Source organism: Paenibacillus sp. FSL k6-2145, assembly GCF_037976585.1.
Lineage (GTDB): Bacteria > Bacillota > Bacilli > Paenibacillales > Paenibacillaceae > Paenibacillus.
In genome coordinates this window covers 922,743-980,187 of sequence record NZ_CP150267.1, presented here as the reverse complement: position 1 = coordinate 980,187, position 57,445 = coordinate 922,743, and the positions used below count along the sequence as shown (strand labels likewise).

At 45.4% G+C, this 57,445-nt stretch carries 54 protein-coding genes, 17 tRNA genes and 3 rRNA genes (1 of these 74 running past the window's edge); 64 read left to right on the top strand and 10 right to left on the bottom strand.

Annotation, left to right across the window (positions count from 1 at the left end; genetic code table 11):
- The 15 genes from NZ043_RS04470 to NZ043_RS04400 all read left to right on the top strand — a co-directional run.
- Positions 1-396, top strand: the 3' portion of a protein-coding gene (locus NZ043_RS04470) for an MBL fold metallo-hydrolase (RefSeq protein WP_036607016.1). Its footprint begins 237 nt before the window's first position; 396 of the gene's 633 nt are visible here — the last part of the coding sequence; the start codon falls outside the window, past its left edge; the stop codon is at positions 394-396.
- Between the two features lie 606 nt (positions 397-1,002).
- Entirely contained in the window at positions 1,003-1,248 is a 246-nt protein-coding gene (locus NZ043_RS04465) for a hypothetical protein (protein WP_091038578.1), read from the top strand.
- Positions 1,249-1,351: 103 nt separating this feature from the next.
- Positions 1,352-1,882, top strand: a complete 531-nt coding sequence (gene sigY / locus NZ043_RS04460; RefSeq protein ID WP_091038580.1) for an RNA polymerase sigma factor SigY — start codon at positions 1,352-1,354, stop codon at positions 1,880-1,882.
- A 2-nt stretch (positions 1,883-1,884) separates the two neighbouring features.
- Entirely contained in the window at positions 1,885-2,220 is a 336-nt protein-coding gene (locus NZ043_RS04455) for a YxlC family protein (protein WP_339310794.1), read from the top strand.
- Positions 2,213-2,443, top strand: a complete 231-nt coding sequence (locus tag NZ043_RS04450; protein ID WP_339310792.1) for a sigmaY antisigma factor component — start codon at positions 2,213-2,215, stop codon at positions 2,441-2,443. Before NZ043_RS04455 ends, NZ043_RS04450 begins: the two co-directional genes overlap by 8 nt.
- 132 nt (positions 2,444-2,575) lie before the next feature.
- Positions 2,576-2,959 carry a hypothetical protein gene (locus NZ043_RS04445; protein ID WP_024631336.1) on the top strand — a complete coding sequence of 128 codons (384 nt, stop codon included), beginning with the start codon at positions 2,576-2,578 and terminating at the stop codon, positions 2,957-2,959.
- A 205-nt stretch (positions 2,960-3,164) separates the two neighbouring features.
- Positions 3,165-3,452, top strand: a complete 288-nt coding sequence (gene gatC, locus NZ043_RS04440) for an Asp-tRNA(Asn)/Glu-tRNA(Gln) amidotransferase subunit GatC (RefSeq protein WP_036607033.1) — start codon at positions 3,165-3,167, stop codon at positions 3,450-3,452.
- A gap of 27 nt (positions 3,453-3,479) precedes the next feature.
- A complete protein-coding gene (gatA, locus tag NZ043_RS04435; protein WP_339310790.1) occupies positions 3,480-4,937 on the top strand; it encodes an Asp-tRNA(Asn)/Glu-tRNA(Gln) amidotransferase subunit GatA in 1,458 nt (485 codons plus the stop codon).
- Positions 4,938-4,963: 26 nt separating this feature from the next.
- Positions 4,964-6,403: an Asp-tRNA(Asn)/Glu-tRNA(Gln) amidotransferase subunit GatB gene (gatB, locus tag NZ043_RS04430; RefSeq protein WP_062836483.1), complete on the top strand. Its 1,440-nt coding sequence runs from the start codon at positions 4,964-4,966 to the stop codon at positions 6,401-6,403.
- A 96-nt stretch (positions 6,404-6,499) separates the two neighbouring features.
- A complete protein-coding gene (locus tag NZ043_RS04425; RefSeq protein ID WP_210110131.1) occupies positions 6,500-6,964 on the top strand; it encodes a GNAT family N-acetyltransferase in 465 nt (154 codons plus the stop codon).
- A gap of 32 nt (positions 6,965-6,996) precedes the next feature.
- Positions 6,997-7,707, top strand: coding sequence for an MgtC/SapB family protein (locus NZ043_RS04420; protein ID WP_017692302.1), 711 nt, complete (start codon positions 6,997-6,999; stop codon positions 7,705-7,707).
- Positions 7,708-7,854: 147 nt separating this feature from the next.
- The gene (locus NZ043_RS04415; RefSeq protein WP_339310788.1) at positions 7,855-8,448 is read left to right on the top strand and encodes a hypothetical protein; all 594 of its coding nucleotides are present in this window, start codon (positions 7,855-7,857) and stop codon (positions 8,446-8,448) included.
- Between the two features lie 26 nt (positions 8,449-8,474).
- Complete coding sequence (locus NZ043_RS04410; RefSeq protein ID WP_339310786.1) at positions 8,475-9,884, top strand: DUF4097 family beta strand repeat-containing protein; 1,410 nt, start codon at positions 8,475-8,477, stop codon at positions 9,882-9,884.
- 167 nt (positions 9,885-10,051) lie between these two features.
- Positions 10,052-10,474 (top strand): peroxide-responsive transcriptional repressor PerR, encoded by a 423-nt coding sequence (gene perR / locus NZ043_RS04405; RefSeq protein WP_026081471.1) that lies wholly within the window; start codon positions 10,052-10,054, stop codon positions 10,472-10,474.
- Positions 10,475-10,614: 140 nt separating this feature from the next.
- Positions 10,615-12,345, top strand: coding sequence for a glycosyl hydrolase family 18 protein (locus NZ043_RS04400; RefSeq protein ID WP_083677479.1), 1,731 nt, complete (start codon positions 10,615-10,617; stop codon positions 12,343-12,345).
- Between the two features lie 264 nt (positions 12,346-12,609).
- Here the strand turns inward: NZ043_RS04400 and NZ043_RS04395 are convergent, their stop codons facing one another.
- Positions 12,610-12,990: a DUF2614 family zinc ribbon-containing protein gene (locus tag NZ043_RS04395; protein ID WP_017692307.1), complete on the bottom strand. Its 381-nt coding sequence runs from the start codon at positions 12,988-12,990 to the stop codon at positions 12,610-12,612.
- A 122-nt stretch (positions 12,991-13,112) separates the two neighbouring features.
- On the opposite strand from NZ043_RS04395, the gene NZ043_RS04390 reads away from it, so the two are divergent.
- The 22 genes from NZ043_RS04390 to NZ043_RS04285 all read left to right on the top strand — a co-directional run bounded on the left by NZ043_RS04390 (position 13,113) and on the right by NZ043_RS04285 (position 22,231).
- Entirely contained in the window at positions 13,113-13,991 is an 879-nt protein-coding gene (locus tag NZ043_RS04390; RefSeq protein ID WP_289390363.1) for a nucleotidyltransferase-like protein, read from the top strand.
- Between the two features lie 458 nt (positions 13,992-14,449).
- Positions 14,450-16,002 (top strand): 16S ribosomal RNA (locus NZ043_RS04385).
- A 313-nt stretch (positions 16,003-16,315) separates the two neighbouring features.
- Positions 16,316-19,243: ribosomal RNA gene (locus NZ043_RS04380) — 23S ribosomal RNA — on the top strand.
- A gap of 75 nt (positions 19,244-19,318) precedes the next feature.
- Positions 19,319-19,435, top strand: a 5S ribosomal RNA gene (gene rrf, locus NZ043_RS04375).
- The 16S, 23S and 5S rRNA genes sit together here with 17 tRNA genes alongside, the layout of an rRNA operon.
- A 38-nt stretch (positions 19,436-19,473) precedes the next feature.
- A tRNA-Ile gene (locus tag NZ043_RS04370) sits at positions 19,474-19,547 on the top strand.
- Positions 19,548-19,582: 35 nt separating this feature from the next.
- Positions 19,583-19,658: transfer RNA gene (locus tag NZ043_RS04365), tRNA-Ala, on the top strand.
- A 1-nt stretch (position 19,659) separates the two neighbouring features.
- Positions 19,660-19,735: transfer RNA gene (locus NZ043_RS04360), tRNA-Asn, on the top strand.
- 3 nt (positions 19,736-19,738) lie between these two features.
- Positions 19,739-19,830 (top strand) — tRNA-Ser (locus tag NZ043_RS04355).
- A gap of 9 nt (positions 19,831-19,839) precedes the next feature.
- Positions 19,840-19,911 (top strand) — tRNA-Glu (locus tag NZ043_RS04350).
- Between the two features lie 67 nt (positions 19,912-19,978).
- Positions 19,979-20,054 (top strand) — tRNA-Val (locus tag NZ043_RS04345).
- A 17-nt stretch (positions 20,055-20,071) separates the two neighbouring features.
- Positions 20,072-20,145: transfer RNA gene (locus NZ043_RS04340), tRNA-Met, on the top strand.
- 27 nt (positions 20,146-20,172) lie between these two features.
- Positions 20,173-20,250 (top strand) — tRNA-Asp (locus NZ043_RS04335).
- A gap of 95 nt (positions 20,251-20,345) precedes the next feature.
- Positions 20,346-20,421 (top strand) — tRNA-Phe (locus NZ043_RS04330).
- Between the two features lie 20 nt (positions 20,422-20,441).
- Positions 20,442-20,517 (top strand) — tRNA-Thr (locus tag NZ043_RS04325).
- Between the two features lie 9 nt (positions 20,518-20,526).
- A tRNA-Tyr gene (locus tag NZ043_RS04320) sits at positions 20,527-20,612 on the top strand.
- Between the two features lie 6 nt (positions 20,613-20,618).
- Positions 20,619-20,692 (top strand) — tRNA-Trp (locus NZ043_RS04315).
- Between the two features lie 29 nt (positions 20,693-20,721).
- A tRNA-His gene (locus NZ043_RS04310) sits at positions 20,722-20,794 on the top strand.
- 22 nt (positions 20,795-20,816) lie between these two features.
- A tRNA-Gln gene (locus tag NZ043_RS04305) sits at positions 20,817-20,891 on the top strand.
- A gap of 4 nt (positions 20,892-20,895) precedes the next feature.
- Positions 20,896-20,970, top strand: a tRNA-Gly gene (locus NZ043_RS04300).
- A gap of 6 nt (positions 20,971-20,976) precedes the next feature.
- Positions 20,977-21,050, top strand: a tRNA-Cys gene (locus NZ043_RS04295).
- A 6-nt stretch (positions 21,051-21,056) separates the two neighbouring features.
- Positions 21,057-21,135: transfer RNA gene (locus NZ043_RS04290), tRNA-Leu, on the top strand.
- 169 nt (positions 21,136-21,304) lie between these two features.
- Positions 21,305-22,231, top strand: coding sequence for a methyltransferase domain-containing protein (locus NZ043_RS04285; protein WP_339310782.1), 927 nt, complete (start codon positions 21,305-21,307; stop codon positions 22,229-22,231).
- Between the two features lie 438 nt (positions 22,232-22,669).
- On the opposite strand, the gene NZ043_RS04280 is transcribed toward NZ043_RS04285, so the two are convergent.
- Entirely contained in the window at positions 22,670-25,060 is a 2,391-nt protein-coding gene (locus tag NZ043_RS04280) for a helix-turn-helix domain-containing protein (RefSeq protein ID WP_091037979.1), read from the bottom strand.
- 557 nt (positions 25,061-25,617) lie between these two features.
- Here NZ043_RS04280 and NZ043_RS04275 point away from each other — a divergent pair.
- The 12 genes from NZ043_RS04275 to NZ043_RS04220 all read left to right on the top strand — a co-directional run bounded on the left by NZ043_RS04275 (position 25,618) and on the right by NZ043_RS04220 (position 36,319).
- Positions 25,618-25,926 carry a hypothetical protein gene (locus NZ043_RS04275; RefSeq protein ID WP_017692311.1) on the top strand — a complete coding sequence of 103 codons (309 nt, stop codon included), beginning with the start codon at positions 25,618-25,620 and terminating at the stop codon, positions 25,924-25,926.
- 35 nt (positions 25,927-25,961) lie between these two features.
- Entirely contained in the window at positions 25,962-26,633 is a 672-nt protein-coding gene (locus NZ043_RS04270) for a PspA/IM30 family protein (protein ID WP_017692312.1), read from the top strand.
- A 4-nt stretch (positions 26,634-26,637) separates the two neighbouring features.
- Positions 26,638-26,871, top strand: coding sequence for a PspC domain-containing protein (locus NZ043_RS04265; protein WP_017692313.1), 234 nt, complete (start codon positions 26,638-26,640; stop codon positions 26,869-26,871).
- A 17-nt stretch (positions 26,872-26,888) separates the two neighbouring features.
- Positions 26,889-27,398: a PspC domain-containing protein gene (locus tag NZ043_RS04260; protein ID WP_264935287.1), complete on the top strand. Its 510-nt coding sequence runs from the start codon at positions 26,889-26,891 to the stop codon at positions 27,396-27,398.
- 1 nt (position 27,399) lies between these two features.
- Positions 27,400-28,107, top strand: a complete 708-nt coding sequence (locus tag NZ043_RS04255; protein ID WP_339310778.1) for a PspA/IM30 family protein — start codon at positions 27,400-27,402, stop codon at positions 28,105-28,107.
- Between the two features lie 150 nt (positions 28,108-28,257).
- Positions 28,258-28,905 carry a cell wall-active antibiotics response protein LiaF gene (gene liaF, locus NZ043_RS04250; RefSeq protein ID WP_036605686.1) on the top strand — a complete coding sequence of 216 codons (648 nt, stop codon included), beginning with the start codon at positions 28,258-28,260 and terminating at the stop codon, positions 28,903-28,905.
- 31 nt (positions 28,906-28,936) lie between these two features.
- Positions 28,937-30,052 (top strand): sensor histidine kinase, encoded by a 1,116-nt coding sequence (locus tag NZ043_RS04245; RefSeq protein WP_091037970.1) that lies wholly within the window; start codon positions 28,937-28,939, stop codon positions 30,050-30,052.
- A complete protein-coding gene (locus tag NZ043_RS04240; protein ID WP_091020933.1) occupies positions 29,994-30,662 on the top strand; it encodes a response regulator transcription factor in 669 nt (222 codons plus the stop codon). Before NZ043_RS04245 ends, NZ043_RS04240 begins: the two co-directional genes overlap by 59 nt.
- A gap of 450 nt (positions 30,663-31,112) precedes the next feature.
- A complete protein-coding gene (locus tag NZ043_RS04235) occupies positions 31,113-31,862 on the top strand; it encodes a YwmB family TATA-box binding protein (protein ID WP_339310776.1) in 750 nt (249 codons plus the stop codon).
- Positions 31,863-32,077: 215 nt separating this feature from the next.
- Entirely contained in the window at positions 32,078-33,628 is a 1,551-nt protein-coding gene (gene zwf, locus NZ043_RS04230; RefSeq protein WP_339310774.1) for a glucose-6-phosphate dehydrogenase, read from the top strand.
- 356 nt (positions 33,629-33,984) lie between these two features.
- Positions 33,985-34,383, top strand: a complete 399-nt coding sequence (locus NZ043_RS04225) for a DoxX family protein (protein WP_053783291.1) — start codon at positions 33,985-33,987, stop codon at positions 34,381-34,383.
- Positions 34,384-34,735: 352 nt separating this feature from the next.
- Entirely contained in the window at positions 34,736-36,319 is a 1,584-nt protein-coding gene (locus NZ043_RS04220) for a peptide chain release factor 3 (protein WP_091037965.1), read from the top strand.
- A 230-nt stretch (positions 36,320-36,549) separates the two neighbouring features.
- Here the strand turns inward: NZ043_RS04220 and sspI are convergent, their stop codons facing one another.
- Entirely contained in the window at positions 36,550-36,783 is a 234-nt protein-coding gene (sspI, locus tag NZ043_RS04215) for a small acid-soluble spore protein SspI (protein WP_036673259.1), read from the bottom strand.
- Positions 36,784-36,911: 128 nt separating this feature from the next.
- On the opposite strand from sspI, the gene NZ043_RS04210 reads away from it, so the two are divergent.
- From NZ043_RS04210 to NZ043_RS04175, 8 genes are all read left to right on the top strand, one after another.
- On the top strand, positions 36,912-37,613 hold the full coding sequence (locus NZ043_RS04210) for a TrkA family potassium uptake protein (protein ID WP_076211287.1): 702 nt from the start codon (positions 36,912-36,914) through the stop codon (positions 37,611-37,613).
- A gap of 26 nt (positions 37,614-37,639) precedes the next feature.
- Positions 37,640-38,431 carry an RNA methyltransferase gene (locus tag NZ043_RS04205; RefSeq protein ID WP_091038005.1) on the top strand — a complete coding sequence of 264 codons (792 nt, stop codon included), beginning with the start codon at positions 37,640-37,642 and terminating at the stop codon, positions 38,429-38,431.
- A gap of 220 nt (positions 38,432-38,651) precedes the next feature.
- Complete coding sequence (locus NZ043_RS04200) at positions 38,652-39,155, top strand: SMI1/KNR4 family protein (protein ID WP_289390356.1); 504 nt, start codon at positions 38,652-38,654, stop codon at positions 39,153-39,155.
- A gap of 308 nt (positions 39,156-39,463) precedes the next feature.
- Positions 39,464-40,222, top strand: a complete 759-nt coding sequence (locus NZ043_RS04195; RefSeq protein WP_289392890.1) for an SDR family NAD(P)-dependent oxidoreductase — start codon at positions 39,464-39,466, stop codon at positions 40,220-40,222.
- A gap of 60 nt (positions 40,223-40,282) precedes the next feature.
- Entirely contained in the window at positions 40,283-41,368 is a 1,086-nt protein-coding gene (locus tag NZ043_RS04190; RefSeq protein ID WP_249912799.1) for an alkene reductase, read from the top strand.
- A 177-nt stretch (positions 41,369-41,545) separates the two neighbouring features.
- Positions 41,546-42,544: an NADP-dependent oxidoreductase gene (locus NZ043_RS04185; protein WP_289392889.1), complete on the top strand. Its 999-nt coding sequence runs from the start codon at positions 41,546-41,548 to the stop codon at positions 42,542-42,544.
- A gap of 61 nt (positions 42,545-42,605) precedes the next feature.
- A complete protein-coding gene (locus NZ043_RS04180) occupies positions 42,606-43,184 on the top strand; it encodes a TetR/AcrR family transcriptional regulator (protein WP_133387416.1) in 579 nt (192 codons plus the stop codon).
- Positions 43,185-43,273: 89 nt separating this feature from the next.
- Complete coding sequence (locus tag NZ043_RS04175; RefSeq protein WP_133387417.1) at positions 43,274-44,056, top strand: SDR family oxidoreductase; 783 nt, start codon at positions 43,274-43,276, stop codon at positions 44,054-44,056.
- Positions 44,057-44,074: 18 nt separating this feature from the next.
- Here the strand turns inward: NZ043_RS04175 and NZ043_RS04170 are convergent, their stop codons facing one another.
- The 5 genes from NZ043_RS04170 to NZ043_RS04150 all read right to left on the bottom strand — a co-directional run bounded on the left by NZ043_RS04170 (position 44,075) and on the right by NZ043_RS04150 (position 47,687).
- The gene (locus NZ043_RS04170) at positions 44,075-44,674 is read right to left on the bottom strand and encodes a methyltransferase domain-containing protein (RefSeq protein WP_133387418.1); all 600 of its coding nucleotides are present in this window, start codon (positions 44,672-44,674) and stop codon (positions 44,075-44,077) included.
- Positions 44,675-44,708: 34 nt separating this feature from the next.
- A complete protein-coding gene (locus NZ043_RS04165) occupies positions 44,709-45,752 on the bottom strand; it encodes a HAMP domain-containing sensor histidine kinase (RefSeq protein ID WP_133387458.1) in 1,044 nt (347 codons plus the stop codon).
- Between the two features lie 49 nt (positions 45,753-45,801).
- Complete coding sequence (locus tag NZ043_RS04160; protein WP_338588513.1) at positions 45,802-46,482, bottom strand: response regulator transcription factor; 681 nt, start codon at positions 46,480-46,482, stop codon at positions 45,802-45,804.
- Positions 46,483-46,571: 89 nt separating this feature from the next.
- Positions 46,572-47,138 carry a methyltransferase domain-containing protein gene (locus NZ043_RS04155; protein WP_133387420.1) on the bottom strand — a complete coding sequence of 189 codons (567 nt, stop codon included), beginning with the start codon at positions 47,136-47,138 and terminating at the stop codon, positions 46,572-46,574.
- Between the two features lie 45 nt (positions 47,139-47,183).
- Positions 47,184-47,687 carry a DedA family protein gene (locus NZ043_RS04150; RefSeq protein WP_133387421.1) on the bottom strand — a complete coding sequence of 168 codons (504 nt, stop codon included), beginning with the start codon at positions 47,685-47,687 and terminating at the stop codon, positions 47,184-47,186.
- Positions 47,688-48,552: 865 nt separating this feature from the next.
- Between NZ043_RS04150 and NZ043_RS04145 the strand changes: the two genes are divergently transcribed.
- On the top strand, positions 48,553-49,140 hold the full coding sequence (locus NZ043_RS04145) for a sigma-70 family RNA polymerase sigma factor (RefSeq protein WP_133387422.1): 588 nt from the start codon (positions 48,553-48,555) through the stop codon (positions 49,138-49,140).
- Positions 49,127-49,876 carry a DUF3600 domain-containing protein gene (locus NZ043_RS04140; protein ID WP_339310769.1) on the top strand — a complete coding sequence of 250 codons (750 nt, stop codon included), beginning with the start codon at positions 49,127-49,129 and terminating at the stop codon, positions 49,874-49,876. The genes NZ043_RS04145 and NZ043_RS04140 overlap by 14 nt, the downstream gene beginning before the upstream one ends.
- 73 nt (positions 49,877-49,949) lie before the next feature.
- On the opposite strand, the gene NZ043_RS04135 is transcribed toward NZ043_RS04140, so the two are convergent.
- On the bottom strand, positions 49,950-50,825 hold the full coding sequence (locus tag NZ043_RS04135; RefSeq protein WP_339310767.1) for an AraC family transcriptional regulator: 876 nt from the start codon (positions 50,823-50,825) through the stop codon (positions 49,950-49,952).
- A gap of 108 nt (positions 50,826-50,933) precedes the next feature.
- Between NZ043_RS04135 and NZ043_RS04130 the strand changes: the two genes are divergently transcribed.
- Both NZ043_RS04130 and NZ043_RS04125 read left to right on the top strand, forming a co-directional pair.
- Positions 50,934-52,091 (top strand): Gfo/Idh/MocA family oxidoreductase, encoded by a 1,158-nt coding sequence (locus NZ043_RS04130; protein WP_339310765.1) that lies wholly within the window; start codon positions 50,934-50,936, stop codon positions 52,089-52,091.
- Between the two features lie 384 nt (positions 52,092-52,475).
- Positions 52,476-52,691 (top strand): AraC family transcriptional regulator, encoded by a 216-nt coding sequence (locus NZ043_RS04125; RefSeq protein ID WP_240768332.1) that lies wholly within the window; start codon positions 52,476-52,478, stop codon positions 52,689-52,691.
- Positions 52,692-52,822: 131 nt separating this feature from the next.
- Here the strand turns inward: NZ043_RS04125 and NZ043_RS04120 are convergent, their stop codons facing one another.
- The gene (locus tag NZ043_RS04120; RefSeq protein WP_036605715.1) at positions 52,823-53,143 is read right to left on the bottom strand and encodes a helix-turn-helix domain-containing protein; all 321 of its coding nucleotides are present in this window, start codon (positions 53,141-53,143) and stop codon (positions 52,823-52,825) included.
- A gap of 415 nt (positions 53,144-53,558) precedes the next feature.
- On the opposite strand from NZ043_RS04120, the gene zwf (NZ043_RS04115) reads away from it, so the two are divergent.
- The 3 genes from zwf (NZ043_RS04115) to fsa all read left to right on the top strand — a co-directional run bounded on the left by zwf (NZ043_RS04115) (position 53,559) and on the right by fsa (position 57,182).
- Positions 53,559-55,013, top strand: a complete 1,455-nt coding sequence (zwf, locus tag NZ043_RS04115; protein WP_339310763.1) for a glucose-6-phosphate dehydrogenase — start codon at positions 53,559-53,561, stop codon at positions 55,011-55,013.
- A gap of 544 nt (positions 55,014-55,557) precedes the next feature.
- Positions 55,558-56,451: a phosphogluconate dehydrogenase (NAD(+)-dependent, decarboxylating) gene (gene gnd, locus NZ043_RS04110; RefSeq protein WP_062838007.1), complete on the top strand. Its 894-nt coding sequence runs from the start codon at positions 55,558-55,560 to the stop codon at positions 56,449-56,451.
- 86 nt (positions 56,452-56,537) lie between these two features.
- Positions 56,538-57,182 (top strand): fructose-6-phosphate aldolase, encoded by a 645-nt coding sequence (fsa, locus tag NZ043_RS04105; protein WP_249912808.1) that lies wholly within the window; start codon positions 56,538-56,540, stop codon positions 57,180-57,182.
- The last annotated feature ends 263 nt before the right edge of the window (positions 57,183-57,445 follow it).

Genomic DNA, 57,445 nt, shown 5'->3' with positions numbered 1-57,445 from the left:
TTGGAGAGCGACTGGCTTACCACCCCGAAATTAAATGGATCTTTGAATTGGCCGCAGGCGACACCACCGCTTTCGACAGATCCTGCTGAATATGCCATGGACGAAGGGCAGAAGCTGAATCTGATTGGTCATACGTTTAAAGTGTTCCATACACCTGGACATTCACCAGGCAGTGTAAGTTTGCTTTGTGATAACGACCTGTTTGCCGGTGATGTGCTGTTCCGCATGGGTGTGGGCAGAACGGACCTGACAGGAGGGCGTGAACGGGATCTGATTGATTCAATCCAGAACAAGCTTTACACCTTTGCAGATGAAGTGAAAGTATATCCAGGTCATGGTCCAAAAACGACCATTGGTTATGAGAAACAGAACAATCCTTACGTGTCCGCAAGATAATCCGACATGATATGTGAAGAAAGTCTGGACAAGTGACAACTTTTTCATTAGAATAGCAATTAGTTGTTACAAGCGTTAAGGCATCATCTAACTGAAGCATTACCAAGAAACACCCAACCTCGCGAAGCACGCAGACTGTGGTCTATACCCGGTTTGCGTTCTTTTTTTGTTTTCAGCCCCTTTTTATCACAGAATTAGCCTTTTTTACGCTACATAGAGATGTAAGATGCGCTTCATCACAAGCAGTTTGAGACCAATAACAAGTTAGCAACAAGAACAGATTGTTTAGAAATGATGAGTTTAAGAAAATAGTATATAAGTTGAACTAATCATTTATACGATAACGGAGAGGACAGAAAGAACCTGAAAAAGCGAAGCTAAAAGCTTTCTGCAAGAAAGCTACTTCGAAAGCATAAACTTCGCCTAAAAGCTTTCTGAAAGAAAGCTGCATCGGAAGCATAAGCTATCCCCGGATTTTCCCCTTCGGAAAAGGGAATCAAAAAATCTGGGGATAACAGCGATTGGAAGGTTATTCTGTCATCGTAGTGTCAGTGTAAATAATCTTTAGTTCAACTTATATAGATCATGAGAGCGGGGAATATCAAAGTGGAGAAACCAAGAGTTATTCCGTTGAATCAGCGTGTCGAGCATCCGATCATTGAAGAAAACCGTCGTATATTGGAAAGTGGGAAAAGAGAACCGGGTACTGAGCGAGCTTTAATACATAACCCTAGCGTGGCCAATGAAATGATGAAGTCTCAGCAGAATATATGGACAAGCCGTGTTTTAAGAAACGGAGCCCGCAACCAACCATGGTTCGACAAGCTGCAAGATTACCGGAAACAAGTCTGATTGCCCGGGAAATTGTCGGGTTTTAATTTTTTTTGATTCCATTGAACGTTTCTGCAGAGCCTGTCGTATTAACTCCAGATTGAACGGGAAGCAGGTGATAATCATGATAAAGGCAGCTGAGCTTGAAGAGGTACGCAGAGCAGTATCGGGAGACGATAGCGCACTCGCAGCGTTGTTGCAACGTCACTACACGTTTGTGTATAAGTATCTTGTCAAAGTTACGATGGACGCTAACCTCGCAGAAGAGACGGTGCAGGATACGATGATTCGTTGTATGGAAAATATCCATCGATATGATGGCACGTCTGCCTTTTCATCATGGATGATCACCATTGCGACCCGCATCTATATCGATAAGACAAGACGTAAGAAGAGAGAACAGAACTGGCTTGCTCTCATCCGGGATCAGGCTGTACGTCGATTCCGCTGGCAGCTTGAGACTCGGAATGAAGAATGGACAGATGTCATGGATGCGATGACAAGACTGACACCCGAACATCGTGTTGCAGTGCTACTGAAGCATTATTATGGATACGGGTATGACGAGATCGGGGAAATGCTGGGTATTCCTGCGGGAACGGCGAAGTCACGCACAGCTTATGGTCTCCGTCAGTTAAGAAAGGAGCTGGAATAAGGATGAGCAGATCAGATGATACACAAGAACAAGAAGTTGTAGAACGATTGCAGCAACACATGAAAGTGCTGGATGATGCATTTGAGCCGACAAGTATTCCTTCTTTGGGTGCACTTGAAGCCGAAGTCAGGGAACGGAGACAGATTAGACGTCGAGCCAATTGGATTGAGATGATATGTTTCTGGTTGGTTGGATTGCTTGCCATTGTGTTCGGTACATTATTGTTCGTATCTGCTCCAGCTCTATATTTGAGTATCCAGGCTCTTGGTACAGCTGTTGCCGTGATTTTAGTTGTGATCTGGGCAGGACGGCGTCGGAAGGAGGTTCATCATGAATAAAATGCATTATTCATTGGATGAAATTTCTCCACTATGGCTTATACTGCTTGGCATTTTCCTCCTGGTTCAAGGCACATGGATCTTTCAGGACGCACGCAGACGTGGACGTTTCCCTTGGTTATGGGGATTATGGGGAATCACCGGATTTCCCACGCCGCTTATTATATACTGGTTTGTCGTGATTCGATCACAGCGCATGCCAGGTGGACGAAATCCGAAATAACATCATTTTAAAAATGGAAAAAAAGATTTTGCACAAATATGTTGTTTAATTCTAGTATTCCTAGACATCGTTATTCTTTTCTAGTAGACTATACAAATAAATATTAATGATAGACTACCAGGAGGTTAGACGATGCTGCGATTAGGAGAGAAGGTTGTCATCGTCGCGGATGCGTTTGAGCAGAATCTTCCTGTGGGGGAATATGGTTTCATCATCGCTTATGACCGGAATCCGGACAATGCGTTCGATTACGTGCTTCGAGTGCCGCAGGTGAACCGGAACTTTTTTGTTCCATCCGGCGACGTCGATCTGGAAGAGGTTCTGCTGAAGCAGGAAGCTGAGCGGGTCGAGCGAGAAGCGTTGATAGATTACGCCCTTGCGACACACAATGAGAAGCTGTTTCATCATTTGATGAACGGAGATTTTCAAGCTGTGGAAGAGGAAGAGGAAACCGCGAACGATGTTATGTCACAGGCGGATTTTATAAAGCAGGTTAATCTGCGTGCATGGATTTAGAATTTTAAGAGTCGGCTGATGCCGGCTCTTTTTTATTTTATAAGTTTGATTTTAGCTTCCCGGAAGCCTGTCAGGTCATTTGCATTGAATTGTCGAACTATCTCACCTATAATGAAAAAAGTTATCTTGAGACTTTAGCCCGTTAAACGAGCGATTCGTTTCAGGTCGTTTCGGGAATCAGAACGAATGAAGGAGGCATCCGCTAATGAGTATTTCGAATAATGACGTTCAGCATGTGGCCAAGCTGGCCCGGCTCAACTTGACTGCTGAAGAAGAACAGACCCTGACAGGTCAGCTGAACGCGATTTTAAAATATGCAGAAAAGCTGAATGAGCTGGATACAGAAGACATCGAACCCACCACTCACGTTCTGCACGTAAGCAATGTTATGCGTGAAGATGAGACCAAAGAAAGCCTGTCGATTGAACAGGTGATGCGCAATGCACCGGAAGAAGAAGACGGGCAGTTTAAAGTGCCTGCTGTAATGGAATAACGGATAACCGGAAGGAGGACAAAAACTGTGAGTTTATTTGAACAATCGTTGCCTGAGTTACATAACAAGCTGCATGCCAAAGAGCTGTCGGTCAGCGATCTGGTGGATCAGGCGTATCAGAACATTGGCGCGCATGATGATAAAGTTAAGGCATATTTGGCACTAGATGAAGAACAAGCACGCGCTCGTGCACGTCAACTGGATGACCGTCTGGTTAGCGGCGAGGAGAAAGGTTTGCTTTTTGGTCTGCCTGTAGGTATTAAGGATAACATCGTTACAAACGGACTGCGCACGACGTGCGGTAGCCAATTCCTTCGTAATTTCGACCCGGTGTATGACGCGACAGTTGTCGAGAAATTGAAAGCTGCGGACACCGTAACTATTGGTAAACTCAACATGGACGAATTTGCCATGGGCGGCTCCAATGAGAATTCAAGTTTCTCCCCTGTACGTAATCCATGGGCACTTGATCGTGTTCCAGGAGGCTCCAGTGGTGGTTCTGCAGCAGCTGTGGCTGCGGGAGAAGCATACTTCACGCTTGGATCAGATACAGGTGGTTCTATCAGACAGCCTGCTTCATATTGCGGTGTTGTTGGATTAAAGCCGACGTACGGACTTGTTTCCCGCTTTGGATTGGTTGCATTTGCATCATCCTTGGATCAGATTGGACCTTTGACGAAAAATGTTGAAGATTCTGCTTATGTATTGCAAGCCATTGCTGGTTATGACGCCAAAGATTCGACATCTGCAAAAGTAGAAATTCCGGATTATTTGAGCGGACTGACAGGTGATGTCAAAGGACTTCGTATTGCTGTTCCGAAGGAATACATCGGTGAAGGCGTCGATCCACAAGTGAAAGAAACGGTTCTGGCTGCATTGAAAGTTCTTCAAGGACTCGGGGCAACATGGGAAGAAGTATCCCTTCCGCATACCGAATATGCGGTGGCTACGTATTACCTGCTGGCATCTTCAGAGGCTTCTTCAAACCTGGCTCGATTTGATGGTGTACGTTATGGCGTGCGTGCAGACAATCCGGACAACTTGCTGGATCTGTATCATCAGTCCCGCAGTCAAGGCTTTGGTCCCGAAGTGAAACGGCGTATCATGCTCGGAACGTATGCACTCAGCTCGGGTTACTATGATGCCTATTATCTGAAAGCACAGAAGGTACGTACATTGATCAAACAGGATTTCGACAATGTATTTGCCAAATATGATGTGATTATCGGACCAACTGCACCAACTACGGCGTTCAAACTGGGTTCACAGGTGGATGATCCACTTACAATGTACTTGAACGATATTCTAACGATTCCAGTCAATCTGGCTGGTGTACCTGCCGTTAGTATTCCATGTGGATTCTCGGATGGATTGCCTGTTGGCCTGCAGATTATCGGTAAAGCCTTTGATGAAACAACCGTATTGCGTGTAGCGCATGCGTTTGAACAAAATACAGAATTCCACAAGCAGCGTCCGCAGCTGTAGACTGCCCGGAACGGAGGAATATAGAAATGTCCGCATCTAAATATGAAACGGTCGTTGGACTTGAAGTCCACGTGGAGTTGCATACCAACTCCAAAATTTTCTGCGGCTGCTCCACAGCTTTTGGAGCTCCGCCGAACACGCATACCTGCCCGGTCTGTCTCGGACATCCGGGCGTACTGCCAGTACTGAATCGTCAGGCGGTAGACTATGCCATGAAGGCAGCGATGGCCCTGAATTGTACGATTGCTGATGTCAGCAAGTTTGACCGTAAAAACTACTTTTACCCCGATTCACCAAAAGCTTATCAGATCTCGCAATTCGATCAACCAATCGGTGAGAACGGCTGGATTGATATCGAAGTGAATGGTGAAACGAAACGAATCGGCATCACACGTCTTCACTTGGAGGAAGATGCAGGGAAGCTTACACATATCGATGGCGGATACGCGTCTTTGGTGGACTTTAACCGTGTTGGTACGCCACTCGTGGAGATTGTATCCGAACCTGAGATTTCTTCTCCGGAAGAAGCACGTGCGTATCTTGAAAAATTGCGTGCAATCATGCAGTACTGTGATGTATCGGACGTGAAGATGGAAGAAGGTTCACTGCGTTGTGACGCCAACATCAGTTTGCGTCCACATGGACAGGAGAAGTTGGGAACAAGAGCTGAGCTGAAAAACATGAACTCCTTCCGTGGTGTTCAACGTGGTCTCGAATATGAACAATATCGTCAGGCTGAAATTCTGGATGATGGCGGTGAAGTGGTTCAGGAGACACGTCGCTGGGACGAAGCTCAAGGAAAAACACTGTCGATGCGTGGTAAGGAACAGGCGCATGACTACCGTTATTTCCCGGACCCCGATCTCGTGAAGCTGCATATTGATGCAGCCTGGAAAGAGCGCATCAAGGCTACCATACCTGAGCTCCCAGACGAACGTAAAGCTCGTTACACGGCTGATTACGGATTGCCTAGCTATGATGCAGAGGTTATTACTTCATCCAAGGCTATAGCTGATCTTTTCGAAGATAGCTTGAAATTCACTCAGGATGCCAAATCCGTATCCAACTGGATCATGGGCGACTTGCTGGGTTACCTGAATACGAGCAATCTTGAGGTGACTCAGGTCCCACTGACAGGTCAGGGTTTGGGTGAGATGATCGGGCTGCTGGAGAAGGGCACCATTAACAGCAAAATCGCCAAAACGGTATTCAAGGAAATGCTGGAGAGCGGCAAGCTTCCACAGCAGATCGTTGAAGAGAAGGGTCTTGTGCAGATTAGTGATGAAGGCGCCATTCTTGCCATCGTTGAGCAGGTTGTAGCGAATAACCCTCAATCCGTGGAAGACTATAAAGCTGGTAAACAAAAAGCCATTGGCTTCCTTGTGGGTCAGGTTATGAAAGAAAGTAAAGGCAAGGCGAATCCTGCTTTAGCCAACCAACTGCTTGCAGATGTACTGAACCGCTAATCCTTCCGGTGAGGCCGGACAGAAAGAGGCTCGTCCCTGTGACAGCCTCTTTTTGGTATTGATAGATACAAATGTATTTCGGACGGGGGAACGGATATGAACATTCAACCATTGTCACTGAGTGATCTGGAGATGTTGGGACAGTTATGGAGACTACAACATGTAGCTTATCGATTGGAAGCCGAAATCATCGGATTTCAGGAGATTCCTCCTTTGATGGATACGATGGAGACACTGCGGGATTGTGGAGAGAGCTTTTATGGTTGTATCCATGATGACGGAGAGCTTATCGGGGCTGTTGCTGTAGCAGAGGAAGAGGAGAATACACTGACCATTACACGAATGATGGTGCACCCGGATCACTTTCGCAAGGGAATTGCGGCATCTTTGATGACGTATGTGTTGGAACAGCATGCGGATCTTCCACGTTATATCGTCTCCACAGGAACGCTGAATCAACCTGCAGTGAATCTGTACACCAAATTTGGTTTTAATCCCGTGGAGGTCACACAGATTGCACCTGGAGTGGAATTAACGACTTTTCACAAGAATAAACTTTAATAATATTAACAACTTGAGGAGGAATACCGACTTTGGGCGATCCCTGGTTCATTGATGAGTGGCACATTTTATTACGATTATTGCTGGCTATGCTGCTTGGAGGGCTCGTAGGCCTGGAGCGGGAACGGTCCAATCATGCTGCCGGTTTGCGTACCCATATCCTGGTATGTCTTGGCTCTGCACTGATTATGATGTTGTCTGTTTATGGCTTTAAAGATTTTGCTAATGAATTAAATGTAAGGATCGATCCAGCACGTCTGGCTACTGCTGTAATTACTGGTGTCGGATTCTTGGGAGCAGGGACAATTCTCTTCACGGGAAAATCCATTACCGGACTGACTACAGCTGCTTCAATCTGGGTTGTTGCAGCCATTGGGCTCGCAGCAGGGGCGGGATTCTTTTTTGCCTCTATCGTATCAACCGTTCTGGTATTGCTTAATCTCTGGGTCTTTAACAAATTAGAGCTGAGGTATTTACGAGGGAATAAACTGCATGTTGTTACACTTCATACCTTGTCAGAACCCGGTTTTCTCGAACAACTGTCTTCATGTATGGAGCAGGAAAAGATCAAAATACGTAAAATCACTGTGAATGAACAAGACCTGGCTTATGCAGAGATGGTGTCGGTTGAACGTAAAATTGAGATTGTGTTACATGTTCAGGTACCGCATGATTTCCAAACGGTAGGCTTGGTATCCAAGTTAAGACAGTGGGAACACGTTACCAAGGTGTCGATCGAATAAATGAATTACAACCCTCCCCAGGCCAGTAGTGCCGGAGGGTTTTTGGTCATATCCATATTTCTTCCAGTTACTCTCCTTGCTCTTTAGGGTACTATCTAACCAAATGCATGAAGAGCGGAAGGTCAGATCAGAAGAGAGGAGTATGTTATGAAACGGAGACGTCAATTGAACAAAAAGAATCGTTCAGTCCAGGCCAAACCGGTCAGGAATCGGACTCACAAGTTTATTGCGGGATTACTGAGTGCCATTATTCCTGGTCTGGGTCATATTTATCTGAGATTGTACATGAGAGGTTTGACCTTTATGCTGCTTGTTTTGCTTGATCTGTCAGCAGTATTGTACTTCTCATCCATTGGAATACAGATCAATGTGCCATTGCTCATCTTACTGGCTTTGTGTATCCCGGTTATTTACTTTTACAATGTATATGATGTGTTGCAATCTGCAGATTGGGTCATGATGCGCAGACGTAGAGCAGTGACCCAGGCAACTTCGGACAAGCCGATAACTAATGAACGTTCTACACGAGATGCAATGATGGTCTGGGAGAGAGGCATATCGTTTGGATTACTTCTGATTGTGGGAGGGTCTTTGATGGTGCTGTTTTTCCGCAAACCACGTTGGTTTCAAGAGATTCTCGCCATGTACGGCGGATATTCATTTGCGGTTCTCATGATCGTAGGCGGTTTGCTTTTGTTTGGTCGTGAATTCTGGGTTATGTTGAACAAGAAAAAAATGTAGTGGAAACGACACAAGGAGGGAACGTGATGAACCGTAAAGTCCGGGTTGGCCGCTATACGGCTGCCGCCTTAATCATAGCGGTCGGTGTGCTGTTGATTTTGGATAAACGGTGGGGAACTGACTATGTATATGAGATGGTGGACTGGTGGCCATTTTTGCTCGTTGTTTTAGGTGTTGAATATATTGTGCTGTTCCTGTGGACACGCAGAAGAAACAAGGTGCAATCGGATAACCCGAGCAATCCTGATGAGCAAATCAAAGTACGCTTCAGACCCGATGCCAAAGGCATTCTAACCTCACTGATTTTGGCAGCTTCCGTATTTATCGTCACCGAGCAGGATCACTACATGCACTTATGGAATAGAGTGAGTCTAAATCTCGGAGCGGCATCCATGGACTACAGTCAAGCGGCAGGATATATGGAGGATAAGGGCACGATTCGTGTACCTGTTCGCATGGATACGTCGGATCTTGTGGTCGAAGGTGTCAACGGAGATATCTCGGTACAACGCGGAGATACGGATGAGATTGAAGTACGGACGGTGATCTGGGTAGATCAGACGACGGAAGTACAGGCAAAGGCCGTTGCAGCAGCCTCTTTTGTAGAGACCGATGGTACAAAAGTAATTTATATCAAGGCTACAGGCAAGACGTATGGAGACAATGAAAAAACGCAGCCACGTATGAATCTTACCATTACGATCCCGGATGATCGTCGTTTTAATCTGGATATTCGAACTTCCAATGGAGCCATATTATTAAACCGTCCGGAAGCCATTAGTACCATACTGGCCGAAACGGGTAACGGACGTATCCGGATTACCAATGCTGTTGGAGATATCTCAGGGAAAACGTTGAACGGAGATGTCATTGTAGCCAACGCCATCGGTAATGTGGATCTGGACAGTAACCGTGGCGACATGAAGGCTCGCGGTATTTCCGGCGATGTAGATCTTACTACACAAGTGGGAAGTATCAGTATTGCGGACTCCGTTGGTGAATTCACCGCAGAGACACGCAACGGCAATATTACGCTGGATGGAGCCAATCTGGGAATCAAAGCCCAATCGCTTAATGGCAGTATTAACATCATATCTACCAAAGTCGGAGGGGACTGGGATGTGTACAGTGCGGTGGGAGCCATTAACGTATTACTTCCTGATCGTGGAGACTACAGTCTTGCGGGTTCCAGCAGTTATGGAGATTTAATTACGGATCTGCCGTTCAAAGTACAGAATAAAACCATAGAAGGCCAGCTCGGTGAGGGCGAGTACAGGGTGAAAATTGAAGGCAACAGTGATCTCACCATTCAGAGCAACCCGGCTGTATCTACGCCTGAAACAGTTACACCTGATTCTGAAGATACGGCTGAGAATCTGGAACAGACTACCGAGGACGGACCAAATTCCCAGGAGGATTCTACAGAGGTTCCTTGACTGCCGCGTTGACAATAAACTTGTAATCGCCGTACAATAAATGTACACTGGCAAGATTACACGGCATGAAAGATGGATTGTCGTTCTTAATGGCCGGGAATCAACTCTGAGCGAGGAGACAGTAACTTACTCTTCACCAGAGAATGAAAGGTAAGGCGGTGGGTTTTATGGCAACACGTGTCCAACATGCGTTGGAGCATCTGAAAACGACCGGTGTCCGTATTACACCCCAGCGTCATGCCATATTGAACTATCTGATGGAATCCATGGGGCATCCGACAGCCGATGAAATTTACCGAGCCCTTGAACCCCAATTTCCCAGTATGAGCGTGGCAACGGTATATAATAATTTGAAGATGTTTCTGGAAGCTGGCATGGTCCGGGAATTGACATACGGAGATAATTCAAGTCGCTTCGATGCCAATGTGACGGATCATTATCATGTTATCTGTGATCAATGCGGCAAGATTGAAGACTTCAGCTATCCTTCACTCAAAAGTGTAGAGCTTCAAGCGGAGTCTAGTACAGGATTCGAAGTACACGGTCACCGATTGGAAGTATACGGCGTTTGCAAAAGTTGCAGGGATTAAGAGAGTTGAATTACAATATTAACGTGCAGAATTCAGTATGGATTCTTCACGTTTTTTTTTTAGCATTTATGCAAAAGGCTCATCTTATAACAACTTATGCGCACATCCTTATGATCAGCATAATTAACGGAGGTAGACGTTTGGGTAGAAAAAGCAGATATACACGTCAGAAGCGACGTTCATTTTGGCCCGGTTTTCTGGGGGCTTGTCTGATCGCCGGGGGGGCTTACTGGCTTATAACAAATGTATGGTTGAACCAGACCCATGAAGACCCCGACTGGGTAGGAAGAAGCCAGCCTATTTTTGTAGACGGGCAACTGATGGATGGAGACGCTCTGGGTACAGGAGATCAACTCAAGTTGCCTGTAGATGTGCTGCAAGAAGCGATTGATGCAGGCATACGTTATGAATCAGAATCGGGAGATATCATCATTGCCTCTCCTCAGCGAGTCCTTCATATGAAAGATGGAAGCACACAAGCAGAACTTAACCACAAAGATTATCCTATGACAGTTAAGCCTGAGGTTAAGGACGGAGAAGCCTATATTCCGCTCAAACCTTTGAAAGAAGTATATGGCATAACCGTACAGGAAGATTCAGTAACAGGTGCCGTGCTGCTGATGCGTGGAGGAGACATGATTCAGTATGCAGAGATTGATACATTATCATCCAAAGCGGACAAGACGGTACCGTTATATAAACGTGGGGGAGAATCCTCACCAATCATTGCCGATATGGAAAAGGATGCAAGGGTACGTGTATGGCAGACGGGTGATAAACAGAGTTTTGTTCAACTCGATAATGGATATGCCGGATATGTAGATAATGATTATATTGTCCTCACCGAGAAAAAGAAGGTGGACTTGCCCAAGTATACGCTGACTGCAGCAGAGAAGAAGTGGCAGAATAAACCGGTAAATCTGGTTTGGGAAGCTGTGTACAATCGTCAGCCTGATGTGGGCTCTATCGGTAAAATGCCTGGTGTGAACGTGGTCAGCCCCACATGGTTTCATATTACGGATGGACAGGGCACTGTGAAAAGCAAGGGAAACCAAGCTTATGTGAACTGGGCTCACCGTTCGGGTATGGAAGTATGGGGACTCATGGATAACAGCTTTGATCCGGACGTTACAAAAGAAGCCGTAGCTTCTTACGAGACACGCACGCATATCATTGAGCAGATGTTAGAGTATGCACAGACGTATCAACTGGATGGTATCAATATCGACTTTGAGAACGTGTATACAGATGACGGGCCGAATATTACGCAGTTTGTGCGCGAGATCAAGGCGATGGCACGTATACATGGATTGATGTTATCGATCGATGTAACACCAAAATCAAATAGTGAGATGTGGTCCGCTTTTCTGGATCGCCGTGCATTAGGTTCTTTTGCAGACTATGTTATTGTGATGGCTTATGATGAACATTGGGCTGCCAGTCCCAAAGCAGGTTCGGTAGCGTCTCTGCCATGGACCGAGGCTTCCATGAGACGCATACTTGAGGAGGATGAAGTCCCTTCTAACAAGTTGATCATGGCGGTTCCGCTCTATACCCGGATATGGACGGAAGAGACGAATGATCAGGGTGAGGTTAAAGTGTCTTCCAAAGCGGTGGGCATGAATACCATTGTGGAGCTGATCCAAGAGAAGAAACTCAAACCTGAACTGGATCAGGCAAGTGGACAGAACTATGTGGAATATAAGGAAGACGGAGCTACCAAGAAAATATGGATCGAAGATGCCGTGTCCCTTCAGGCGCGTGTGGATTTGATTGCTTCGTTGAAGCTGGGCGGAGTAGCAGCATGGAATCGGAGTTTTGCTAATGCCTCTGCATGGGAGGTATTAAAGCAGGCTGGTTACCAGAAATAATTTACTCAGAACAGAGTGTCTGATTGCTTTAATTTATTTTCGCTAAGCTCAAAGTTTCTCCTTTGGTACCATCATACGTGCAGTCTACCGTTTTATTGGTCGTAGAATTTATAACATAATTTCATATCTTAGCTATTGATAACAGCAACAAGGGCTCACTTATAAGCCAAGTCCAAAAAAGGTCCGGTAAACATACCGGGCCTTTTTTTTGTTCTTCAATGAAATTAAGGGAAAAGACATTTAGCGGTTGGAGATCATTTCGTGCTAACCATCGGTTGGGGGAGCTTGTGTAGAAGGCGCTTTCAGTTGTTGACTGGTCATGTTGGCTTTATTGGGGTCCAGGGTGAGGATGGTATGACAGAACATACAACGATCCGTTTTGCCAAGCATTTTGGTTAACTTCCCGCATTCCGGACAGTCGACTTGTACTGCGCTGGTGGAGAGCATACCCGCCCAGAAATAAATGGCTAGACTGGCCATCATGGCAATCAGTCCGATGACGAGCCCTACAGCTGCGAATACCTTGCCTGCATGTCCCCAGAAAACAATCCCGGCTGTTCCCAGTATCATTAGGCCCATACCTAGCATGGTCAGTAGTAATCCCCAAGTGCGAAAAGCATTAATTTTTGCTGATTTAAAAATCATGAAAAATGCTCCTATCGTATGAGTAGTATTGGACCTGGAAAAGAAGGAAACTTCAGTCTGGATGTAGAATTACATTATAACTGACTTGGCGCTTATCTGCCATGAAATGTATGGAGGGAATCGTGGAATTAAAGAACCTTGCTTTTTTGTCCGAACAGTCGGAAGAGACAGGGGCAGTTGGGGCTATCGCTTATTCCCACCCGGGAGAGCGATTCCACGGCTCCCTAATTCAAGATTTCGAATTATTAGTACTTGTTGTTCATAATGATGATCAATTGAAGTCGGCGGTTGGACATTACAGATATGGTGATCTTCGTTATCAGATGATCTATGCAAGCCGTCATGAATTAAAGAGTAGTGTAGTTACCGGGAATCATAATAATCTCACCCAGTGTCTGATTGAAGGTGAGATTATCTGGGAAGCGGACAGCGCCCTAAGTGATTTGCGAGAAGAACTGTCTGCCTTTGGGGCAGAATTGCGTGAGCAGAAGCTGCTACATGAATTCACCAGTTTCTTGAGAATGTATGTGGAGGCCAAACGTCATATTCAGGAAGGTCATGTTGTAGACGCCTACTACAATGTATTAGAGGCTCTGGGGAACTGGGCAAGAATTGTATTGATTGAACAGGGGATATACCCGGATCATGCCGTCTGGACACATGTGCAGAATCTGGATCGCGCTTTATGGAAACTATATCAAGAGCTTACCGTAAGCTCGGAGACGCTGGAGCAGCGAGTGGAGCTTGTCCTGCTTGCCTGTGAGTTTTCCGTAATGTCCAAAATGAGTGAATGCTCAGAACTGCTGCTGCGTGTGTTAAGAAGTCGCAAGGAGCCGTGGAGCATGAATGAACTTGTTCATCATCCGCAGTTAAGATTTGTTCGAGAAGATCTGCCTTTGGTTATACGTAAGCTGGTCTTTCGTTCTATTGTAAAAGAATCGGCAGGATGGCCATCGATCGAAGGAGAAGGTAGGGAAATTCGGTATTGGATTGAGGCATAACCTCCTCCCGAAGCCTAACGCTATATTGATCACATAAGGGAGGGGAAACCTTCCTTTTTTGTTTGTTTAATAATTTATAAAAAGAGGTTGACTCTCATTCACGATATATGATACATTATATTTCGTTCCTCAAACGAGATTATCGCCAACAAACGATAAATTCTTCAGAGGAAAAGTGAAGAACTAAAGCTTCCAAAAAGAAATTAAAAAAAGTTCTTGACGAAAACAAACGAAATGTGTTACATTATTTAAGTCGACGCCGAAACTTGGTTGAGACGAAAAAAGTAGTAAAACAAATCGTGTTTGATCTTTGAAAACTGAACAACGAGTGAGTAAACATTCTGTTTGCAGAATGAACGCGAAAGTTTGAAACAAGCCTTGGCTTGAATCGACTGGAGCACAATTGAGATTTTTAATCTCGTCAGATTCAAAATGAGCTTATCGCTCTTTTCAATACTTTATTGGAGAGTTTGATCCTGGCTCAGGACGAACGCTGGCGGCATGCCTAATACATGCAAGTCGAGCGGACTTGATGAGAAGCTTGCTTCTCTGATAGTTAGCGGCGGACGGGTGAGTAACACGTAGGCAACCTGCCCTCAAGTTTGGGACAACTACCGGAAACGGTAGCTAATACCAAATAATTGTTTTCTTCGCCTGAAGGAAACTGGAAAGACGGAGCAATCTGTCACTTGGGGATGGGCCTGCGGCGCATTAGCTAGTTGGTGGGGTAACGGCTCACCAAGGCGACGATGCGTAGCCGACCTGAGAGGGTGATCGGCCACACTGGGACTGAGACACGGCCCAGACTCCTACGGGAGGCAGCAGTAGGGAATCTTCCGCAATGGGCGAAAGCCTGACGGAGCAATGCCGCGTGAGTGATGAAGGTTTTCGGATCGTAAAGCTCTGTTGCCAGGGAAGAACGCTTGGGAGAGTAACTGCTCTCAAGGTGACGGTACCTGAGAAGAAAGCCCCGGCTAACTACGTGCCAGCAGCCGCGGTAATACGTAGGGGGCAAGCGTTGTCCGGAATTATTGGGCGTAAAGCGCGCGCAGGCGGTCATTTAAGTCTGGTGTTTAATCCCGGGGCTCAACCCCGGATCGCACTGGAAACTGGGTGACTTGAGTGCAGAAGAGGAGAGTGGAATTCCACGTGTAGCGGTGAAATGCGTAGATATGTGGAGGAACACCAGTGGCGAAGGCGACTCTCTGGGCTGTAACTGACGCTGAGGCGCGAAAGCGTGGGGAGCAAACAGGATTAGATACCCTGGTAGTCCACGCCGTAAACGATGAGTGCTAGGTGTTAGGGGTTTCGATACCCTTGGTGCCGAAGTTAACACATTAAGCACTCCGCCTGGGGAGTACGGTCGCAAGACTGAAACTCAAAGGAATTGACGGGGACCCGCACAAGCAGTGGAGTATGTGGTTTAATTCGAAGCAACGCGAAGAACCTTACCAGGTCTTGACATCTGAATGACCGGTACAGAGATGTACCTTTTCTTCGGAACATTCAAGACAGGTGGTGCATGGTTGTCGTCAGCTCGTGTCGTGAGATGTTGGGTTAAGTCCCGCAACGAGCGCAACCCTTATATTTAGTTGCCAGCACTTCGGGTGGGCACTCTAGATAGACTGCCGGTGACAAACCGGAGGAAGGTGGGGATGACGTCAAATCATCATGCCCCTTATGACCTGGGCTACACACGTACTACAATGGCCGGTACAACGGGCTGCGAAATCGCGAGATGGAGCCAATCCCAACAAAGCCGGTCTCAGTTCGGATTGCAGGCTGCAACTCGCCTGCATGAAGTCGGAATTGCTAGTAATCGCGGATCAGCATGCCGCGGTGAATACGTTCCCGGGTCTTGTACACACCGCCCGTCACACCACGAGAGTTTATAACACCCGAAGTCGGTGGGGTAACCGCAAGGAGCCAGCCGCCGAAGGTGGGATAGATGATTGGGGTGAAGTCGTAACAAGGTAGCCGTATCGGAAGGTGCGGCTGGATCACCTCCTTTCTATGGAGAATCGTTTCCTGCAACGGAAACATTCAAATATAAAATCTAGCCAGGTCGGCTAGTTACTCACTCGTTGCTCAGTTTTGAGAGCTCAAACTCTCAAACAGCTTGCTTTTGCATGGAGCTTGTTCTTTGAAAACTAGATATCGAAACGAAACAAACGCGAATTAGAACATTCCTTTAAGCTGATCTTGTGTAAACAAGTGAAGTGTTTTTATAAGGTAGATTGCACGTACGATGGTATCGAATGGGAGCGACTTTTGGCTTTGCGCAAGCAAAACAAGGGAAGCGAGCAGTCGAAACCGGAGCACGAGGTTAAGCTACTAAGAGCACACGGAGGATGCCTAGGCGCTAGGAGCCGATGAAGGACGTGGCGAACAACGAAACTGCCTCGGGGAGCTGTAAGCAAGCTTTGATCCGGGGGTGTCCGAATGGGGAAACCCAGCTGGGGTAATTTCCAGTTACTCATAACTGAATACATAGGTTATGTAGAGGCATACCAGGGGAACTGAAACATCTAAGTACCCTGAGGAAGAGAAAACAATAGTGATTCCGTCAGTAGCGGCGAGCGAACGCGGAGAAGCCCAAACCAGAGAGCTTGCTCTTTGGGGTTGTGGGACGTCTCACATGGAGTTACAAAGGAACCGGTTAAGCGAAGAGGTCTGGAAAGGCCCGCCAAAGAAGGTAAAAGCCCTGTAGTTGAAAGTCTGTTCCCTCCGAGACGGATCCCGAGTAGTGCGGGGCACGTGAAACCCCGTATGAATCCGGCAGGACCATCTGCCAAGGCTAAATACTTCCTAGCGACCGATAGTGAAGCAGTACCGTGAGGGAAAGGTGAAAAGCACCCCGGAAGGGGAGTGAAATAGAACCTGAAACCGTGTGCTTACAAAAAGTCAGAGCCCGTTTTAGGGGTGATGGCGTGCCTTTTGTAGAATGAACCGGCGAGTTACGTTCCCGTGCAAGGTTAAGGTGAAGAGCCGGAGCCGCAGCGAAAGCGAGTCTGAATAGGGCGACTTAGTACGTGGACGTAGACCCGAAACCGGGTGATCTACCCCTGTCCAGGGTGAAGGTGCGGTAACACGCACTGGAGGCCCGAACCCACGCATGTTGAAAAATGCGGGGATGAGGTGGGGGTAGCGGAGAAATTCCAATCGAACTCGGAGATAGCTGGTTCTCCCCGAAATAGCTTTAGGGCTAGCCTCGGAAAACAGAGTCGTGGAGGTAGAGCACTGATTGGGTGCGGGGCCCGCAAGGGTTACCAAGCTCAGTCAAACTCCGAATGCCATAGACTTACTTCCGGGAGTCAGACAGTGAGTGCTAAGATCCATTGTCAAAAGGGAAACAGCCCAGACCATCAGCTAAGGTCCCCAAGTGTGTGTTAAGTGGGAAAGGATGTGGAGTTGCACAGACAACCAGGATGTTGGCTTAGAAGCAGCCACCATTGAAAGAGTGCGTAATAGCTCACTGGTCGAGTGACTCTGCGCCGAAAATGTAACGGGGCTAAACACACCACCGAAGCTATGGCTTGATGCTTTGCATCAGGGGTAGGGGAGCGTTGTATAAGGGTTGAAGGTGTACCGTAAGGAGCGCTGGACATTATACAAGTGAGAATGCCGGTATGAGTAACGAAAAGATCAGTGAGAATCTGATCCGCCGAAAGCCTAAGGGTTCCTGAGGAAGGCTCGTCCGCTCAGGGTAAGTCGGGACCTAAGGCGAGGCCGAAAGGCGTAGTCGAAGGACAACAGGTCGAAATTCCTGTACCACCGTAAGCCGTTATGAGCAATGGGGGGACGCAGTAGGGTAGTGACGCGGACTGATGGATGTCCGTCTAAGCAGTGAGGCTGATGTGTAGGCAAATCCGCACATTGTAAGGCTGAGCTGTGATGGGGAGCGAAAATTGTAGTAGCGAAGGTCATGATCTCACACTGCCAAGAAAAGCCTCTAGCCAGGTGATGGTGCCCGTACCGCAAACCGACACAGGTAGGCGAGAAGAGTATTCTAAGGCGCGCGGAAGAACTCTCGTTAAGGAACTCGGCAAAATGACCCCGTAACTTCGGGAGAAGGGGTGCCCCGGTAGTGTGAATAGCACGAGGGGGCCGCAGTGAAAAGGCCCAAGCGACTGTTTAGCAAAAACACAGGTCTGTGCGAAGCCGTAAGGCGAAGTATACGGGCTGACGCCTGCCCGGTGCTGGAAGGTTAAGGGGAGTGGTTAGGGAGTAATCCCGAAGCTGTGAACCGAAGCCCCAGTAAACGGCGGCCGTAACTATAACGGTCCTAAGGTAGCGAAATTCCTTGTCAGGTAAATTCTGACCCGCACGAATGGCGTAACGACTTGGGCGCTGTCTCAACGAGAGATCCGGTGAAATTTTAATACCTGTGAAGATGCAGGTTACCCGCGACAAGACGGAAAGACCCCATGGAGCTTTACTGCAGCTTGATATTGAATTTGGGTACGATCTGTACAGGATAGGTGGGAGCCTAAGAGACATGAGCGCCAGCTTGTGTGGAGGCAACGTTGGGATACCACCCTGATCGTATCTAGGTTCTAACCTGGTACCGTAATCCGGTGCGGGGACAGTGTCAGGTGGGCAGTTTGACTGGGGCGGTCGCCTCCTAAAGAGTAACGGAGGCGCCCAAAGGTTCCCTCAGAATGGTTGGAAATCATTCGAAGAGTGCAAAGGCATAAGGGAGCTTGACTGCGAGACCTACAAGTCGAGCAGGGACGAAAGTCGGGCTTAGTGATCCGGTGGTACCGCATGGAAGGGCCATCGCTCAACGGATAAAAGCTACCCTGGGGATAACAGGCTTATCTCCCCCAAGAGTCCACATCGACGGGGAGGTTTGGCACCTCGATGTCGGCTCATCGCATCCTGGGGCTGAAGTAGGTCCCAAGGGTTGGGCTGTTCGCCCATTAAAGCGGTACGCGAGCTGGGTTCAGAACGTCGTGAGACAGTTCGGTCCCTATCTGTCGTGGGCGTAGGAAATTTGAGAGGAGCTGTCCTTAGTACGAGAGGACCGGGATGGACGTACCGCTGGTGTACCAGTTGTTCCGCCAGGAGCACCGCTGGGTAGCTATGTACGGACGGGATAAACGCTGAAAGCATCTAAGCGTGAAGCCCCCCTCAAGATGAGATTTCCCAGTATGTAAGACCCCTTGAAGACGACGAGGTAGATAGGCTGGGGGTGGAAGTGCAGCAATGCATGGAGCTGACCAGTACTAATCGGTCGAGGGCTTATCCAATAGCAAGTTGTAATTCGCATGTTTCGTTTCGAATCTAGTTTTCAGAGAACAACACTCTGAAATGTAAGCTACGCGTTTGGTGGCGATGGCGGAGGGGTTCCACACGTACCCATCCCGAACACGACCGTTAAGCCCTCTAGCGCCGATGGTACTTGGACCGCAGGGTCCTGGGAGAGTAGGACGCCGCCAAGCGAAACCCCATTGGGGTATTTTTTTTCGAAAATTGATAAGGGCCCTTAGCTCAGTTGGTTAGAGCGCACCTCTGATAAGGGTGAGGCCGGTGGTTCGAGTCCACCAGGGCCCATAGCAAGACCACAACAAAGAAATACACCAGAGTATGGGGCCATAGCTCAGCTGGGAGAGCGCCTGCCTTGCAAGCAGGAGGTCAGCGGTTCGATCCCGCTTGGCTCCACCATTCCCTGATAGCTCAGTTGGTAGAGCACTCGACTGTTAATCGAGTTGTCACAGGTTCGAGCCCTGTTCGGGGAGCCATATGGAGAGGTGTCCGAGCTGGCCGAAGGAGCACGATTGGAAATCGTGTAGGCGTCACAAGCGTCTCGAGGGTTCGAATCCCTCTCTCTCCGCCATAATATTAAGGCCCGTTGGTCAAGGGGTTAAGACACCTCCCTTTCACGGAGGTAACAGGGGTTCGAATCCCCTACGGGTCATAATAACTTCAAAAAAAGAAGTTGATTTTTACAACAAGATTATGGTATGATCATAAATGTGTTGTTCGGAGGCTTAGCTCAGCTGGGAGAGCATCTGCCTTACAAGCAGAGGGTCGGGGGTTCGATCCCCTCAGCCTCCACCATATAAACTTTATAACGACGCGGGGTGGAGCAGCCCGGTAGCTCGTCGGGCTCATAACCCGAAGGCCGCAGGTTCAAATCCTGCCCCCGCAATTATACTTTCCTTTGAGAAAGTGATCTGGAACCGTGGTGTAGTTGGCCTAACATGCCTGCCTGTCACGCAGGAGATCGCGGGTTCGAATCCCGTCGGTTCCGCCATTTAATCTTTACATGAGGCAAACTGTTCACTACATCTGCTGTATGGCACTGATGCCCTATATAAAGTGTAAGGAATTAAGATTAGACTTTATTATGGCTCGGTAGCTCAGTCGGTAGAGCAGAGGACTGAAAATCCTCGTGTCGGCGGTTCGATTCCGTCCCGAGCCACCATTTTTAAAACAATTTAATATGCCGGTGTAGCTCAACTGGTAGAGCAACTGACTTGTAATCAGTAGGTTGGGGGTTCAAGTCCTCTCGCCGGCACCATGTAATCCTGGAGGATTAGCGAAGTGGCCAAACGCATCAGACTGTAAATCTGCTCCCGTACGGGTTCGGTGGTTCGAATCCATCATCCTCCACCAGTTTTTAGGGGCATAGTTTAAAGGTAGAACAACGGTCTCCAAAACCGTTGGTGTGGGTTCAATTCCTGCTGCCCCTGCCAATTAACTTTTTAGATAATAACCTTTTGTGGCGATCGTGGCGAAGTGGTTAACGCACCGGTTTGTGGATCCGGCATTCGGGGGTTCAATTCCCCTCGATCGCCCCTTTGTTTTTTCATTTTTTATTGGGGATTAGCCAAGCGGTAAGGCAACGGACTTTGACTCCGTCATGCATAGGTTCAAATCCTATATCCCCAGCCATTATGCGGACGTGGCTCAGCGGTAGAGCATCGCCTTGCCAAGGCGAGGGTCGCGGGTTCGATTCCCGTCGTCCGCTCCAAAATATGGCGCCATAGCCAAGTGGTAAGGCACAGCTCTGCAAAAGCTTTATCCCCAGTTCGAATCTGGGTGGCGCCTCCAGCATATGCCGGCGTGGCGGAATGGCAGACGCGCTCGACTCAAAATCGAGTGGGAAACCGTGGAGGTTCGAGTCCTCTCGCCGGTATATTGAATAGCCCTACATGTTGCTTATGCAATGTGTAGGGCTATTTTCATTTTATATAAATTGATTTTTTGTATTGTAAGGATAGTTGGACGTTAATAAAGATTGACGTATGATTATATTAAGTATATTATAGATAAGTAAAGTCTTTAATGTAGAGGAGTGAAGTAGAGTGACTAATGGAAAAAATGTATTGGATACCGATCTGTTATTTGATCTTTCTGTATGGGAAGAGGCATGGAAGAATCGTCCGAGAAGTTCAAAATATAAGAAGAAAAGCGTCCCCTTTAATACAGAAGAAGCTTTTGAGCGGTGGGCCAGGGATTATCATGCACAGTCGTTCACTGAAGAAGGAAAGCAGCGTTCTGAGCGCATTATGGGCTGGATTGAGAATCAGGGTGTAGATTTTGCAGGGTTATCCATTTTGGACATTGGAGCAGCCTCAGGCATATTTACCATTCCTTTTGCGGAAAAGGGAGCAAGTGTGACCGCAGTTGAGCCTTCGGAGTTGCTTGTCTCCCTTATGAAAGAGACGATACCTTCATCTTTGGAATCCAATATCGAAATTGTAAACGAACGATATGAAGAAATCTCCATTAAGGATAAGGGTTGGGAGAAGAAATATGACTTTGCATTTGCATCCATGTGTCCGGCGATGTCGGATTGGGAAACGATTGAGCAGGCAATTAATTGCGCCCGGAAGTATGTGTATATAAGTACTATGGCGGGACAGAAGGAACACACACTAATGGATGAACTTAAGGATGTACTGGGAGTAACTTCTTCATACATGGCCGGTGATATGGGGTATATCCAACAGTTGCTGTATTTGAAGGGTTATTCTTATACGATGATTATTACGAGAGAAGTTAACTCATTTGAATTACCGGTGAAAGAGATTATCGAGCAGCTGCCAGAATGGCTTAATACGTATGAGTTCCCATCCGATGAAGATTCTCTCAGATTGGCTGAGAAGTACATTCGGGATACGTACAGGGATAGTACGGTGACCTTCTCACGTGGAGCAAGGTTTGGCAAAATTCTAATTCAACTTGAACAACCCAATATGAAAACAGTTCGCACTAAGGATAAGCGATAAATCGGATAAGCTTGGCACGTGTACTGATAATCAGGAATTGAGACTGACAATGTAGTCTAACGTCTAAGATGACACTAGGAAGCATCGTACTACCAAACAAGAAGATGCACGTGTGAAACATATGAAGTTAAGATTGCAGAAGTGAAGTTGTAGGTGAAGGGTGCAGGTTATAAGCTCCCTCTTTTTTGAAGCCACTAATTCATCGACCGCTTTGAACCAGACCCTCATTTATTTAGAGATGTTCGAGACAACGAAAAACAAAACACATACCTCGTTTTCAGAGATGATCTCTGAAGCATATTCCCTGAAATTTCAGTTGGTGAGCAATCAACGGTTAATCGAGTTGTCACAGGTCCGAGCCCTGGCCCTGTTCGGGGAGCCATATGGAGAGGTATCCAAGCTGGCCGAAGGAGTACGACTTACAATCGTACTCCTTTTCTAATTTCGGTTCGACACTTCTGCTTTCTGCTTACGCTCCCGATACTGGCCGGGGGTGATTCCTTCCCATTTACGAAATGATCGGATAAAGTTTTGTGGATTGTTGTACCGAAGTCGTGCTGCGATATCTTTAACGGTTAGATCACTTTCGTCAAGCCATTTTTTAGCGATATTAAATCGGTACTTGGTCAGATATTCACTAAATGCACAGCCTGTCTCTTTGCGGAAAACACTACTTAAGTAGTTGGCATTGTAGTGAAGCTTAACAGCACATTCCTCAAGCGTCAGATCCTTATCATAATCTTGATGAATCATGGCAATCATTTTCTCAGATATATGTTGATACTGGGCATACTGTCTTGCTTTAAAAACCTGGATGATGGGCAAGATGACTTGATGGTTAAACCATTCCTCAACTTCAGCAGCGTACTGCAAACCATGAAGTTCATGAAACATCGAGCCCCGACCTTGGGAGATCTGTCCGAGTCGTATGCCGGATTCCTGAGTCATTTGCAAAATATGCGTGAGTAGCCTCGTAAGAGCCACCTCATACTCCTCGGGTGTAACCTCCATACCAAAGATCACTTCAAGCAGTTGTTGCAGAAGAGCAGAGGCCTGGACTTCGTCCGCACTTTGAATAGCTTGGATCAATGAATATTCCAATGATTCCGGGTAGGTCATGGGCCAAGTGGGAGCGTAATGATCTATGTTCTCATATTGAAAAATAATGCCTGTTCCCAGCTTCATCCGATGCCTCAATGCTTCCATAGCTTCTGTGTAAGCTTGAGGGATGTGATATATAGAGCTGTGCGGCTGGCTGAATCCTATACTGACTTGAAGAGTTAGAATCTTATCCATCTGTTGTTGTAACTGGTCTGTTAATACATATAGTTGCTGTGAAAAAATAAACTGATCCTGTTCAACGGTCCCAATCACCGTGACTACCGTATGTTCCAGCACAATGGGAAGCAATTGTTGGTTATGCACAACCGTTTCCGCCAATATATTTTGAATAGCGAATAATAAGAGGTCACGATCACTAGCTCTATATTTTGTATGATTAACGAGATCGGCCTGTAATGTAATAACAGCAATTTGTTGCCATTCCCGAACCTGATGCGTGTAGCCATATTCATTCAAGGTGTCATGAAGAGTATGAACAGGGATCTTACCCTGGAACAGATTGATCATAAAATGAGTGCGAATCTGCAACAGATGCATATTAAGTGTGTTCTCTAATTGGGAGCGAGAGGCAGATAATTGTGAGACTCCTGCTCTAATCTGTTCGAACTCATCAGAAAATGGTGGTGATTGCTGAGCTAATGTTTTTCCTTCTTTGGACAGATGGTTGTCACCAAGTTGGGTTAAAAGTTTACGAATCGGGACATGCATTCGCTTGGAGCCGAGCCAGGCGAGTAATAATGAAAGTAAAAGTAAGAAGATACTGATATACAAGGTGTGTAAGCCGATATCGATATATTCTTGTGTCAGAATATTGGTAGGTGAGATTAGAACATATGTCCATCCTTTTAAGGTAGAAGGGCTATATGTCAGGGAATAATGTGTATCTGCGATCTTGACTTCCCGTTTTTCAAAGCCTGTTGAAAATGTAATGGGTGATAGTTTGGTTATGTTGTCTTCCGTATCCCGATCCTGTAATCCTAAGGCAGACAAAGGTTGTCCAATGTATACAGGATCGGGATGGACCAAAATACGTTGTTCCCGATTCAAGATGATCAGTCCTGAGGCAGCATTGCCTAAGAAGGCTTCTCCAAGTGTATTTTGCAAAGAGCATGCAGGAATTCCCGCAATCAGAGCAGCATCGGAAGACGTATTTAGATCCGGAATAGATCTCGCAAGGGCAATATGATAAATACAGCCTGTACCGGGTGAACGCTCATCATTACTGAACACCGATGAAGGGGAGAGCTGCCATCCAGAGGTTAGCGTATCCGATATCAATTCCTTCATGGGAAGAGCCAGCGGAAAATCCGTATTACGATATAATCCGGCATGATCAATAAGCCAATTCTGAGATTGATTCACCAGGGTAATATCCAGCATAGGTTCCCATGACCTCATATTCTTAAATTCACTCTGTAGTTTGTCGGCAAGCAAAGGCCCTTTCCCTTCCAGTGAAGAAGAAGCAGACAGGGAACGGAGGGTTACTGGAGAGCGAACGGCCTGATCAAGCATATAACTGACTGTAGCGAGTTTGTGCTCTACGTTGGATTGCATTTGTTCCAGCAACTGTCTGTTGGCCTGCGTACGATGCAGCTCAGTTTGGTTCGATGAATAGATAAATGCGGCAATTCCCGTTAACAAAATGGGCAGGGTGCTTAACAGGATTCCAAAGATGATCATTTTATGGAGATAGCTGATTGGTCGCACAGTTTCAGTTCCACCCCTGACATTAGAAATAATAACACTTTCTATTTTAGTAAACGCTTACATATAGAACAATCTAAATTTTGTTTATTTGGATAAATAAGTAATTTTATAAGAGGGTATAGGAGCAGAGATAAGGGATTGCTGATAGATGATCTTGCAGAAAAGGCTAGAGAAACGCCTTGGACTGACTATCCAATACGGAATCATGAGAAACGAAATTGCAGTGTGAACGTAAATAGAGACATGGACATCATTCTCTCTACAGGTCGATATCGGCTAAAGGGTAGCCTGAATACGGGGAATAGAAGGTATCTGGAGTGCTATTCAGCTTAGGTGGAACGTTGGTCTTATATAGGGACAGTCAAAGGTCCAACTAGATCCCCGACCTGAGTCTAGGATGAAAAACCGTCCACGGTCTGTTTTGAAAAGTCGCGGAATCCCCTAGAATAAGGACATAAGGTTAAACAAGAAACACGGAAACAAAAAAACAAGAAACAAACGAACAAATGACTCAACACATTAAAACGAACGAATGGAAAGGGCGGTGAACAACAATTATGAGATTGAATAAGGGAAATGGCTGGGCGATTGTATTGATTGCGCTGGGTGCACTACTCCTCTTCGGAAAGTTAACTCCACTTCTTGGACACTTAATGGGTTATCTGATTCCGGTCCTGATGATTGCACTGGGATACTACGGAGTTAAACGAGGGAATGTGATGCTTGGCTGGATTGTTCTCATCATCGGTATCATCTCACTGATGGGTAAGCTGGCATGGTTGATCGGACCGATCATCGCGATCGGGTTAATCATCTTTGGTATCTCAATGCTAAGCAATAACCGCAGTCGTCGTGGTCGGTACTAAGTTTTCACGATTATGAAAAGGAGGGACAGAACATAATGAGTGTATTTCGTCGAATGCGGGATATTACCGTAGCCAATCTGAACGAACATTTGGAGCAAAGTCAGGATCCAGTTAAACTGATTGATCAGTTCCTGGTCTCGACCCGCCAAGACATCGGTGAAGCCGAGAAACTTCGTCATCAATATGCAAGCCATACCAGACAAATGAAACAACAAGCCGATCAGGCAGCAGGTATGGTGAACAAACGGGAAGAACAGGCTTCCATGGCTCTGAAAGCAGGGGAAGAACATCTCGCTAAGCTGGCCTTGCAGGAGAAAATCCTCCACGAGGAAAAAATGGAACAGTACAATGAATTGTATGCACAAAGTTATGCGGCATTACAGGAGCTGGATGAACAGATCGACCAGCTGAAGGTTGAATATCAAAATGTATACAGCAAACGCCAATATTACTACGCTCGTATGCAGACGATTCAGTTACAACAACGTATGAACCAGAGAGGCAATCACAACGGTCAGAATGTACCTCGTATGTTTAACCGACTGGATGATCAAGTCTCTGATCTCGAATATGAAGCACAAAGTCTCCGCGATATCCGGCGGATGAATCAAGATGGTTCAGGAGTGACTGGCAGCATGTCATCCTCTACGCTGGATAAGGAACTGGAACGCTTAAGACAGAAATTGAACAATGACAGAAAGGAGTAGTCACATGAGTAAATTATACCGCTCGGCGCGTAATCGAATGCTAACAGGTTTGATCGGCGGCATTTCTGAAAATCTAGGATTGAGTACCACGCTGCTACGTATCATTTTCTTCATCAGTATTTTCGCTACGGGAGGTACATCATTGTTGATCTACTTCATCGCTGCATTAGTGGTACCAAAGGAATCCAATCACGTTGATCCATATGCTTATGATTCCAACGTAAGAGGATACAAGTAAACGAAAGGAGCAAGCACATGAGCAAATTATACCGCTCAACGCGTGACCGGATGTTAACCGGCTTGTGCGGCGGAATTTCCGAAACCATCGGAATGGATTCCACCCTGCTGCGTATCATCTTTGTTATCAGTATCTTCGTAACTGGCGGCACGTCGTTGTTAATATACTTTATTGCAGCACTGGTGGTACCAAAAGAACCGTATCCGCCTTATGATCCATATGGCTACGGTCCGGGCCCAGGCCCTGGTCCTGGTAGAGGATACAACAACTATGATCACCAGCCACCAAGAGGTCCTTTTCAAAATAATCACAACCAGCAAGGTCCTGGTAACTTCGGTCCCGGCCCTGGATTCAACGGCAGACCTCAATCTGGTCCCCGTTCTTATGACAACAACGCCTACGGAGCAGGAGCACCACAAGAAAGTGAACTTGATTCCATGATGAAAGATATCGAGAAAAAAGCACTGAAAAAAGAAGTTGAAGAGCTTCGCCAAAAATTATCTCGTTACGAGAAGGGAGAAAAGTAAAATGGGAGTATTTAAACGGATTAAGGATATGACGAAAGCATCGGTAAATGATATGTTGGATAAAGTAGAGGACCCGATTGTAATGTTGAACCAGTACTTGCGTGATATGGAGGCTGAGATTCATGAGGCAGAGGTAACTGTTGCCAAACAAATGGCAAATGAGCGTCGCATGAAACAACGTTTGGATGAAGCGGAGCGTACTTCGGTACAACGTGAGTCCCAAGCAGAAGCTGCTCTGTCTAACGGTCAGGAAGAAGTGGCACGCAAATTGCTGGAAGAGAAAATCTACTTTGATCAAAAAATTACGGAGTACAGCGAACTGCATGCACAGTCCGAAGCACAAGCAAAAGATCTGTTGCAACAGTTGCATGATATGAAAGATGAGTTCTACAAAATGCGTAACAAACGTAATGAACTCGTATCCCGTGCACAAATGGCAAAAGCCAAAAAACAAATGTCTTCCATCAACAGCTTGCATTCGATCGAAAGTGGCGGCGCATCACTTGGATTCCACCGCATGGAAGAGAAAATCATGCAGCTGGAAGCTGAAGCTGACGTAGCTCGTGCACCTTATCGCAACACATCATCCACGTATACGAATCCTGTAGATGTGGAAAAACAGTTCAAAGTGGATCAGCAATTACAAGCCCTCAAAAACAAAATGGGCAATGGTTCTAAGAATGAAGAGAACGGAACTTCAAAAGAATAACTGTTCGCTTAGTGGACAATATGATATTCTATAAATCGTGTATAATGTACGGTTGGTAGAACAAAAGTTAAGCCATACAGGACTTCATTGCCTGGTATGGCTTTTCCGTTGAATAAAGAGAGATTAACTTACAGAGGAGGTGCGGCGGGGATGAATCAAAAGAGTAAATGGCTTGCAGTTGTCATTATGATTATTGGCACAATGATGTTATTGAATGACAATATTAACTTCCTGACCGCTGCCGCACTGATTCTGTTAACGGTTGGAATGCTTCAAGTCCGCAATGGGGATACCCGCAAAGGTCATCGGTATCTTGGCATTGGTGCGGCACTGTTATTGCTGGATAATTTAATGATTGTATTTTTGATTGTACTTGCGTCTTTAGCTTACTTTTATTCAAAAAACAAAAAGATTCATCTGGACGAAGGCGTTATGAAGAAACAGAATTTCATGGCTCGTTACTACTGGGATCAATCATCCTGGACGTTACGTAGTATGAGTCTGTGGCATGCCATAGGTGAGGTTAACGCCGATCTATCTCTTTCGATTCCGGAGGAGAAACAAACGATTGTGCTGCTGCAAGGAGTTATGGGTAATGTTCGCCTTACGCTACCAGAAGATTATGGTGTGGAGATTGAAGCATCGGTTCTTTTCGGCCGGATTAATCTTCTTGGAGAACAAGATAGCGGCATGATGAACAAATTAGTATGGAGAACGCCTGGATATGAATCCAGTGAACATAAAGCAAAATTTGTCATTTCTTATATTGTTGGCGACCTAAACATCAGTAATCCGTAGTAAAATAGATGAAGAGAAGGAGGAGACCCCGATGAAGACAAAACGACATACCGACATGGTAACCCGAAGTATGGGTGAAGGGATCCTCCTGGTTTTCATTGTACTTGCTGTTATTTTGTATGTATTGTATACATATGGTTATCTTGCTCCGTTTGCAGGCTGGCGTCATCTGATTCAATCGGGTCTGGCTCTATTGCTACTTCTGATTGGAATCGGAGCGGTCTTTGGGTTCTATCAGAGTTATCGGGTTAAACGCCGGCTTGAACTGCTGCGGGAAACACTTCTACTGTGGGAGAAGGGCTCTCTATCCCGCACTGTACCTGATCTGGGCGATGATGATGTGGGTCGTTTAAGTGAGCAACTCGGACGAATCGGAAAAAAGTGGGAAGATCAGGTATCTTCGCTCCAGCGATTATCTACTCATAATGCACAGCTTGCTGAACAATCCAGAATTACGGCTATTGTGGAAGAGCGGCAGCGGCTGGCACGGGAACTGCATGATGCGGTATCGCAGCAATTGTTCGCGATATCCATGACAGCAACGGCTGTTGGACGGAAGATGGAGAAGGATTTTGAACGTGCTCAGCGGCAGGTGGCTTTGATTGAGGAGATGGCTTCGGTAGCTCAGTCCGAGATGCGTGCGTTACTGTTACATCTGCGGCCAGTCTATCTGGAGGGTAAACATCTCGAACAAGGTCTGCGTGATCTGGTGATGGAACTGAAAACAAAAGTACCCATGGACATTGTGCTCGAAATGGACGAAGACATTGATCTGATCAAAGGCATCGAGAATCATCTGTTTCGAATCGTTCAAGAGGCTATGTCCAATACGTTACGGCATGCAAAGGCGGAAAAAATGGAGATACGGATCCAGCGCCGTACTGATGCGATCCGGGTATTAATTCGTGATGATGGGCAAGGCTTCGATCTGGATGAGAATAAACAAGCTTCCTACGGTCTGGCTAACATGCGTGAACGTGTTACGGAGATTGGCGGGGCCATACAATTTGTAACAGCGCCTGGTAAGGGAACGCGGATTGAGATTACGATACCTTTGATGAACGATGAAAGTGAGGAAGAACATGTCAATGGAACCGGAAGTCGAAACGGAGACGGAAACGTCGATCAAAGTATTGCTCGTGGATGATCATGAGATGGTACGTATTGGTCTTGCAGCGGTACTGGATACCGAAGATGGAATTGAAGTTGTTGGTGAAGCAGGTAGTGGAGAGGAAGGCATTCGGCTTGCACAGGAGTATAAGCCTGATGTTGTTCTGATGGACCTGGTTATGGAAGGCATGGATGGCATTGAGGCTACTCGTCAGGTACTTAAAATGTATCCGGAGTGCAAAGTCATCGTATTGACCAGTTACCTGGATGATGAAAAAATGTATCCTGTCATTGAAGCAGGCGCATTCAGTTATCTGTTGAAAACATCAAGAGCCAATGAAGTAGCAGATGCGATTCGCGCAGCCGCTCGTGGGCAATCCGTTCTGGAGTCACAGGTCGCTTCGAAAATGATGAATCGATTCCGGCAGCCACAGGCAGCAGCTCCTTTGCATGATGAATTGACGGACCGGGAAATGGATGTACTCCGGTTGCTCGCAAAAGGTAAATCGAATCAGGACATCGCTGATGATCTGATCATTGGTATCAAGACGGTCAAATTCCATGTTACAAACCTACTGGCAAAATTGGGTGTAGACGACCGTACACAGGCCGCGATCTATGCTTATAAAAACGGACTTGCAGAGTAAGCAAGATCATATGCAATATCATAATCAAGCCAAAGAACCGTGCATTAATGTGCGGAAGTTATAGATAAGAAATGATTATATAAATTGAATTAAAGATTTACACAAAACGGAGAGGACAGAAAGAACCTGAAGAAGCGAAGCTAAAAGCTTTCTGAAAGAAAGCTACTTCGGAAGCATACACTTCGCCTTTATGCCCGAATTTTCACCTTGAAAAAGGGAATCAAAAAATCTGGGGATAACAGCGATCGGAAGGTTGTTCTGTCAGCGGAGTGCGAGTGTAAATATTGATTAGTTCAATTTATCTAGAAAAGGATGAATGGAAAGCTCTGATCTGCCATGCATGTGGCGGGTGGGGCTTTTTTGTTGTGTGCAGAAGAAGTATAGCTAATGTGGGAAAGGGGCATGCTGTTGATAGATTCATAGAATGAAAGAAAGAAGCGGGGGATTCAAATGTTAAATCGTTGGATGACAGCAGGTATTTTGGCAATGGCTATCATTATTCTTATCGGTGTTACACAGGTATACGCAGAGAAAAACGAACCCAAGGTAGCCCAACTGGAACAGTTAATCTATACTGCTGACAGCGTGATTGATAATGTGGATCGTCTGGTTATTAAATGGCAAGGAGAAGGCCGAGGAGATGCACAAGCGCAGACCGCATTATTGGCCAGTCACTTGGGGCTGGAACAACCAGTACGGGTACACCAGACGGGCCATGATGTGTATCGCAGTGAGATGGTTGTTAATGAGGCTACTGGAGCAGCAGGTCTGTTGGTCAATGTCGTTGAGACAGGAGATAACGGCTACTACGCCATCGTACAAATTTCAGGGGATGCACGCACGGATCGGAAGGCATTAATGACAGTACATGAACAGATCGGTCAACTGCTTGTAGACTCAGGGATGAAGGCAAACTGGAATATGTCTGTGCAAGGTACGGCAGCTAATGTTATTAAACGTGATGCGAGTCAGCAGTTAGCACTCATCGAGAAAGACCTGTCCAAAAATGTGGATATCGCCTCCATTGAACGTTATACGGATGTAGCCAGCGCAAGTGTCTCTTATAAGGCGGCTGAGCTGCCCCTATCGATCAAGAGTGGCTCGCACATGTTGAATATGCAACTCGCAGTTCACCAGGTTGGAGACGAGGTCGACAATCGAATTACAGTGGGGTTTCCGGTGATTACGATTGAATATTAAGGGATGAATTTTTCATGAATTAGGACCCAATATTGAGAATCTTTATCAGAAAAATGAGTTTGAAATAGTGCATCCATTCAGTTGATATGCTAAAATGGCATCACATCCAAGAAGGAACTTGCTGGTAATTGACAGTTGTATGTCGTGCATATATAACACCATTACATAGCTCGGGGAGAGCGTGAAGGTTATCTTCCCGGAAGAAAGAGGAGCCCATGGTTGAAAAACAATCGCAAGATGAAGTACAGACACCAGGTGCAGTATTTTTCATTTTTGGAGCAACGGGTGATTTGGCCCGCCGGAAGCTGTTTCCGGCCATCTACAGTCTTTACCGTGAAGGCAAGCTTGCCGAAGACTTTGCGGTTATTGGCGTAGCACGTCGTCCGAGGTCCCCAGAAGAATTCCGGGAAGACATCTATGAATCCATTAAAGAGTTCTGCCGTTATCCAGCGGGGGAACCTGATGAGTGGAACGCTTTTGTCGATCATTTTGAATACAAAGCACTGGATATCAATAATGTGGAAGGATTCAAAGAGCTGCGTGCGCAAACGGAGCATCTGGAATCAAAGTTTAACACGCCGGGGAACCGGCTGTTCTATCTGGCACTGGCACCTGAGCTGTTTGGCAGTGTCTCGTACAGTTTGCGGGACGGCGGTATGTTGGAAAGTCAGGGGTGGAACCGTTTGGTGATCGAAAAACCATTTGGTTATGATCTGCAATCCGCTGAACATCTGAATGAGCAGATTCGTGAGGTATTCCGTGAAGAGGAAATCTATCGGATTGATCATTATCTGGGCAAGGAAATGGTGCAAAATATCGAAGTCATTCGATTTGGAAATGCTTTTTTTGAACCGCTCTGGAACAACAAACATATTGCCAACGTTCAGATTACGCTGGGTGAGACGGTAGGCGTGGAAGAACGTGGCGGTTATTATGATCACTCTGGCGCACTGCGTGATATGGGGCAAAACCATATGCTTCAGATGCTGACGATGATTGCGATGGAACCGCCGAGTCGCTTATTCCCGGAGGACATTCGGGATGAGAAGGTGAAGGTATTACGCTCTCTACGGGCGTTCACCTCGGATGAGGAAGTGAGCAACAACGTTGTGCGGGGGCAGTATGCCGAAGGGGAGTACCGTGGCAAGCAGCTTCCGGGGTATCGCCAGGAAGACAAGGTTGATCCGCAGTCGAATACGGAGACTTATTTTGCAGCACGTGTATTCGTGGATAATTTCCGCTGGGCGGGTGTTCCATTCTACATTCGGACAGGCAAGCGTCTTCCGGTGAAAACAACCGAGATCGTAGTTGAGTTCAAGTCAATGCCAAACAACGTGTACCTTGGGAAAAAGTACAAATTGGAACCAAATCTGCTAGTCATTCGGGTGAATCCGATGGAAGGCATATATATCAAAATTAATGCCAAGAAACCAGGCTCTGATTCCGAAATTCAGCCACTTGCAATGGATTTCTGTCAGAGCTGCATGATTGGAATTAACTCGCCTGAAGCGTATGAACGTCTGCTGCACGATGCAGCAGAGGGTGATTCTACGTACTTCACCCGTTGGGATGAAGTGGCAACAGCCTGGTCCTTTGTGGATCGGATCGCAGCAGCCTGGGGGCAGAATCAAGGAGAGCTTCATACGTACCCTGCTGGAACTTGGGGACCAGAAGCGACAGATAAGCTGCTGGAGCAGGACGGATTCCACTGGTGGCCGGTGAATGGTCAGGACGAGGACAGCGTGATCTGGCAAGTGAACGGTTAGGTTAAGGGAATTAACAACATAAACACTATGACTGAGCCTGGAGACTTCGCAATTTTGCGGTGTCCCCAGGTTTTTTAGCGGGTAAAAGGGAGGTATCCATCATAAGGAAATAAGTAATTTAAATTAAGTTGTTGACAAAAAGTAAGTATGTAACTTATACTCAACACATGAGTTAAAGAGTTACGCAAATGACAAACTTCATCCGGGCAAACGTTTCGGATAAGTTATCATTCATGAGATAAAATGTAAACCAGTTGAAGGGGTTTGCGTCACAGAGAATCATGAAAAAAATATGCATAATATCTTTAATCTAAGAATACTATTTTGTATATATTGAATGGAGGAAAAAGAAAATGATGTTGGATGTAGGGTTGTTGTTGATTCGTTTGGTGATTGGATTGTCGTTCATGGCGCACGGGGCTCAAAAGCTGTTTGGTTGGTTCGGAGGTTACGGGATTAAGGGTACAGGCGGCTGGTTTGAGTCGATGGGCATGAAGCCCGGTGCATTGGTGGCGCTGCTGGCTGGACTCGCGGAATTCGGTGGCGGATTGCTGCTGGCTCTGGGTCTGCTCACACCGGTAGGTGGCATTCTGATTGCATTGACGATGGTCATCGCGATTGTGAAAGTCCATGGAGCGAACGGATACTGGTCCACGCAGAACGGATTCGAATATAATCTCGCGATTCTGGTGGTTGGTGTAGCTCTGGCCCTGACAGGTGGCGGACAATACGCGCTGGATGCATTGATTTTCTAAACCCGATAAATAAAAATGAATGAGGAGTGCCTGGATGCCATGGAAATGGCTGAAGGGTGCTTTTTTTTTTGCAAATGAAAAGAGAGAATCTGCTGTAGTAATCGGTTATTTTCGGTACAGATTATGGTACAATAGGAGAGTTGGGTTAAGAAGCAGTTCACGGTATACATGAAAGCACAGATTTGAGGAGGATGAACTCCATTGTAAATGTGTAAAATTAATCTAGTGAGTAAATACCTAGTACGTAAAAACTCGTGTACAATCAACCGGCCTCGCCGGATTGCATAAAGATTGAATGATGGACCGGCCATGCCGGATTAACGTGAATGAACGGACGAAAGGGATTAAACCTATGAGCAAAGCTGCAAATGATATTCTTCAACAGGAAGTGGACAAACGCCGGACGTTTGCCATTATCTCTCACCCGGATGCGGGTAAAACCACACTGACCGAGAAACTGTTGCTGTTCGGGGGCGCGATTCGCCTTGCGGGAACGGTAAAAGCTCGGAAAGCCAGCAAACACGCAACCAGTGACTGGATGGAAATTGAGAAACAACGGGGGATCTCGGTTACCTCTTCCGTAATGCAATTTGATTACCTGAACCATCGCGTTAACATTCTGGATACACCGGGTCACCAGGATTTCAGTGAAGATACGTATCGTACACTGACGGCTGCCGATAGCGCGGTGATGTTGATTGACGTGGCAAAAGGTGTCGAGGCACAAACGATCAAGTTGTTCCAGGTATGTGCGAAGCGTGGGATTCCAATCTTTACGTTTATCAACAAACTTGACCGTGAGGGTAAAAGCCCATTTGATCTGATGGAAGAACTTGAAAATGTACTGGGTATCCGTTCAGTTCCGATGAACTGGCCTATTGGTACAGGTCGCGAGCTGTGCGGTGTGTATGACCGGATGAAAAATCAGGTGGAGTTGTTCCAAGGGGACGATCACTCGACAATTAAAGTTCAGAAAGTAAACGGTTATACAGATCCAATTATCCGTGAGATGGCAGGAGAATATCTGCATGATCAGTTAATTCAGGATCTGGAGCTTTTGGACGTTGCGGGAGATCCGTTTGATATGGAGAAGGTTCAACGCGGCGAATTGACCCCTATTTTCTTCGGTAGTGCGATTAACAATTTCGGCGTGCAGACCTTCCTGGAGAATTTCCTGGAACTGGCACCGAAGCCTGAACCACGCCGCAGTACGGCAGGAGAGATTCAGCCAACGAATGAGAAATTCAGCGGTTATGTATTCAAGATTCAAGCGAACATGAACCCGGCACACCGGGATCGTATTGCGTTCCTGCGTATTGTATCAGGCAAGTTCCAACGTGGAATGAGTGTGAAGCATACTCGTGTGGGTAAAGAGATCAAGCTGTCACAGCCACAGCAATTCCTGGCACAAGATCGGGATATTGTGGAAGAGGCGTATGCCGGCGATATTATCGGTTTGTTCGATCCGGGTATCTTCCGGATTGGCGATTCACTGAGCCAAGGCAGCGAGGTTATCTTTGAAGAGTTGCCAACGTTCTCGCCAGAGATTTTCGCTAAAGTTACCGTTAAAAATGCGTTGAAACATAAACAGTACCAAAAAGGAATTGATCAGTTGACGGAGGAAGGAACCATTCAGGTGTTCCAGACGGCAAGTTTCGACGAGACAATCCTCGGCGTAATTGGTCAACTACAGTTTGAGGTATTTGAATACCGGATGAAAGGTGAATATGGGGTAGACGTGCAATTGCAGCGTATGCCTTATCAGTTCGCTCGCTGGATCGTGGACGAGAATCTGGACCCAAGCAAATTCCGGATTAACTCTGCGCTTGTAAAAGACAAAAAAGGGAATTATGTGGTGCTCTTCGAAAATGAGTATGCCATGAGAACGGCTATGGATAAAAATCCTACAGCCAAGTTCCTGGAGACTGCACCTTAAGTGACGGTCCACGTATTCTGTGGTAATCAGTTAATGTGTTAGTTAAACGTGACAAGTTCATGTGATGAGATAGAGCTTGTTAAAAATAAGATCCCTCCGCCAATTGGCAGAGGGATCTATTGCTATACACCTTACTTAGAGGCGGGGTATGATCCAGCCGAATAAGGGAAAGCTTTCTTTTGCAGACAGAACAAACGGTTTGATGGTTACCTTACCCTTCAATGCTTCGATTAACGAAGCGGTTGAACGGGAATGGTGTGCAGATGCTCCTGCGCGATTTGAATGAGTTCTTCCTGCTTGGCAGGTTCTGTGTTCTTCCAGATCATCTCGAAAATGGCGCCAAGTCCAGGTAATGCAGCTTCTGGTCCATCTACTGAACCTTCAATCATCTCCCGGAGCTGATCATCACTCTTATCATGAACTTTATGAACAATCGCTTCACGCAGGCTTAATGTAATGGGCATCGCAATTCCCTCCTCGTATATTCGGCTGCTCTAATACTGTTCCCTGCGAAGCGCGAGCGCATTCAAGTTTATCGGGCTTTGTGGTATACTACGAAGGATTATTTACGTTAGCATGGGTATCCGTAATGATGCGTCATGCTGAAGTGCAGCGGGAGGTTAAGACCCTAATGGCCAAGAAACAGTATGCCGTAATTGGCATGGGACGGTTCGGATCAAGTGTTGCCAATGCACTGAGTGGCATGGGATTCGACGTGCTGGCAATTGATGCGGACGAGCAGCGGACTCAGGAAATGTCCAATGTGGTGACCCATGCGGTATCGGCAGATTCAACAGATGAAGAAGCGCTGCGTGCGCTGGGCATACGGAATTTCGACGTTGTCGTTGTGGCAATTGGTGAAGATATACAGGCGAGTATTCTGACAACCTTGATATTGAAAGATATGGGTGTACCGGTGCTGATCGTAAAAGCTCAAAATGAGCTTCATGGTAAGGTGCTGCAAAAGATTGGCGCAGATAAAGTCATCTATCCTGAGCGGGATATGGGACTGCGCGTAGCCCATCATCTGACCTCGCCTAATATACTGGATTACATCGAGTTATCTGAGGATTACAGCATTTTGGAGATGAGAGCTTCCGAGCAAATGATCGGTAAGAACCTGATGGAATTAAACATCCGGGCGCGTTTTGGGTGTAACGTGATGGCGATTCGCAGTGGGAATTCGATGAACATCTCGCCGTACGCGGAGGACCGGATCGAAGCTGGAGATGTGCTGATCATTGTAGGTCACAAGGATCATTTGACGAAAATGGAGCTTGCGTATCCGAAGTGATGGATGCAGATGGGAAGGATGGAAAGATGGATATTGTATCACCGCAAAATACACGTGTAAAAGAATGGGCACAGCTGCTGGAGAAAAAGCATCGTACCCGTCAACATAAATATATTATTGAGGGCATTCATCTGGTACAGGAAGCATTGCGGGTCGGAGCGGATCTGGAGTGCATCGTCTACGATGGAGAGCAAGGCGTACCTAGCGAACTCGCCGGGCTTGAGAACCCGCTACAGCGTGTAGAGTGGGTTAGTGTATCTCCTGCGGTTATCGCCAAATGTACGGATACGATGACACCACAGCCTGTATTCGCAATTGTGCGTAAAGGCAGTGAACCACTGGAAAGCCTAATGACCGGAGCTCGTGGGCTTGTTGTGGTGCTGGACGGAGTGCAAGACCCGGGTAATGTGGGGACGATCATCCGTAGTGCGGACGCAGCTGGAGCAGCGGGGGTTGTACTTGGTGCTGGCTGTGCTGATGTATATAACCCGAAGACGATTCGCTCGACGATGGGGTCATTGTTTCATCTGCCCATTGTGGAGGGCCAGTTGGAATCCTTGCTTCCCGAAGCGAAGGCCGCGGGCGTGAAGCTGGTAAGTACTTCTTTGCAGGCAGAGCATTCATGTTATAGTTATGATTTTACGCAGTCGGTATGGCTTGTCATTGGTAACGAAGGCAAAGGCATCTCGGATGCTACGGCACGTTTGGTAGATGATGCGATTACGATCCCGATGCAGGGGCAGGCAGAGTCGCTTAACGCCGCAATGGCGGCAACGATTCTGTTATTTGAGGCGATGAGACAGCGGATGTTTAACTAACTAATAATTCCTGTCCAATTTAAAATTAACTGTCCCTAACTAAAATTAACTTTCCCCCAAATACCAAAGGCTGGAACCTGGTTGCCGCTTTTCTCGGGCCATGTTTCCAGTCTTTTTGTCTTTCTCTTTGAAGCACCACAGCAGGGATTTTCCATTCAAATCCCGAATAGGTGATATAGTTTCTATTTCTTAAGCTGATGGGCAGGTGTTCATTTTGGAAATGAATAATGGAAAAGGAAACACTCTCTTTAGGGAATTTATGACTTGGGCTGGGGAAAAGGGCTGGGACATAATGAGTAAATCCGGTTCGCAGCTACATTTAAACAGCGGCATTACTTCAAGATATAAAGGACTTCCAGATGAATATTTAGAATTTCTAAATGTAGTTGAAAAATGCGTTGCACCGGATGAGCAAACCTGGTTTATTTGTGAGGCTGAGTTTAACAATAGCACGGAGACCGCATTCCAATGGAATGAATTTGAAATGCTTAGTTTGGAGGCAGCAGAGGGTGATTCTATTTGGCAGTCAGAGATAACGGCCTGGTGGGATCATCACTTGCCGATCGTAATGTCTGTGAAAGATGGATATTCCTTCTATGCCATTGACTTAACAACCGACAATGGAGCTATTGTCCGTGGATGTGAACCTGAATTTGAAGAGGTTGAAAAGGTATCCGATTCGTTTGGAGAATTTCTGGCATGGATGATGTCGAATTCAGTTTAGCGTAGCTAGGAAAGGTTGATGGTTATACTTGTGGCCAGCGGCCTGATATTAGATTATTCAATGAAAGAACTTATGAAACGTATAGGAATTCTTAACTTATGATATAAAAATAGTTTATATAGCGTGATTTATTCACATTTAAGTATGTTCCAAGCTTATTTTATATATATAAAATAATTCTTTACTGTTCGTTCTAGAAATGATATGCTAACAGCAAGTTAGATCTAACTGTTTTTTTGCATAATAAAGAACGATCGTTCTCAAAACTAAAATTACACTAATCTAAAGAATATGAGGGAGAGAATATGATGAAATACACAGTGATTACAGGAGCAAGTTCAGGAATTGGATATGAAACAGCATTGGCATTTGCAACACGGGGTAAAAACTTGATTTTGGTAGCTAGAAGATTGGATAAGTTGGAAGAGCTTAAATCGACTATTCAGGGCATCGACCCTAAAGTAAATGTTATCGTTCATACAAGCGACTTGTCTGTTACCGCAGAGGCGTACACGCTATATAACGATTTGAAGGAATATGAAATTGAGACTTGGATCAATAATGCAGGGCTTGGAGAAGGCTCGTTCATTGCTGAACAGAATTTGGATAAAGTGGAGACCATGCTGCGTGTTAACATCGAATCTTTGACCATTCTCTCTACATTGTATGTGCGAGATTATGCGAATGTCGAAGGTACTCAATTGATTAACGTCTCATCCGCACTTGGATATGCGATTGCTGTAGGCAGTGTTGCTTATTCTGCATCGAAATACTATGTTAGTGCCTTCACAGAAGGTCTTGCCAAAGAACTGGAACTGAAAGGTGCAAAACTAAAAGCGAAGATCCTGGCACCAGCGATCACGGAAACAGAATTTGTACAAAAATCAATAGATGCTGAAGGATTTGATTACAAAGCGAATATGTCCAAATACCACACGGCCAAAGAAATGGCTGGATTTATGGTAGATCTCTATGATTCCAATGAAGTGGTTGTAGGGATTGTAGATCAGAACTATGATTTTCAGCTGACAGGTGCAATCTACCCAGTGATTTCAGAATTGAATTAATACAGCAGAATCTATAGGATACATTTACAAAATCCCAAATAAGAAGAGGAGTACAATCCATTGGAAAAGATATGGAGTAAAACAAAGATTGGCAACATGGAATTGCCTCATCGACTAGCGATGGCACCTATGACACGCAGTCGAGCACAAGAAGATGGTACACCTGGAGAGTTGGCGGCACTTTATTATGCTCAGCGTGCAACGATGGGACTTCTGATTACGGAAGGAACACAACCATCTGATGATGGACAGGGATACTTGTGGTCACCTGGCATCTACACCGATAAGCATATTGAAGGATGGAAAAAGGTAACGGATGCGGTGCATGAAGCTGGCGGATATGTATATATCCAATTAATGCATGCGGGTCGCATGTCACATCCAGATAATACCCCGCATCATCGTCAACCGGTTGCTCCATCTGCAATCGCACCGGGTGTAGAAATGTTTACGGCTACAGGGATGCAGGATATCCCCGTTCCCCGGGAATTGAGTCAGGAGGATATTCAAACGACCATTGTCGATTTCCGAAAAGCAGCCGCCGCAGCGATCGAAGCAGGGGCGGATGGCGTTGAGATTCATGGGGCTAACGGATACTTAATCAATCAATTTTTAGGAGAAAATTCGAATACACGCACAGATGAGTATGGCGGATCTATTGAAAATCGTGCTCGCTTTGCGATTGAAGTAACCAAAGCCATCGTGGAGGAAATAGGGGCAGAACGAACAGGCTTCCGTATCTCACCAGGGACACCGCTGGGTGGAATTCAAGATGGCGAACAAGGTCCTGATCTGTATCGCTACCTTGTAAAAGAATTAGCTCAATTGGATTTGGCTTACCTTCATGTTATGCATCTTGGAGATGAGAACCTACTCCAAGACATTCGTTCGATCTGGCAAAATCCATTGCTGGTCAATCGGGCTGGAAGAACGTTGGATGATCTCAGTGTCGATTTAGATCGTGGTCTCGCTGATGTGGTACCTGTAGGTGTATGGTCCTTAGCTAATCCAGATTTGGTGGAACGACTTCAACAAAGTGCGCCACTGAATGAAGCAGATCCGACAACATTCTTTGGATTGGGAAGTAAGGGCTACACGGATTATCCTACGTTGGAAGAATTAAAGTCACAACAGGGGCTACACTAGCACAAAGTATGGAACATGGCGTACAACTGAACACTGCGCGCCATGTTCCTAACATAAGTTGAACTAATCATTTTACACGATAACAGCGAATGGAAGGTTGTTCTGTCATCGTAGTGTCAGTGTAAATAATCTTGAGTTCAACTTTTATAGTCTACAAGCAAAGGAAGAGGATAAATGATGAGAGCAGCTCAAATACAGAAATACTCCAAAAAAATCCAAGTGGAAATCAATAATATTGAGATACCTCAGATTCATAGCCGTGAGGTCCTTGTCAAAGTGAAAGCTGCAGGTGTAAATCCGCTGGATATCTTGAATATGAATGGCAGTGTTCGGATGATTGCCGACTATAAGTTACCTCTAACTTTAGGGAATGAATTATCGGGTGTCATTGAAGCCGTCGGTGATGATGTTTTGAAATTTAAAGTGGGTGATAAGGTTTATACCAGGTTGCCACTGAATAAAATTGGTGCTTTTGCTGAATACGCCGCTGTGCATGAGGATGCCTTATCCATAATGCCTGAAAATCTGTCTTTTATCGAAGCTGCTGCGGTACCCCTTACTGCCTTGACCGCATATCAAGCATTGCATGATGTACTCCGAGCTGAACCGAATAAAAAGTTGTTTATTCCTGGCGGAACTGGTGGATTCGGTGCGATGGCCATCCCGATTGCCAAGTCCATGGGGCTAACGGTGATTACAAGTGGCAGTGAACGGGGCAGAGCACGTAGTTTATCCATTGGAGCAGATCAATTCATTGATTATAAGACCGAGCAGTATGCTGATATTCTGTCCGATATTGATTATGTGATCGACACCTTGGGTGCGGACGAGATCAAAGCTGAACTGAGCATTTTGAAACCACAGGGCAAATTAGTCTCTTTGAAGGCAGGACCCAATTATCGCTTTGCACTGGACAGTCAATTCCCGTTGTGGAAAAGAGCATTGTTTGGTCTCGTAGGTGCACGCCTGGATTCTTTAGCGCGTAAGAATCAAAATGAATATCGTTTTTTATTTGTGCACTCCAGTGGAGTTCAATTGCAAGAGATTACAGCTTTTGTAGAAAAAGAAGACATTAAACCTTCGATCGATTCTACGTATACGTTTGATGACATTGAAAAGGCATTGATTAAAGTATCCACGGGTCACTCCCAGGGCAAAGTCATTGTTACCTTTTAAAGGCTCGTTAAGATGATGCTCATGCTATTCAATGTTCGTTTTCTGAACAGGAGGGAAGCCAATGGCGAGAAGCAAAGAGTTCGAAGAGTCTGTTGTACTGGATAAAGCGATGAGACTTTTTTGGGAACAAGGCTATGAGAAGACATCTATGACGGATCTGGTTAATCATATGGGAATTCATCGTAAAAGTTTGTATGACACATTTGGTGACAAACACACCTTATTTCTAAAGACAGTAGATCTGTATGATCACAAAATCAGCTCAGCCCTTGCAGCAGGCGTAAAGCGTTCTCAAACGGCAACGGAAGCACTTCAGTTTATATTTCTTTCTTTAATTCATGGAGAGGAATCTCCAGCATCAGGCTGCTTTATTGTCAATTCGACGGTAGAATTGGCGGCACGCGATGACGACATGAACCACCGGTCGACGGAGATGTTTGCAAATACGGAGAAACTAATCAAGGACATTATTGTGTGGGGACAGCAAGAAGGTGAATTCACAACGGAGTACAACGCCGAGGTATTGGCGGAATATCTGCATAACGTTAGCATTGGGTTAAGGGGGATGGCCAAGACTTCGATGACCAAGGAAAAACTTCTTCGTATAGCGATGCTATCCACGGATTTCATACTAAGGTAGTCTATTTTTTTTACATTAAAAGAATGTTCGTTCTAATATGGGTGTTCCAGATGAAACATATTTTATAGAAAAGAGAGGCAGGTAACGATATGAGAAAGACAGTTCTAATCACAGGGGTATCGGGTGGGATCGGTAAAGAGTTAGCGGATCGGTTTGCCAAAGGTGGACATCATATTGTGCTGGTAGCACGAAGTGAGGGTAAAATACAGGATCTAGCTCAGGAGTATCAGAAAAAGTATGGCATTCAGGCGACGGTTATTGCCAAAGATGTAGCGGCACCTGGGGTACCACAGGAGATTTATCATGAGCTGAAGGAAAAGGGCATTGTTGTTGACTATCTTATCAACAATGCAGGTTTCGGTCTGTTCGGGACGTTTATGGAAACGGATATGGAACAAGAAGTTAATATGATTGACGTGAATATCAAGGCTTTAACCGTCATGACAAAGCTATTCTTGCCGGATATGATACAACGTGGGCACGGCGGTGTGATGAATGTGGCCTCGTTGGTAGGATTTTTCCCTGGACCGATGATGTCGGTATATTATGCAACAAAGGCATACGTGCTTTCGTTCACCGAGGCTTTGGAGAATGAAGTAAGCGGAACTGGCGTTACGGTGACGGCACTGTGCCCAGGCCTGACATCCACCGGGTTTGTTGATCGTTCGGGTATGGGTGTCTCGAAGATGTTGCAGGGCCCGATCATGGAAGCAGGACAGGTCGCTGAAGAAGGGTATCAAGGCTTCTTACGTGGCAAGACGTTAATTATGCCTGGTGCTCGAAACCGATTCATCGCGTTTATGCCTCGGTTGTTGCCGCGTAAGATGATGACTCGAATGATAAGATCCTCCCAAGACAAGACAGGACATTAAACATTTAAAAAGGATAAATCAGATCTTCTCCAATTCACTTGTTTCACTGTCTCCTTCATCTTGTCTTTTACGACAAACATACACAAAAACAGGAGGGAAGCTGAAAGGCACAAATTGAATTTTCTCCATTTCAAATAACTCAACTAATTGTTCCTTCATATGAAGTGTGTACTGGTACAAAACTAAGGTGCCTCCAGGTCGGAGCGCTGTATGAATCTGTGACAGGATGTTTTGTCTCATTTCTCTGGAAAAATTAAAAAAGGGCAGTCCGCAAATGATGCTATCCAACTGATGGATATGTTCTTGATTGATCCTTTTCAACAGATAGGATGCATTTGAATGGAACATGAATTCAGGATATGTTTTCTTCAGATTACTTCTCATCTTGGGGTCTCTTTCAAATAAAAACACGGTTGCAGATTTCGGTAAATGTGCTCTCATGAGACGTGTGACGGCACCTGTTCCTGGCCCCAGCTCAGCAATGGTTCTAACCTCATCCCATCGTACAGAATGGACGATTTTACGGGCTAGAAATTTGGAACTGGGCAGGAGACTGCCTACTCGTTTGGGGTTCCTCAGAAATCCTTGCAGGAAAAGAAGTGGTTCGGATGTTTTCATCGCGGTATCCTCCATGGTTGAATTCATTGATGGTTCACTTGATGTTGGAAGGCAAGTTTAACTCGAATGTAAATACGTTATGTGTATGTTGAAGCATCAAGGTACCTTGATGTAGCTCTGCAATGTTTTTAGCTATCGAAAGACCTAAACCTGACCCCGCTTGAATGCCTTCACTGCTTCTTGAATAATCCACCTTATAAAAACGGTCAAACAGTTTATCTTTTTGCTCCATTGTGAGCGGCGCACTTTTATTTTCGACTTGAATGGTAATGTGCTCATGGTGCATACTCATTCGAATGTGAATCAAACCAGGTTTAAAGGAATACTTCAGGGCGTTCATGAGAAGATTATCGATAGCACGAGCAATCTTGTCACTATCCACGTAGGCCATAATTGGGGCATTACCGATCTCTTTCTCGATATGAATATCATTCTCCTGAGCTAAAGGTTCAAATTCAAACAACAATTGGTCTAATAGCTGATATAGGTCAACCTTTTTCAAATCCAATTGGGTATCTACTGAGGTTAGACGTGTATATTCGAATAAATCATCGAGCAGCTTCTTTAGATGCGTTGCCTTGTTATAGGTGTTTTGAATGAAGCGGTCATACTCTGCTTTGTCTTGAAATGATTCTGTTCTAAGAAGCTCAATATACCCGATGATGCTGGTAAGCGGTGTGCGCAGGTCATGCGAGATCCCCGTAATCATGTCCATCTTGGATTTCTCCAGCTCGCGCTCTTTGATGATCTGCAGCTGCAACTGTTCAGTCATGTGATTGATGTTGGAAGCGACGCGTCCAAGTTCATCTTGTCGATTGACAGGTACCCGATAGTCCAGATTGCCTTCTGAGATGAATTGAAGTCCTTGCTCTAAAGTAATGAGATCTCTCACTATTTTTCGTGTGGAAAACAAAAAAATTAACGTGAAAATTACGATGAAAATTGGTGTTAGAACATAAGGAAAGATGTAGAGAAGTGAAGGCCAATTAAATTTTTCACTAATTTTTGCGGCACCTATGATCAACATATTATTTACACCCACAGAACCAACAAACGAAATCAATAAACTGATCAACATTCGATATAGGATGTTAATCTGTATCTTTTTTTTAAACTGTGGTAATCGTTTAATCAATTTTATAACCCACTCCCCATACCGTTTTAATATACTGAGGTTCCCGTGGATTCACTTCCAGCTTTTCTCGCAGGTTACGAATATGAACCATCACCGTATTATCGGAATACCCGTAAGGTTCTTTCCATACGGTTTCGTAAATCTTCTCGGAGCTAAATACTTGTCCAGGATGGCTGGCAAGCAACACCAGAATGGAAAACTCCAGTGGTGTAAGCGAAATATCATTTTCTTTGAGCTTCACGGAATGTTTACTTGTATCGATGACAAGGTCCTTGATCAAAATAAGTGAATTGGATTCTGGTTTTCCAATCAGTGTTTGACGTCGTAACTGAGCTTTAACGCGAGCCAGCAATTCTAGCGGATTAAACGGTTTGACCATGTAATCATCAGCCCCGGTAGTCAGGCCAGTGATTTTATCAATGTCTTCTTCCTTGGCGGATAGCATTATAATCGGAGTGGATGATACTTCTCTTATTTTGAAGCAGGCTTTGATTCCGTCCATGATGGGCATCATGACATCCAGTATTACGAGTTGGACCGATGTTGTTTTGATAATATTTAGCGCTTCCTCACCATTGGTTGCTTCAATGACCTGATATCCTTCGTTACGTAAATAGACATGAATGACATCACGGATATCGGGTTCATCATCAACCACGAGAACGGTATTCACAATTCAACACTCCTTTTATGACCTGTTTTAAATTAATTTATATTTCTTATAAAGAGGATAATATCAGTGTAAACGATAGCCTAAGATGTTTAAATTGTTTCCTTTTTGCGACAGACATAAACGAACGCAGGTGGGATATTCAAAGGCACTAATTCTATTTTTTCGATGATAAAGTGCTCCGATAATGTTTTTTTCATTTGAAGTGAATATTGAAAGGCGATGAATAACCCTCCAGGTTTGAGTGCCTTATGGATCTGGTCTACCAACGTATTTCTTAATTCAGGCTCAAAGTTGAAGAAGGGCAATCCGCTAAAAATGTAATCCAGTTGCTGAACGCCCTCTTGCTTCATGGATTCCACTAATCGAGCGGCGTCTGGATAACAGGAGAACTCCGGGTATGCCGTCTTAAGAGTATTCCTCATCGTTTCGTTCATCTCAAACAACAACACCTTCGTTGAACCCTGCACCTCTTGTTGAATATAACGAGTGATAGCACCTGTACCCGATCCGAGTTCAGCGACTGCTTTTGCCTCCAGCCAAGAAGCTTGATTCACCATTTTGTTGGCGAGAAACCGGGAACTGGGTATGATGCTACCGACATGTTTAGGGCTTTGAAGAAAGCTTTTCAGAAATAAAATGGGTTCATTGGAATTCATGTTTGTGGTTCCTCCGTATATGTGATGGTCTGTTATCAAAACCAGTTAGAGATGTAATAATTGCAGCGTAGAAAGAATGGGACCACCGAAGTAAATTCCCGCTGTAAAATACGTTATGGTCCATAACAAAGCACTGGAATAGGATATAAGAGCAAATTTTCTATACTGCACGCCACTGAGTCCCATCACCAAAGGGAGAACATATCGCACGATTGGAATGAACAAACCGATGCACATCGCCCAATTGCCACTCTTATTTAGAATCAGTTCAGCCTTGACGAAGTGTTTATGATGTTGAAATCTGTGTTTTATCTTGGTTCCAAATAACTTCCCTGCAAAATAAGCAAAGGTAATGGCCGTTAATAGTCCTGATAAAATACAGAAGTATGTGATCCATGAATTGATAACTCCTGTGTGGCTCAAAATGGCACCGCTGATAATCGTGATTTCATTTGGAATTGGAATCCCGAAAGGCCCCAATGAGAAGGCAAAATAAAAAATCAGATATCCATACTGATGAAGTAGCTCTAAGATCGTATTACTGATCATTGTTTTGCCTCCTCTCTTGTTGATATAGCAATCTTAATGAAAAAAACTAAGGAATTAATGAGCATAAATCTGAAGAAAATCTAAAGAATACATAAGCAAAGCCACACAACTACGTTAAAGAGAAAAAAGCCTTGCCAACGTACTGGCAAGACTTGAATAGGTGGACATACTCAGGAGCGGTGATCAAGTGATATGAATTTCTGAATAACAAATAAAGCTTGTCTCGAAAAGGAACTTATAAGTGAGCTCGAGTTGATTATCTATATCTTTATCTGCAAGGAAGAGGATGAGCATCAAAGAAGAGCCGAGACGTCATAATGACGACTCAGCTCTTTTTTATGTCCGATAAGCAAGGATTTTTTGAAATCAGATTATTGTAGGAAATAGAACCAGTTGAATTTTATACCAGCAACAAAAAACAAAACAATCCATCCCCATAGAAACAGTAAACGTAAAGGTCGTGGAATCAGGAGATATTCTGAGTACAATTTGCTGAAAAGTTTCATTACAGTAGTGACCACCCCTGCTAAGTTACTCCCTTATATCCGCTCTCGCAAGAAAAAGAAGTAAGAAGATAAGATAACCAAGATCCCAATAAGTCTATATACCGTAGCGTAGGCCTCAAGGTTGCTTCTGGCGATTACAAATCCGATGATCGAAATAGATAATATCAAAAGACCAAAGGGAATCTTATAACTCAGACGAAAAACCTCCAGTTATATCAAAATTAGGTATATTATATCATGATACACACCAGAGGTCTTTTTTTGTATCAGATTCAGCCATACCTACTCATTCAATAAATAAATCGAACGAAATAATGCTGTCATGCCAATATATAGTGTAAGGAGGAGGGGGATGGATAATGAGTGAGCATGATGAGTACATAGAACTTGTAACGTTAATACGGGCTGGGCGTGAAGAAGCATATGGAGAATTATATGAGAAAACAGTGACGGGGGTATATCAAACGGTGCGATTTCTCATCAAGGACAAGTCTGACGCGGAGGATGTGGTACAGGAGATTTACATTCAGGCGTATCGATCATTGGCGCGATATGATGCGGAGCGTGCTTTTCGTCCCTGGTTAATGGGTGTGACGATGCGGCAGGTCCAGAGTTATCGACGCAAAAGATTGATGCAGTTTCGGTTTGGCAAGCGGATCGAAAAATCTGACGTGGGACTAGAATATGATTTTTCCACTGATCTGATCAACAAACTGGCTAATCGTCCTCTGCTGGAACAGGTGCGCCGTTTGCCGTACAAGCTGCAGCAGGTGGTCACCCTTCATTATTTGAATGAATACACGCAAGAGGAGATTGCTGACATATTGGAGATTCCGCTTGGAACCGTAAAATCGCGCATACATGCGGCGCTGGCGAAGTTGAGACAGAAAGAGAAGATGAATCCGAGATTGCGGGGAAAGGTGGAGAATCTGCATGAAACTCGATGAACAGTTGCGAACAGCCTACAAGGAAGAAACCAAAGACTGGTCCATCTCTGCGAGTATTAAACACAAAATGATGGATAGTATTCGAAGTGATTCACACATCAGAAGATATCGAAAAAAATGGCTGGTCACGGGGCTCTTGGCTGCTGTACTCATTATTCCCACCGGTGCCTACGCAGGGTACACCTATCTCGCAGACGGAATATATGGTTCACAGGAAAACATCACAGCTATGGGGGGAACAGCTGAGGATTATATGAGGTTGGAAGCAAAGTTGCAGACGGCCAAGGCCCATTTCAGCGAAGAAGAATTTGTTCAATATATGGACTTGCTAAAGCAATTAGGGCAAATGGCCGTGAAGTATGCCGATTCTCAGGGCAATATGCATCCAGAGCAGTGGAGTACAGTGGAGCAGGAACGATATAACCTTCTTGCAGCTGAGCTGGAACCGTTTTTCGAGAAGCTGGAAGCTGTGAGTGTAGGGTCCTCCAAAAAACGGATGGACGAGGAGCAATTTTGGACGGAACAGTTGGAACAGGCAGAGAAGACATTTACCAAGGAACAATATCGTGAGTTCAAGTCTGTCTATGAACAAATGAAGAAATACAAAGTTATGGTGATGGACAAGGATGGAAGTATTCATGAGGAACGTTTGTCGGCGGAGCAGAAGGATGATTTAAACCAGCTAGAGAGACGCCTAATCCCCTATTTGAAACGGTTAGAGCTCAATTTGCGTTAATTCGGGTGAACTGTGAAAGTGGAGAAGAAGCGGAGAAGTGAATTTTTTCGCTTCGTTCTTGTTGTTGTGACTGTTACTTCCTCCCCTGCACCTTCAGCCGATACTGATGCGGCGTAGAGCTTGTGGCAGTACGGAATACTTTGCAAAAGTAGGAGGGGCTGGTCATACCGACACGGTGACCGATTTCGGGAACGGTGAGCGAGGAACGGGTGAGCAGCACACAGGCATGACGAATGCGGGTAGCTTGAGCATAAGCAACAATCGTGGTGCCAGTCGCTTTTTTGAATACATGAGATAGATGATAGGGGGACAGATGAAGTGTATCTGCGATATGCTCCAAACGAAAAGGCTCTTGGTAATGCTCCTCAATCCATTGCATGATGGCTTCGGCATGAGGGTGAAGAACGTTTGCACTGGACGAGAGTACATCTTGGGAGCGGTGTTGCTGCCCGTCCTGCCACAGATAGCGAAGTTGTGCGAGCAGATCCAATAAAAAGAGGCGTGTATCCTCCTCTATTTCATGAGGAAGCAGACCTGGATACGTATCTGCATATTGTTCCATTCGTTGAACGAGTGGGGATGTGGCAGCAAGTCGGATGGGCTGAATGGGGGATTGCTCTTCCAGCAGATCCTGTATGAAGTCGTGAGTAACAATAAATTGGGGCCAATGTGCCTTCAGTAGATCAAGTTCAACCATGAGTACATTTCGAATGAAAGGCTGCTGTCTGGATACCTGAATCTGGATGTGGTGCAATTGAAAAGGTCGAAAAATCATGAGCATACCGGGTTCAAGGGAGAAAACCTGACCTTCGGTTATCAACTGCCCATATCCTTCGTGAATATAGGTTATCTCCAGCTGCGAATGAGCATGGAACACTTCGCGAAACGTAGTGTTGGATGTCCGACGACAGGCCAGATTAAATTGTTCTCCCAGGATGATAGACAACATGAATGCCTCCCTTATCATGCGCAAGATAGTTTTATTTTAGCACAAGATGAACGCATAAAAGCGCTTTATTATTGTGTATTGTGAAGGGAATAAGGGAGGTATGCAACGATGTTAAAAGTAGCGATTATCGGAGCAGGTGCAATTAGTGGGGCACATATCTCAGCATATTTGGCATTCCCAGAGCGATGTCAGATTGTTGCTGTGGTCGATATGTACGTGGATAAGGCAGAGAAGCGAATTAACGAATATGGGCTGGAAGATGCACAAGCCGTTACGGATTACACAGAGTTACTTGCCCAAAACATTGATCTGGTATCAGTCTGTACGCCGCCGTATACACATGCTTCAATTGCGTGTGATTTCATGCAAGCAAGTGCGCATGTGTTGGTCGAAAAACCGATGGCCTCTTCCCTGGAGGAAGCGGATCTGATGTTGAGAGCAGCGCAAAAAAGTGGCAAGTTACTATCTGTAGTAGCACAGAATCGGTTTACAACACCGATGATGAAACTGAAAGGTGTGCTAGACAGTAAACGGATGGGCCCCATCGTACATGTGCAGGTTGATTCTTTCTGGTGGCGGGGTCACAATTATTATGATCTGTGGTGGCGCGGGACATGGGAAAAAGAAGGCGGAGGCTGCACCCTCAATCATGCAGTGCATCATATTGATGCCATGCTTTGGATGATGGGACCTCCAGTGGAATTGCAGGCCATGATGGCAAATACGGCACATGATAATGCCGAAGTTGAGGATATATCCATGGCGATGCTTCGCTTCCAGGAAGGGGCGCTTGGCATGATTACCAGTTCGGTCGTGCATCACGGAGAGGAGCAGCAGTTAATTTTTCAGGGCAAAGAAGCCCGGGTATCTGCACCTTGGAAAGTGGTTGCTTCTACAGCACGGAGTAACGGATTTCCAGAATCCAATCAAGAGCTGGAACAGCAGATTCAGAAGCTGGCTGACGAATTACCGGATGTTGTTCATGTCGGTCACGCTGGGCAAGTTGAGAATGTGTTAAATGCTATTGAGACAAGATCACCCCTTCTGGTAGATGGAGAAAGTGGTCGAAATACGCTTGAACTGATTGTGGGTATCTATAAGTCGGCAAGCACGGGAGAAAAGGTTATTTTTCCAATAGGAGCGGAAGACGCGTTTTACACAAGAGAAGGAATTATGCAACATGCCGTACACTTTTATGAAAAGAAGACGACGGTGGAGAACTTCGAGGATTCGAGTATTACGCTTGGGAGCAAGTTGAATTCGTAGTATTTTACGTGAAAAAGATGCTCCTCACATAAGTGAGAATGGGCATCTTTTTTTTGTACTAGATCCATTACACCTACCTCACGATAAAAAATTAATACACCCGGTTTTTCCATCCATTTAACTCGCAATCGCTTCAAGATAATAATCTCCATAGTCATGGATTAGATCAATAAAAAGAGGGAGAAAATGAAACGCTTTCGCAGTTAGCGGATTCACGTCATTTGAGAAACTTGGAGAAGAGGATGCAATGGATTGAAGAGCATTTCAAATATGAGATCAGATTAGACCAGATAGCGGCAGATGTTCACCTGCCCAAATCGTATGCTTACCGCATTTTCATCAAGACACAGGTAGCAGCATTACGGAATACGTCAAAGCTTGAATGTGCAGTATGCCTACTCGCTCCTTGAGACAACAACACTTTCGGTGGACGAGAATGGCAGACATGCAGGGTTTTCAAGTGGATCGTATTTCATCCAGTTATTTCGCAAATCTGCGGAGATGACCCTGCTGCAGTATCGGCAACAATTTGAACAGATAAGTAAGCATTCATTTGGTTTGCAAAAAGTAGCGTTATTACGTCTCAATATATACAATTAGTATTTACCGTTTGAAGTAAATAAATCCCGGCTGTGGATTGCACTAGCCAGTTGCTAAATGCGATACTCCACCTCCGGGATTGCACATCGGTAACCTTCAAGCTAAATAAACCTTAAGGATTCCTCAAGTTGTTACAGCCACTTATCAGCCCAACGTTCCACGGCGCTTAATGCTCTCCCCAGTTCCGTGCCTTTTCGTGACAACATATATTCAGTTCGAACTGGACGTTCCGTGACCACATGGCGAACCACAAGTCCTTCTTCCTCCAATTCCTTCATTCGCTCATTTAACACACGTTTGCTCAAGTCAGGGATATAAGCGTGAATCTCACTGAAGCGTTTGGGTTCCTCCATCAACGCATGGATAATGAGGGCTACCCATTTTCGGCCAATGATCTGATAAGATTGTTCCACTTTTGTACATATTTGCTTGGCATTCTCATCATCGCTCATGATTGTACTCCTTTGATTTAGTATTGCTTGTAATATCATTAGTATACTTATTGTAACCTACTTGTCCACAGGCCATATGTGTAAAATGTCACATACCAATTGTTCTTAATCTTACCACATAAAGCGTTATCATCAAATAAAAACCCTATAAACACTGGAGTTCACAGGTTCGACACGATTGTTGACGAATTGTGACGACAGGTGTAATATGGGTAACGTTAATTCAAATGGTTACAATTTATAACCTATAAACAGGTTGTGGAGAGAAGGAATGTTCCATGGTTGAATTCAGGTGCGCTATATAAACGGAGGCAAGGCGGGGAACACACCCACTTATTCCGTCTTTTGTCATGCTTGGATTTGAACATTTTGCAACATCATATACTATACTGCACAGATCACAGGAGGCACTCCAATGGATGCAATGACATTTGTCCTGTTCGGGGCAACAGGCGATTTAGCCAAACGCAAGATTTACCCTGCATTATATAACTTGTACATGGATCAGAAAATGCCGAAATCTTTCTCCGTTATCGGATTGGGACGACGTGAATTGTCGGATATGGACTTCCAGGCCAATGTTGAAAAGTCACTGCACGAATTCTCACGTCAGACGCCAGAAGAAGCATCTCAGGTTCGTGATTTCATTGGAGCTTTCCGTTATTGTTCTTTAAATAATACGAAGCTTGAAGATTACACCAAACTGTTGGAGTTGGTTCAACAGCGTGAACAAGAGCTTAACATTCCCGAAAACCGCATGTTCTACATGTCGGTGGCACCGGAATTCTTTGAGCCAATCGCATTAAACATTCAAGAAAGTGGCCTGGGTAACACCAAAGGCTGGAAGAAACTGATTATCGAAAAACCATTCGGACACGATCTGCAATCGGCTCGTGATCTGAACGAAAAACTGAGCAATACCTTTGCGGAAGAAGAGATCTATCGCATTGACCATTTCCTCGGTAAACCGATGGTTCAAAATATTGAGACGCTCACCTATGCAAATCCGGTAATTCAGGCGTTGTGGTCTAACCGTTATATTGCCAATGTACAAATCACGGCAAGTGAGACGGTGGGTGTTGAAGAACGTGCCGCGTATTACGACCAAAGCGGTGCCCTTCGTGACATGTTCCAGAACCATATGCTTCAGTTGCTGATGATGATTGGTTTGCATTTGCCAAAACGTTGCACACCGGAAGAAATTCAATTCAAAAAACAAAAAATTGCTGAAGCACTTCGTCCGTTGACAAAAGAAAATATCGCTTCTGAAGTTGTTCGGGCGCAATATGCAGCAGGTGAGCTGCAAGGCGCTTCGGTTGTTGGATATCTGGACGAGCCTGGCATCCCAGCCGGATCTCAGAACGAGACCTATGTTGCCGCAAGACTTTGGATCGATGATCCGTTCTGGAGCGAGGTTCCATTTTATATCCGTACAGGTAAACGCCTGGCTGAGAAATCCACCAGAATCGTTGTTGAATTCAAGTCTCCACTCAAAACGGGGCATGAATCCGAGAATACAACGGAACCTAACCTGCTTACGATTGAAATTGGTCCGGGAGAAAGTATTTCCCTTCAATTAAATGCGAAGAATCCGTTGAACCATGGTGAAGTGGAACCAATGCATATGACCTTCAACTCCGGTAAACGTAATATCCCTGAAGCATACGAGAATCTGATCTTTGATGCGATGCGTGGAGATTCCACCTTCTTTGCTCACTGGAACGAAGTGGAGCTGGCATGGCAATGGGTGCAACCGATTCAGGAAGCATTCGAAGCTGGCAGCGTGCCACTGGATACGTACAGTGCAGGTTCGCATGGACCAGAGTCAGCAGATCGCCTGACAGCAGCAGACGGCTACCGTTGGTGGTAAGTGAAACGAAAAAGCGAGCATAAGAGAACACAATAGTAAAAACAACAGTACAATCCGTTCTGCTCACCCATGAACATTTTGCACAATCCAAATGCTTCTTCCAAGTCAACAGGATATAGAACGAGATGTTTTATTACCTTAGAGCTTGAACTCAGAAGCGAGTTGGATCGAAGGTAAATTGTTGATATAACACAGTATCTATTACGAATTATACCGTTCCAATTTTGCATAAGCCCTTCCGGTTATGTTTGCCGGAAGGCCGTGAAAATTTTTGAATATAGATTAGCTGTTCAGTTTTGAAAATGGGTTGGCTTAAATGCTGAGAATGTAGTGTAGGGGACGAAATCGATTCTGTAGAAGCAAAGCGTTCGCCTTTATCCCCGGATTTTCTCCTATATAGGAGATTCAAAAAAAATCTGGGGATAACAGCGATCAAAAGAACGATTCGTTACCGGAACGGTTACTTCGCCAAACGTTAAGCACTTATTTTTAATATTGAGCGCACATGAAATTTAAACATTGTTCATAACAGGAGGATTTTGAAATGAAACTTGGACTTGTCGGATTAGGAAAAATGGGATTGAACCTGGGTAGAAACCTGATTGATCACAAACACGAAGTGGTTGCTTTTGACCTGAACGCTGAAGCAGTAAATGAAATGAAAGAATACGGCGCTGAAGGCGTATCTTCTTACGCAGAGATGGTGGCTTCGCTCGAATCCCCACGTGTATTGTGGATCATGGTTCCCCACAACGTGGTAGACGCTGTGCTGGCTGAAGTTAGCCCATTGTTGTCCAAAGGCGACATCATTATTGAAGCGGGTAACTCCCACTACAAAGAATCCATCCGTCGCTACGAAGAGATGAAAACTAAAGGCATTCACTACATGGATGCAGGTACATCTGGCGGTATGGAAGGCGCACGTAATGGAGCATGTTATATGATCGGTGGAGACCCGGAAGCTTGGGCCATCGTTGAACCGGCATTCAAAGATACTTCCGTGGAGAATGGCTACCTGTATGCTGGTAAAGCGGGCAGCGGTCACTTCCTCAAAATGGTTCACAATGGTATCGAGTACGGTATGATGGCATCCATCGGTGAAGGTTTTGACGTATTGGAGAAAAGTGGATTTGATTTCGACTTCGAACAAGTGGCTCGCGTATGGAACAACGGTTCCGTTATCCGCTCTTGGTTGATGGAGCTGACAGAACGTGCCTTCTCCAAAGATGCAAACCTCGATGAGATTAAAGGCGTAATGCACTCTTCCGGTGAAGGACGTTGGACGGTAGAAACGGCATTTGACCTTCAAACCGCTACACCGGTTATCGCGTTGTCCTTGCTGATGCGTTACCGTTCCCTGGAGACAGACACATTCACAGGTAAAGTGGTAGCAGCATTGCGTAATGAATTTGGCGGTCACGCTGTAGAGAAAAATTAATTTTATATATAACTGTTAACATATGATGAGAATCGGGTAATGACTTATATCGTGTTTACGAATTCATCAAGTGGAGGTAACATATCATGAAATTTTTCTTGGATACAGGGAATGTGGAAGAAATCAAACGGATCGAACGTCTGGGTCTGGTGGATGGAGTCACGACTAACCCGTCTTTGATTGCCAAAGAAGGTCGCGTATTTAAAGAAGTCATTCAGGAGATCTGTGGCGTTGTTAAAGGCCCGGTCAGTGCTGAAGTCATCGGTCTCAAAGCCGAGGATATGTTGAAGGAAGCTTATGAAATTGCAGAATGGGCACCAAATGTAGTCATTAAATTGCCGATGACCGAAGATGGGCTGTACGCTTGTCATGAGTTGACGCAAAAAGGGATTAAAACCAATGTTACGCTGATTTTCTCCGCAGCACAGGGCCTGATGGCGGCGAAAGCCGGTGCAACCTTCATCAGTCCATTCGTTGGTCGCTTGGATGATATTGCGGTGGATGGTATGAAATTGATTCGTGATCTGCGTCTTATTCTGGACATGTATGATCTGCCTTCCGAGATTATCGCAGCAAGCATTCGCAATATCAAACATGTAGAGGATGCAGCCCTTTCCGGTGCGCATATTGCCACCATTCCGGGTTCTCTTCTGCCGACACTCTGGAAACACCCACTGACGGACAGCGGGATTGAACGTTTCCTGAAAGACTGGGAATCTGTTCCGAAATAAAAGGATAGACATGGCCTGAATCTTTGGTTGGTCTGAACGTAAAACCTTTCGCCTTGCAGAGTAATCTGCGGGTGAAAGGTTTTTTTATCTCTGTTTATGTAGTTTCCGATTTCCTGTTAGTTTAGCCCAATGAGGAGTACGAGGAGTACTTGTCCCTTTAATGTTGTTGTTACTTTCTATCCAGTGTCCACGTACTGTCCTTCTTTTTCGGGACAACGGTGCATAAGGTTAACATATAGCCTATAGCTCATCCCGTAGGGGAG

What these genes read in the sequence shown, in the direction of transcription:
- NZ043_RS04265 (WP_017692313.1), top strand. Translation starts at nt 26,638, where the DNA reads ATGAGTAAATTATACCGCTCGGCGCGTAATCGAATGCTAACAGGTTTG.
- NZ043_RS04410 (WP_339310786.1), top strand. Translation starts at nt 8,475, where the DNA reads ATGAACCGTAAAGTCCGGGTTGGCCGCTATACGGCTGCCGCCTTAATC.
- NZ043_RS04455 (WP_339310794.1), top strand. Translation starts at nt 1,885, where the DNA reads ATGAGCAGATCAGATGATACACAAGAACAAGAAGTTGTAGAACGATTG.
- NZ043_RS04445 (WP_024631336.1), top strand. Translation starts at nt 2,576, where the DNA reads ATGCTGCGATTAGGAGAGAAGGTTGTCATCGTCGCGGATGCGTTTGAG.
- zwf (WP_339310774.1), top strand. Translation starts at nt 32,078, where the DNA reads ATGGTTGAAAAACAATCGCAAGATGAAGTACAGACACCAGGTGCAGTA.
- NZ043_RS04210 (WP_076211287.1), top strand. Translation starts at nt 36,912, where the DNA reads ATGCGTCATGCTGAAGTGCAGCGGGAGGTTAAGACCCTAATGGCCAAG.
- NZ043_RS04270 (WP_017692312.1), top strand. Translation starts at nt 25,962, where the DNA reads ATGAGTGTATTTCGTCGAATGCGGGATATTACCGTAGCCAATCTGAAC.
- NZ043_RS04140 (WP_339310769.1), top strand. Translation starts at nt 49,127, where the DNA reads ATGAAACTCGATGAACAGTTGCGAACAGCCTACAAGGAAGAAACCAAA.
- NZ043_RS04180 (WP_133387416.1), top strand. Translation starts at nt 42,606, where the DNA reads ATGGCGAGAAGCAAAGAGTTCGAAGAGTCTGTTGTACTGGATAAAGCG.
- NZ043_RS04415 (WP_339310788.1), top strand. Translation starts at nt 7,855, where the DNA reads ATGAAACGGAGACGTCAATTGAACAAAAAGAATCGTTCAGTCCAGGCC.
- NZ043_RS04165 (WP_133387458.1), bottom strand. Translation starts at nt 45,752, where the DNA reads ATGTTGATCAGTTTATTGATTTCGTTTGTTGGTTCTGTGGGTGTAAAT.
- zwf (WP_339310763.1), top strand. Translation starts at nt 53,559, where the DNA reads ATGGATGCAATGACATTTGTCCTGTTCGGGGCAACAGGCGATTTAGCC.
- NZ043_RS04275 (WP_017692311.1), top strand. Translation starts at nt 25,618, where the DNA reads ATGAGATTGAATAAGGGAAATGGCTGGGCGATTGTATTGATTGCGCTG.
- perR (WP_026081471.1), top strand. Translation starts at nt 10,052, where the DNA reads ATGGCAACACGTGTCCAACATGCGTTGGAGCATCTGAAAACGACCGGT.
- NZ043_RS04395 (WP_017692307.1), bottom strand. Translation starts at nt 12,990, where the DNA reads ATGATTTTTAAATCAGCAAAAATTAATGCTTTTCGCACTTGGGGATTA.
- fsa (WP_249912808.1), top strand. Translation starts at nt 56,538, where the DNA reads ATGAAATTTTTCTTGGATACAGGGAATGTGGAAGAAATCAAACGGATC.
- NZ043_RS04240 (WP_091020933.1), top strand. Translation starts at nt 29,994, where the DNA reads ATGGAACCGGAAGTCGAAACGGAGACGGAAACGTCGATCAAAGTATTG.
- sspI (WP_036673259.1), bottom strand. Translation starts at nt 36,783, where the DNA reads ATGCCCATTACATTAAGCCTGCGTGAAGCGATTGTTCATAAAGTTCAT.
- NZ043_RS04195 (WP_289392890.1), top strand. Translation starts at nt 39,464, where the DNA reads ATGAAATACACAGTGATTACAGGAGCAAGTTCAGGAATTGGATATGAA.
- NZ043_RS04145 (WP_133387422.1), top strand. Translation starts at nt 48,553, where the DNA reads ATGAGTGAGCATGATGAGTACATAGAACTTGTAACGTTAATACGGGCT.
- NZ043_RS04220 (WP_091037965.1), top strand. Translation starts at nt 34,736, where the DNA reads ATGAGCAAAGCTGCAAATGATATTCTTCAACAGGAAGTGGACAAACGC.
- NZ043_RS04255 (WP_339310778.1), top strand. Translation starts at nt 27,400, where the DNA reads ATGGGAGTATTTAAACGGATTAAGGATATGACGAAAGCATCGGTAAAT.
- NZ043_RS04170 (WP_133387418.1), bottom strand. Translation starts at nt 44,674, where the DNA reads ATGAAAACATCCGAACCACTTCTTTTCCTGCAAGGATTTCTGAGGAAC.
- NZ043_RS04155 (WP_133387420.1), bottom strand. Translation starts at nt 47,138, where the DNA reads ATGAATTCCAATGAACCCATTTTATTTCTGAAAAGCTTTCTTCAAAGC.
- NZ043_RS04175 (WP_133387417.1), top strand. Translation starts at nt 43,274, where the DNA reads ATGAGAAAGACAGTTCTAATCACAGGGGTATCGGGTGGGATCGGTAAA.
- gatC (WP_036607033.1), top strand. Translation starts at nt 3,165, where the DNA reads ATGAGTATTTCGAATAATGACGTTCAGCATGTGGCCAAGCTGGCCCGG.
- sigY (WP_091038580.1), top strand. Translation starts at nt 1,352, where the DNA reads ATGATAAAGGCAGCTGAGCTTGAAGAGGTACGCAGAGCAGTATCGGGA.
- gatB (WP_062836483.1), top strand. Translation starts at nt 4,964, where the DNA reads ATGTCCGCATCTAAATATGAAACGGTCGTTGGACTTGAAGTCCACGTG.
- NZ043_RS04225 (WP_053783291.1), top strand. Translation starts at nt 33,985, where the DNA reads ATGTTGGATGTAGGGTTGTTGTTGATTCGTTTGGTGATTGGATTGTCG.
- NZ043_RS04130 (WP_339310765.1), top strand. Translation starts at nt 50,934, where the DNA reads ATGTTAAAAGTAGCGATTATCGGAGCAGGTGCAATTAGTGGGGCACAT.
- liaF (WP_036605686.1), top strand. Translation starts at nt 28,258, where the DNA reads ATGAATCAAAAGAGTAAATGGCTTGCAGTTGTCATTATGATTATTGGC.
- NZ043_RS04150 (WP_133387421.1), bottom strand. Translation starts at nt 47,687, where the DNA reads ATGATCAGTAATACGATCTTAGAGCTACTTCATCAGTATGGATATCTG.
- NZ043_RS04235 (WP_339310776.1), top strand. Translation starts at nt 31,113, where the DNA reads ATGTTAAATCGTTGGATGACAGCAGGTATTTTGGCAATGGCTATCATT.
- NZ043_RS04200 (WP_289390356.1), top strand. Translation starts at nt 38,652, where the DNA reads ATGAATAATGGAAAAGGAAACACTCTCTTTAGGGAATTTATGACTTGG.
- NZ043_RS04245 (WP_091037970.1), top strand. Translation starts at nt 28,937, where the DNA reads ATGAAGACAAAACGACATACCGACATGGTAACCCGAAGTATGGGTGAA.
- NZ043_RS04260 (WP_264935287.1), top strand. Translation starts at nt 26,889, where the DNA reads ATGAGCAAATTATACCGCTCAACGCGTGACCGGATGTTAACCGGCTTG.
- gnd (WP_062838007.1), top strand. Translation starts at nt 55,558, where the DNA reads ATGAAACTTGGACTTGTCGGATTAGGAAAAATGGGATTGAACCTGGGT.
- NZ043_RS04135 (WP_339310767.1), bottom strand. Translation starts at nt 50,825, where the DNA reads ATGTTGTCTATCATCCTGGGAGAACAATTTAATCTGGCCTGTCGTCGG.
- NZ043_RS04120 (WP_036605715.1), bottom strand. Translation starts at nt 53,143, where the DNA reads ATGAGCGATGATGAGAATGCCAAGCAAATATGTACAAAAGTGGAACAA.
- NZ043_RS04185 (WP_289392889.1), top strand. Translation starts at nt 41,546, where the DNA reads ATGAGAGCAGCTCAAATACAGAAATACTCCAAAAAAATCCAAGTGGAA.
- NZ043_RS04450 (WP_339310792.1), top strand. Translation starts at nt 2,213, where the DNA reads ATGAATAAAATGCATTATTCATTGGATGAAATTTCTCCACTATGGCTT.
- NZ043_RS04425 (WP_210110131.1), top strand. Translation starts at nt 6,500, where the DNA reads ATGAACATTCAACCATTGTCACTGAGTGATCTGGAGATGTTGGGACAG.
- NZ043_RS04205 (WP_091038005.1), top strand. Translation starts at nt 37,640, where the DNA reads ATGGATATTGTATCACCGCAAAATACACGTGTAAAAGAATGGGCACAG.